Source organism: Pokkaliibacter plantistimulans (assembly GCF_003194385.1).
Lineage (GTDB): Bacteria > Pseudomonadota > Gammaproteobacteria > Pseudomonadales > Balneatricaceae > Pokkaliibacter > Pokkaliibacter plantistimulans.
Window position 1 is genome coordinate 57,672 of record NZ_LAPT01000003.1, and the last position, 43,640, is coordinate 101,311.

The 43,640-nt window shown below is 58.7% G+C and carries 35 protein-coding genes (1 of these 35 only partly in view); 23 read left to right on the forward strand and 12 right to left on the reverse strand.

From position 1 onward, the window contains the following. From WH50_RS01325 to fadA, 12 genes are all read left to right on the forward strand, one after another. A protein-coding gene (locus tag WH50_RS01325) for an NAD(P)H-dependent flavin oxidoreductase (RefSeq protein ID WP_110185693.1) crosses the window boundary here: on the forward strand, nt 1-22 show its end. The gene continues 995 nt to the left of window position 1, outside the view; the window shows 22 of its 1,017 coding nt (coding positions 996-1,017); the start codon falls outside the window, past its left edge; it ends in the stop codon at nt 20-22. After that, a complete protein-coding gene (locus WH50_RS01330; protein WP_110185694.1) occupies nt 19-774 on the forward strand; it encodes an enoyl-CoA hydratase/isomerase family protein in 756 nt (251 codons plus the stop codon). The genes WH50_RS01325 and WH50_RS01330 overlap by 4 nt, the downstream gene beginning before the upstream one ends. Nucleotides 775-957: 183 nt before the next feature. Then, nucleotides 958-2,136: a YjgN family protein gene (locus tag WH50_RS01335; protein WP_165838264.1), complete on the forward strand. Its 1,179-nt coding sequence runs from the start codon at nt 958-960 to the stop codon at nt 2,134-2,136. Between the two features lie 2 nt (nt 2,137-2,138). After that, nucleotides 2,139-3,158: a M48 family metallopeptidase gene (locus WH50_RS01340; protein ID WP_110185696.1), complete on the forward strand. Its 1,020-nt coding sequence runs from the start codon at nt 2,139-2,141 to the stop codon at nt 3,156-3,158. A 27-nt stretch (nt 3,159-3,185) separates the two neighbouring features. Beyond that, nucleotides 3,186-3,584 carry a hypothetical protein gene (locus WH50_RS26020; RefSeq protein WP_133251212.1) on the forward strand — a complete coding sequence of 133 codons (399 nt, stop codon included), beginning with the start codon at nt 3,186-3,188 and terminating at the stop codon, nt 3,582-3,584. 46 nt (nt 3,585-3,630) lie between these two features. Continuing rightward, nucleotides 3,631-5,691 carry an FUSC family protein gene (locus WH50_RS01345; protein WP_165838265.1) on the forward strand — a complete coding sequence of 687 codons (2,061 nt, stop codon included), beginning with the start codon at nt 3,631-3,633 and terminating at the stop codon, nt 5,689-5,691. A 50-nt stretch (nt 5,692-5,741) separates the two neighbouring features. After that, nucleotides 5,742-5,954 (forward strand): DUF1656 domain-containing protein, encoded by a 213-nt coding sequence (locus WH50_RS01350; protein ID WP_110185698.1) that lies wholly within the window; start codon nt 5,742-5,744, stop codon nt 5,952-5,954. Further along, nucleotides 5,951-6,820, forward strand: coding sequence for an efflux RND transporter periplasmic adaptor subunit (locus tag WH50_RS01355; RefSeq protein WP_110185699.1), 870 nt, complete (start codon nt 5,951-5,953; stop codon nt 6,818-6,820). The genes WH50_RS01350 and WH50_RS01355 overlap by 4 nt, the downstream gene beginning before the upstream one ends. 432 nt (nt 6,821-7,252) lie before the next feature. Continuing rightward, complete coding sequence (locus WH50_RS01360; protein WP_110185700.1) at nt 7,253-8,005, forward strand: electron transfer flavoprotein subunit beta/FixA family protein; 753 nt, start codon at nt 7,253-7,255, stop codon at nt 8,003-8,005. A 10-nt stretch (nt 8,006-8,015) separates the two neighbouring features. Further along, on the forward strand, nt 8,016-8,945 hold the full coding sequence (locus tag WH50_RS01365; protein WP_110185701.1) for an electron transfer flavoprotein subunit alpha/FixB family protein: 930 nt from the start codon (nt 8,016-8,018) through the stop codon (nt 8,943-8,945). A gap of 145 nt (nt 8,946-9,090) precedes the next feature. Further along, on the forward strand, nt 9,091-11,259 hold the full coding sequence (gene fadB, locus WH50_RS01370) for a fatty acid oxidation complex subunit alpha FadB (RefSeq protein WP_110185702.1): 2,169 nt from the start codon (nt 9,091-9,093) through the stop codon (nt 11,257-11,259). A 27-nt stretch (nt 11,260-11,286) separates the two neighbouring features. Then, nucleotides 11,287-12,465, forward strand: coding sequence for an acetyl-CoA C-acyltransferase FadA (gene fadA / locus WH50_RS01375; RefSeq protein ID WP_110185703.1), 1,179 nt, complete (start codon nt 11,287-11,289; stop codon nt 12,463-12,465). Nucleotides 12,466-12,754: 289 nt separating this feature from the next. Here the strand turns inward: fadA and WH50_RS01380 are convergent, their stop codons facing one another. From WH50_RS01380 to WH50_RS01385, 3 genes are read right to left on the reverse strand one after another with little or no spacing between them, the layout of a single operon-like run. Then, nucleotides 12,755-13,384 carry an ADP-ribosyltransferase domain-containing protein gene (locus tag WH50_RS01380; protein ID WP_243409944.1) on the reverse strand — a complete coding sequence of 210 codons (630 nt, stop codon included), beginning with the start codon at nt 13,382-13,384 and terminating at the stop codon, nt 12,755-12,757. Continuing rightward, nucleotides 13,275-13,553, reverse strand: a complete 279-nt coding sequence (locus WH50_RS26785) for a hypothetical protein (protein WP_243409946.1) — start codon at nt 13,551-13,553, stop codon at nt 13,275-13,277. Before WH50_RS26785 ends, WH50_RS01380 begins: the two co-directional genes overlap by 110 nt. Next, nucleotides 13,550-14,041, reverse strand: a complete 492-nt coding sequence (locus tag WH50_RS01385) for a CesT family type III secretion system chaperone (protein WP_110185705.1) — start codon at nt 14,039-14,041, stop codon at nt 13,550-13,552. Before WH50_RS01385 ends, WH50_RS26785 begins: the two co-directional genes overlap by 4 nt. 409 nt (nt 14,042-14,450) lie before the next feature. Between WH50_RS01385 and WH50_RS01390 the strand changes: the two genes are divergently transcribed. Both WH50_RS01390 and WH50_RS01395 read left to right on the forward strand, forming a co-directional pair. After that, the gene (locus tag WH50_RS01390; protein WP_110185706.1) at nt 14,451-15,476 is read left to right on the forward strand and encodes a class I SAM-dependent rRNA methyltransferase; all 1,026 of its coding nucleotides are present in this window, start codon (nt 14,451-14,453) and stop codon (nt 15,474-15,476) included. A 182-nt stretch (nt 15,477-15,658) separates the two neighbouring features. Further along, nucleotides 15,659-16,498, forward strand: a complete 840-nt coding sequence (locus WH50_RS01395; RefSeq protein WP_110185707.1) for a 5'-nucleotidase, lipoprotein e(P4) family — start codon at nt 15,659-15,661, stop codon at nt 16,496-16,498. An 81-nt stretch (nt 16,499-16,579) separates the two neighbouring features. Here the strand turns inward: WH50_RS01395 and WH50_RS01400 are convergent, their stop codons facing one another. Continuing rightward, the gene (locus tag WH50_RS01400; protein ID WP_165838267.1) at nt 16,580-19,915 is read right to left on the reverse strand and encodes a sensor domain-containing protein; all 3,336 of its coding nucleotides are present in this window, start codon (nt 19,913-19,915) and stop codon (nt 16,580-16,582) included. Nucleotides 19,916-20,063: 148 nt separating this feature from the next. Here WH50_RS01400 and WH50_RS01405 point away from each other — a divergent pair, with 148 nt between their 5' ends. The 3 genes from WH50_RS01405 to WH50_RS01415 all read left to right on the forward strand — a co-directional run bounded on the left by WH50_RS01405 (nt 20,064) and on the right by WH50_RS01415 (nt 22,250). Then, on the forward strand, nt 20,064-20,819 hold the full coding sequence (locus tag WH50_RS01405) for a ribonuclease T2 family protein (RefSeq protein ID WP_165838268.1): 756 nt from the start codon (nt 20,064-20,066) through the stop codon (nt 20,817-20,819). Nucleotides 20,820-20,935: 116 nt separating this feature from the next. Beyond that, on the forward strand, nt 20,936-21,727 hold the full coding sequence (locus tag WH50_RS01410; protein WP_110185710.1) for an inositol monophosphatase family protein: 792 nt from the start codon (nt 20,936-20,938) through the stop codon (nt 21,725-21,727). A gap of 82 nt (nt 21,728-21,809) precedes the next feature. After that, nucleotides 21,810-22,250 carry a hypothetical protein gene (locus WH50_RS01415; protein ID WP_133251213.1) on the forward strand — a complete coding sequence of 147 codons (441 nt, stop codon included), beginning with the start codon at nt 21,810-21,812 and terminating at the stop codon, nt 22,248-22,250. 22 nt (nt 22,251-22,272) lie between these two features. Here the strand turns inward: WH50_RS01415 and WH50_RS01420 are convergent, their stop codons facing one another. Next, nucleotides 22,273-22,947, reverse strand: coding sequence for an IclR family transcriptional regulator (locus WH50_RS01420; protein ID WP_110185712.1), 675 nt, complete (start codon nt 22,945-22,947; stop codon nt 22,273-22,275). A 212-nt stretch (nt 22,948-23,159) separates the two neighbouring features. Between WH50_RS01420 and WH50_RS01425 the strand changes: the two genes are divergently transcribed. From WH50_RS01425 to WH50_RS01435, 3 genes are all read left to right on the forward strand, one after another. Beyond that, nucleotides 23,160-24,155, forward strand: coding sequence for a Bug family tripartite tricarboxylate transporter substrate binding protein (locus WH50_RS01425; protein ID WP_110185713.1), 996 nt, complete (start codon nt 23,160-23,162; stop codon nt 24,153-24,155). A gap of 81 nt (nt 24,156-24,236) precedes the next feature. After that, nucleotides 24,237-25,433 carry a CaiB/BaiF CoA transferase family protein gene (locus tag WH50_RS01430; protein ID WP_110185714.1) on the forward strand — a complete coding sequence of 399 codons (1,197 nt, stop codon included), beginning with the start codon at nt 24,237-24,239 and terminating at the stop codon, nt 25,431-25,433. Nucleotides 25,434-25,518: 85 nt separating this feature from the next. Then, nucleotides 25,519-26,343, forward strand: coding sequence for a citryl-CoA lyase (locus WH50_RS01435; protein WP_110185715.1), 825 nt, complete (start codon nt 25,519-25,521; stop codon nt 26,341-26,343). A 115-nt stretch (nt 26,344-26,458) separates the two neighbouring features. On the opposite strand, the gene WH50_RS01440 is transcribed toward WH50_RS01435, so the two are convergent. The 3 genes from WH50_RS01440 to WH50_RS01450 form a co-directional block, all read right to left on the reverse strand. After that, nucleotides 26,459-28,099: a methyl-accepting chemotaxis protein gene (locus WH50_RS01440; protein ID WP_110185716.1), complete on the reverse strand. Its 1,641-nt coding sequence runs from the start codon at nt 28,097-28,099 to the stop codon at nt 26,459-26,461. A gap of 289 nt (nt 28,100-28,388) precedes the next feature. Next, entirely contained in the window at nt 28,389-29,738 is a 1,350-nt protein-coding gene (locus WH50_RS01445) for a DUF1329 domain-containing protein (protein WP_110185717.1), read from the reverse strand. Nucleotides 29,739-29,824: 86 nt separating this feature from the next. After that, complete coding sequence (locus tag WH50_RS01450; protein WP_110185718.1) at nt 29,825-31,801, reverse strand: DUF1302 domain-containing protein; 1,977 nt, start codon at nt 31,799-31,801, stop codon at nt 29,825-29,827. Nucleotides 31,802-32,193: 392 nt separating this feature from the next. On the opposite strand from WH50_RS01450, the gene WH50_RS01455 reads away from it, so the two are divergent. Next, the gene (locus WH50_RS01455; protein WP_243409943.1) at nt 32,194-33,285 is read left to right on the forward strand and encodes an AraC family transcriptional regulator; all 1,092 of its coding nucleotides are present in this window, start codon (nt 32,194-32,196) and stop codon (nt 33,283-33,285) included. A gap of 121 nt (nt 33,286-33,406) precedes the next feature. Here WH50_RS01455 and WH50_RS01460 read toward each other — a convergent pair whose 3' ends face one another. Beyond that, nucleotides 33,407-33,733, reverse strand: coding sequence for a type 1 periplasmic-binding domain-containing protein (locus WH50_RS01460; protein WP_110185719.1), 327 nt, complete (start codon nt 33,731-33,733; stop codon nt 33,407-33,409). Between the two features lie 614 nt (nt 33,734-34,347). On the opposite strand from WH50_RS01460, the gene WH50_RS01465 reads away from it, so the two are divergent. Further along, nucleotides 34,348-36,129, forward strand: a complete 1,782-nt coding sequence (locus tag WH50_RS01465; RefSeq protein ID WP_207780128.1) for an acyl-CoA dehydrogenase — start codon at nt 34,348-34,350, stop codon at nt 36,127-36,129. Nucleotides 36,130-36,426: 297 nt separating this feature from the next. Here the strand turns inward: WH50_RS01465 and WH50_RS01470 are convergent, their stop codons facing one another. Together WH50_RS01470 and WH50_RS01475 are read right to left on the reverse strand one after the other, a co-directional pair. Then, nucleotides 36,427-38,487 carry a diguanylate cyclase gene (locus WH50_RS01470; protein WP_110185720.1) on the reverse strand — a complete coding sequence of 687 codons (2,061 nt, stop codon included), beginning with the start codon at nt 38,485-38,487 and terminating at the stop codon, nt 36,427-36,429. Nucleotides 38,488-38,551: 64 nt separating this feature from the next. Continuing rightward, on the reverse strand, nt 38,552-39,121 hold the full coding sequence (locus tag WH50_RS01475) for a phenylacetic acid degradation protein PaaY (RefSeq protein ID WP_104154477.1): 570 nt from the start codon (nt 39,119-39,121) through the stop codon (nt 38,552-38,554). A 586-nt stretch (nt 39,122-39,707) separates the two neighbouring features. Here WH50_RS01475 and WH50_RS01480 point away from each other — a divergent pair. Next, the gene (locus WH50_RS01480) at nt 39,708-42,221 is read left to right on the forward strand and encodes an EAL domain-containing protein (protein WP_243409945.1); all 2,514 of its coding nucleotides are present in this window, start codon (nt 39,708-39,710) and stop codon (nt 42,219-42,221) included. Nucleotides 42,222-42,257: 36 nt separating this feature from the next. On the opposite strand, the gene dinB is transcribed toward WH50_RS01480, so the two are convergent. Further along, nucleotides 42,258-43,352, reverse strand: coding sequence for a DNA polymerase IV (gene dinB, locus WH50_RS01485; protein WP_110185722.1), 1,095 nt, complete (start codon nt 43,350-43,352; stop codon nt 42,258-42,260). Nucleotides 43,353-43,640 lie beyond the last annotated feature (288 nt).

The following is a 43,640-nucleotide window of genomic DNA, read 5'->3' on the forward strand; positions in this document are numbered from 1 at the left end:
CGCAGAAGGAGCGGCGCTATGAGTGACCAGATCTGTGTCAGCCGGGAAGCCGGTATCGTTCGCATCCAGCTCAATCGCCCGGATAAAAAGAATGCGCTGACCTTTGCCATGTATCAGGCCATGACCAGCGCGCTGCTGCAGGCGGCCGATGAGGATGTGCGGGCGGTGCTGATCAGCGGTTGCGCTGACAGCTTTACCAGCGGTAATGACATTGGCGACTTCGTGGCCGCAGCCAGCCGGGACTCCGACGACATTCGCATCCCGCTGGACTTTCTTCAGGCGCTGGCAGCCTGCCCGGTGCCGGTCGTGGCTGCGGTCAATGGCCTTGCCATCGGCATCGGCACCTCCCTGTTGCTGCATTGTGACTATGTGCTGGCCAGCAACGGTGCCCGTCTGCAGATGCCGTTCGTGCGTCTGGGGCTGGTGCCGGAAGGCTGCACCAGTTTGCTGATCCCGCAACTGCTGGGCCAGCGTCTGGCGTTCGAGCTGCTGGTACTGGGCAATGGCATTGATGCCGAGCGGGCTGCGCAGCTGGGGATCGTCAATCAGGTAGTGTCCGCAGAGCAGTTGTTGCCTGCGGCAGAAGCGGTGCTGGAGCAGATCTGCCAGCTGCCGCCTCAGGCCGTGCGTCTGAGCAAGCAGATGCTCAAGGGGGCGCAGGCCGATACCGTGTCCGCAGTGATCGAGTCTGAAGGGCAGCTGTTCAAGCAACGCCTGTTCTCCCGGGAAGCGCAGGCCGCTTTTGCTGCCTTTGCCCAGCGTTCAGCGAAGTAACTCCTCTCTTATCATCAGCACACATAGCACCGGTTTCTGCATGAATGCCGGTGCTATAGGCATGCATCCTTCACGTGATGCGTCATACAAAATAAAAAGCTTTGGTTCATAAAAATACAGTTTGTAAGATTTTGTTTATTTTTGGTTAAATGTTGGCTTCGTCAATCACGGATGGAACCTCAAGTGACCAATCACGACGCGACTCTTACCCCTCCCTCGACCCATGGCCTCCGCTTCAAAGGTACCGGCAAAGAATATTTCGGTATCTGGATTGTGAATGTGCTGCTGTCGATCATCACACTGGGTATTTACTCGGCCTGGGCCAAGGTGCGCAGCAAACGCTATTTTTACGGCAACACCCAGCTGGCGGGTGATCATTTTGAGTATCTGGCGACGCCGATGCAGATTCTGATCGGACGTATTATCGCGGTCGCTGCTCTGGCCTGCTGGAGCCTGCTCAATAACCTGCAGCCCGTGGTCGCCGGAGTAGTGGCCCTGATCTTTGTCTGCTTTATTCCCGTGCTGGCGGTACGCAATCTGCGCTTTGATGCCCGTATGTCGCGTTTCCGTAATGTCTGCTTTGACTTCAAGGGCGGCTATGTGGAGGCATACAAGGTAATGTTTTTCTACCCACTGCTGGGCTATCTGGCGGTCAGCGTTGTCGTTGGCATCGTTGGAGTGATTTTTTTTAATCCACGTACTCTGATACTGGCTATCGTGCTGGGCAGCATTGTCGGTCTGGCCGCCATGGTATGGGCCTATGCCTGGGTCACTGCCGCTTTGCACCGATACATCATGAATAACTACTGGTACGGCAATCAGGCCTTTTCTGCCGAGATCCAGCAAGGGCAGTTTCTCAGGATTGCTCTGGCTGCAGCACTGGTGTTTGTGGTGCTAGTGGCGGTGCTACTGGCCGTGCTGGGGGTGACCGGGGTGTTCTCCCTGAGCAGTTTGTCCAGCCTGACAACCGGAGGCACTGAGTCGGTTGCCGACATCTATACTCTGATGATCGTCTGCTACGTTGCCTTCGCGCTGGTGGGGGTGATCATCAGCAGCTACAGCCGTGCGCGGGTGCATAACTATGTGCTGTCACAGACCCGGGTGGCGGATCTGGCACTGTCTTCACGGATGCCCGTCTGGGGCTATGTCGGTCTGGTGCTGACCAATGTGCTGCTGACTGTCTGCACGCTGGGGCTGGCCTATCCGTGGGTTCGTGTACGCAGTGTTCGCTATGTCAGCGAAGCGCTGGCGGTGCAGGGTGATCTGTCGCTGCAGCAGGTTCATGGCAGTGCCGGACAGGGGCAGGTGGCCATTGCCGATGAGCTGAGCAATGCCTTCAATATTGAAGTCGGTGCCTTCTGATCATGTATGTGGTCAGTGGTCATCTGCTGGAGCCGGGAGCTGCTGCCCGGCATCCGGCGCAGCTGCACTGCGATCAGCACGCGCTTGCCCTGCATAGTGAGGTGAAGAGTGCGGAGTGTGGCTGGCGTGCGGTGCAGGTGTCGGACGATCTGGGCTCGCTGCCCAGAACCCTGACGTTCAGCGATGGCTGGATTTTCACTCCGCAGGATGTGCCCGCCTTCAATCAGCTGTTGCATCAGTTACGCGGTCGTTCCTGGTTGCAGCGCCTTGAGGGTAGTCTGCGCTGGATTCTGCTGGCGATGGTTGTCACTGTCGTCAGCGGCTTTGCGGTCTACCGCTATGGGGTGCCCTGGCTGTCTCAGGCTATTGCGCCCCATGTGCCCATCAGCGTGCTCGAGCTGATGGGCAAGCAGACGCAGGTGGTGCTGGACCATGCGGGCTTCACACCAACCCAGCTGACGGTGCAGCGACAACAACAGCTGCAGCAGGCGTTCGCGCAATTGCTGGCAGAGCTGCAGCAACAACACATGGCGTTCCGCGTGCCACCGAAGCTGGTGTTCCGCTCTTTCGAGCAGGGGCCGAATGCCTTTGCCCTGCCTGATGGGACAGTAGTACTGACCGACCAGATGGTGGCGCTGGCGCGCAATGACCGACAGCTGCAGGGCGTCTTGCTGCATGAGCTGGGGCATCTCTATCACCACCACATGATGACGCGACTGGTACAGAGTTCGATTCTGTCGGTGGCGGCAGCAATGATGATCGGTGATGGCAGCGGCGTGGCAGATACGCTGTCGGGTGCCGGGGTATTTCTGATGACCATGAGTTATTCCCGCGACCATGAGCGCGAAGCCGATGCCTTTGCTGCCAGCGTGCTGAGGACGCAGGATCACAACACCGAGGCGTTGGCCAGTCTGTACAGGCTGCTGCTGGCGGATAAAAAGGAAGGGGCGGTGCCCGTCTGGCTTAGCACCCATCCTGGCTTGCAGGAGCGGATCGAGGCATTGCAGCAGGCCCGGGAGTAACCTGTCTGTGTTGTCGCTCAGCGCCAGATGGACCGCTCATCTGGCGCTTCTTCTTTATGCCTGCCTGCTGCCATTGCCCTCATCTTCTTGCGCAGTGTTGCGTCATTTCCTTCACTGTTGAGTGTTGCATACAGGCATCTGCGCGTTCCTGAGTGGATGTTGGTCAATGATGCAGGACTGCTGTATCTTTGCTGCGCACGTACTGAACTGTCTGTGTTTCAATCTATTTTATTGTTGCGTGAATGGTTTTTCGGGCGCTTTGCAGATAGGCGGGCCAGCGTGGCTAAGGCGCGGCAGATCCTGAACACGTTCCCGGGCAATACGCAGCCGATGGTGCACAGGTTCAAGGGCAGTTGTCGGACGGCCATCTATAGTCATTGTGTAGTCATTCTTTCCTTCAGCTGTGGCGTACCGGGTCTGCCCTGATCAGAGGCAGCCGTTATCGTTCATGGTGCTGATTCTGGGACCGCTTATGCTGAAAGCCTTGCTGTCTGCTCACTTCGCCAGAGACAACATGATCTTTGCCATCAAGATGTTCATCGCCTCCATGCTGGCCTTGTATATCTCACTGGCAATGAGTCTGGAGCGTCCGGCCTGGGCCATGGCAACGGTGTACATCGTTGCCAATCCACTGTCTGGCGCGGTGGCCTCCAAGGGGATCTTCCGTATTCTGGGCACTGTTGCCGGCGGTGCCATGGCGATTGCCATCGTCACCACGCTGGTCAATTCGCCCGAGCTGATGTCGCTGGCCATGGCCTGCTGGGTAGGCTTTTGCCTGTTTGTCTCGCTGCAGGACCGCACACCACGCAGCTACTTCTTCATGCTGTCCGGCTATACCGCCGCCATCATCGCCTTTCCGGTGGTGGATAACCCGCAGCAGGTATTCATTACCGCTGTGGCGCGTATGGAAGAAATCATTCTGGGTATTGTCTGTGTGACGCTGGTCAGCCATTTGATCTTTCCCCGCCATATCGGCCCGGTGCTGGCCGGCCGTATTGATGGGGCACTGGCTACGCTGAGCAAGGCCGCACGGGATATTCTGGCCCCGCACAAAGGGGACATCAGCGTGGTGGAAGACGTCAAACGCCTGGCGGCCTCCATCAGCGAGCTGCATGGTCTGGCCATTCATCTCAACTATGAACCTTCCTCCCTGCGCGGCATGACCCGCCCGCTGCAGGCGCTACAGCATCAGATGGTGCTGCTGCTGCCGGTGCTGCTCGAGATCAACGACCGGATCAATCAGCTGCGCAGTCTGGAACTGAAAGCGCCGCAACCCCTGCGGGAGCTACTGGACGATATTCTGCAGTGGCTGGAGTCCAGCCATCGTCGTGATCTGACCCGGTCGGCCGAGTTTATCCGGCGTATCAGTGCGGTCGAGCAGGAGTGCGTGCGTGAAACGCCCTGGCTGACGGCTATGGAGCTGAGTGCGCTGACGGCGTTACGCACCTTCATTGAACGCTATGCTCAGTGCTGCCAGATGTGGATGGATATCCGCAGCGGCAATATCGATATGGACCGCTATCCGTTGGGTGACAGCAAGGGGCGTTTTGATCTGCACCGTGACCGCGGGGCGGCCATGCGCTCAGGCGTAGCGGCGCTGATCAGTGTCGGGCTGGCCTGCGCATTCTGGTATGTCAGTGCCTGGAACATGGGCAGCACCTTCGCCATGATGGCGGCGGTGGGCTCCTCCATTCTGGCCTCCATGGACAACCCGGTGCCAGCCATGCTGAGCTTTGTACGCTATACCGTCGCCAGCCTGTTCTTTGTGTTCATCTATGTCTGCGGGGTATTTCCCGCTATTGATGGCTTCCCGCTGCTGGTGCTGGCGTTGGCGCCGGTGTACCTGTGGTTCGGCTCGATGCTGTTCAATCCGGCCAATACCCTGACCGCGCTGCCGATTCTGGTGAATACGGCGATGCTGCTCAATATCACCAACAACGCAACACTGGACATGGCCGCACTGGCCAATTCTGCCGCTGCCATGGTGCTGGGCTTCCTGCTACCGGCGCTGGTGATCAGCTTTATCAGCGCCATGACCGCCGAGCACAGTGCCTGGCGCTTACTGCGTCACAGCTGGCGCGATCTGGCGGAGGCGGCGCGGGGTGAGCATCTGTATTCCGCTGAGCACTTCACCCGCACCATGCTGGATCGTATCGGGCTGTTGTCTGCCCGGCTGGCCAGTGCGCCACGGCTGACGGCGTCGGCCCAGACCATCTGGGGTGAAAGCGCCCTCGGCACTCGCCTGACCATCCTGCAGCGACTGCATCCTGAACTGCCGCCGATGATGCAGGGTCAACTGCAGCGACTGCAGGGCAATATTCATGACTACTACGCCGCCAAGGGCGAAGGGCGCAAAGCCGACCCGCACCTGCTGGACGGCAGTCTGGCCGAGCATCTGGTGGAGCAGCTGCTGCACCTGCCCGCTACCTCCAGCCGGCGGCAGGCGATGCTGATGCTGGTGGGGGTGAAGCGCTGTCTGGCGCTGATCCAGCAGGCGGAACTGAATTCTCAGGCAGCGCCGACGGTGGTGTAGAACACCATCGTGCGCGGGGCCGCCAATGATCGACGAGAGGTGGACGAGCCATGACCGGTGAGTCAGATATCTATGGTGTGTTTGTGCCCAGCCTGCTGGTGCTGGTGGTGGTTACCTACATTCTCCACCGCCTGCTCGGCTGGGGGCTGGCAAAAACCAGTGTGTATAAATGGGTCTGGCATCCGGCGCTGTTTGATCTGGGCCGTTATGTGGTGCTGTTGTGGGTGGTAGACCGGGTAGTGCGACAAGGGGTGAGCCTATGAATACGGTTATGGCGGTGATCCGCGTCATTCTGACGCTGGTAGTGGTGGCGTTGGCCTGTCTCTGTGCCTGGCAGTTGTGGAGCTACTACATGCAGTCGCCCTGGACTCGCGATGGCCGCATCCGTGCCGACGTGGTGGAGGTGGCGCCTGATGTGGCCGGTCTGGTGGATCAGGTGGTGGTAAAGGATAACCAGGAAGTGAAGGCGGGCGACGTCCTCTTTGTGCTCGACCAGAAACGTTATCAGCTGGCGGTGCAGCAGGCGGAAGCGGCACTGAAAAGTGCCGAGGCGCAGCTCGGGCAGGCACGGCGTGATCAGGCGCGTTATGACAGCCTGAGCAATCAGGTGGTGGCCCGTCAGCAGAAGGATCAGGTCAGCACGGCCAATCTGTCGGCGCAGGCGCAATATGCCGAGGCAGAGGCTGAACTGGCGCTGGCCCAGCTCAATCTGGCGCGTACCGTGGTCAAGGCAGCGGTCAATGGCATCGTCACCAACTTCTCCCTGCGCCCCGGTAACTATGTCAGTGCTGGCAAGGCGGTGGCCGCGCTGGTGGATACCGATTCCTACTACGTCAACGGCTATTTTGAAGAAACCAAGCTGGAGCGCATCCATATCGGCGATAAGGTCAGCATCGTGCCCATGGGTGATCACCTGACCCTGAACGGCAGGGTAGAAAGCATCGCAGCCGGTATTGAGGACCGGGAGCGCAGCAGCAGCTCTAACCTGCTGGCCAACATCAACCCCACCTTCAGCTGGGTGCGACTGGCGCAGCGGGTGCCGGTACGTATTGCGCTGGATAAGGACGATGCCGCCAAGGTACGCCTGCTGGCGGGGCGGACCGTAACGGTGCGGGTGCTCTCTGAATAAGCGCTGTCTGCCTGAGTGTTGCTTGTATAAGCGCTGCCAGAATCGCCCTGGCCGGAATCCCTACCGGCTCTTCTCCCTGAGCAGCGATGAACGAAATTGTCATTTCATGCTGCGCTGATCAGCAACGTGCTCTTTCCGATTTTCTCCTGTGTCTGGTTCTGCACTGCGCCATGCTGCCATCACTGAAGAGTGGTGATAGTGGCCAGTGGCGCTATTTTCTGCACTTAAATGACCGGATGTCAGCTACTCTGGCAGTTAGACCCGTTGCGGGATGATTTCTTTTGTCAGTGACACTGGCCATTTTTGTTATTGTTCCCTGCGACTGCCGCACTAGTATGGAGCGATCACGTTAACCGCGTTCTGTGCAGTAGCACGCGGGCATCGCATCACACCGGCTCACTTTGCTGACGCTAAAGAATAAGAAGGGGCTCTATGAAAGTCTTAGTCGCAGTCAAACGTGTCATTGACTACAACGTCAAAGTGCGGGTCAAGGCAGATCAGACCGATGTTGATCTGGCCAACGTCAAAATGGCCCTCAATCCATTCTGTGAAATCGCTGTCGAAGAAGCGGTACGCCTGAAAGAGCAGGGCGTGGCCACTGAGATCGTGGTGGTTTCTATCGGTGATAAAGCCTGTCAGGAACAGCTGCGCACTGCGCTGGCTCTGGGGGCTGACCGCGCCATTCAGGTCGATACCGCTAACGGCCTGGACTCCCTCAATATTGCCAAGCTGCTGGCTAAGCTGGTCGAGCAGGAGCAGCCCGGTCTGGTCATTCTTGGCAAGCAGGCCATCGACTCCGACAACAACCAGACAGGTCAGATGCTGGCGGCGCTGACCGGTATGCCTCAGGCAACCTTCGCCTCTGCTGTGGTGGTAGACGGGGACAAGGTCAGCGTCACCCGTGAAGTCGACGGTGGCCTGCAAACCCTCAACCTCAACCTGCCTGCCGTGGTGACCACGGACCTGCGTCTCAATGAGCCGCGTTATGCCTCGCTGCCCAACATCATGAAGGCCAAGAAAAAGCCGCTGGATGTGAAGACTCCGGCCGATCTCGGCGTGACGATCAAAAACCATGTACAGCTGTTGAAAGTCGAAGCACCTGCTGAGCGTCAGGGCGGTATCAAGGTCGCGTCGGTGGAAGAGCTGGTGGCCAAACTGAAGAACGAAGCCAAGGTGTTGGGTTGAGGAGCAGACGATGAGCATTCTGGTTGTAGCAGAACACGATAACCACAGCCTGAAACCGGCGACCCTCAATACACTGGGCGCGGCACAACAGCTGGGTAGCGACATTACCGTACTGGTCGCCGGCCAGCACTGCGGCGCGGTTGCCGAACAGGCGGCCAGAGCGGCGGGAGTGAGCAAGGTCATTCTGGCTGACTCACCCGCCTACGCCCAGCAACTGGCGGAAAACATGGCCACCCTGATCGTGGCTCAGGCTGCCGGGTATGACTACGTGCTGGCGCCCGCCACCACAACCGGCAAGAACGTATTGCCGCGAGTGGCTGCCCTTTTGGATGTCGCGCAGCTGTCCGACATTATCGCAGTAGTCAGTGCCGATACCTTCAAGCGTCCGATTTACGCTGGCAATGCCATCGCCACCGTGCAGAGCCTGGACCCGGTGAAAGTGATCACCGTGCGTACCACCGCTTTCGACGCTGTGGCCGCCGAGGGCAGCAATGCTGCCATTGAAGCGGTAGAGGCAGGTCAGGACTCCGGCCTGTCACGCCATGTCAGTGATGAAGTGGTGGTGTCTGACCGTCCTGAGCTGACTGCCGCAGGCATCGTGGTTTCCGGTGGCCGTGGGGTAGGCTCGAAGGAGAATTTCGCGGTGATTGAATCGCTGGCCGACAAGCTCGGTGCAGCGGTGGGTGCTTCCCGTGCCGCTGTGGATGCAGGCTTTGCTCCCAACGATATCCAGGTGGGCCAGACCGGCAAGATCGTCGCGCCTCAGCTGTACGTCGCAGTTGGTATCTCCGGCGCTATTCAGCATCTGGCCGGGATGAAGGATTCCAAGGTCATCGTCGCTATTAACAAGGATGAAGAGGCACCGATTTTCCAGGTGGCCGATTATGGGCTGGTAGCGGATTTGTTTACTGCGTTGCCGGAGCTGGAAAAGCAGGTCTGAGCGCGTTGTTACGATCTCTTGATCTGCTCGCTGCCAGGCTGCGGCAACAGCGAGAGATCGTGAACCGCTTGATACCCGCAGCAGTATTCACAGGGACGGCGAGTCTGTCGCCTCCCTTCCAAGGCTAAAAATAAGAGGAACCACCATGGAGTTTTCAGGTCAGGCCATTCAGGTCTCCGCTCTGGGCGATGGCATCTACGAGGTGTGCTTCAATCTGGCGGGGGAGTCGGTCAACAAGTTCAATCAGACCACCCTCAATGAACTGAAGGACGTGGCAGCTGGTCTGACCGCGACCGCAGGCATCAGGGGGGTACTGTTCAGCAGCGCCAAGGATGTGTTTATCGTCGGCGCTGATATCACCGAATTCAATCAGATGTTCTCGGCTTCCGAAGACGAGATCAAAGGCCATATCGCTGGCCTGAACGCCATCTTCAACAGCGTTGAAGATCTGCCTTGCCCCACCGTGGTGGCGATCAATGGAATCGCGCTGGGCGGCGGCTTCGAGATGTGCCTGTCCTGCGACTTCCGCGTCATGAGCGAGAGTGCCAAGGTCGGTCTGCCTGAAGTCAAACTGGGTATCTATCCCGGCTGGGGTGGTACCGTGCGTCTGCCACGTCTGATCGGGGCTGACAATGCCGTCGAGTGGATCTGTACCGGTGCGGAGAAACGTGCCGATGCCGCCTTCAAGGACGGTGCTGTTGATGCCGTGGTCAGCGCTGACAAGCTGCGTGATGCGGCACTGGACTTGTTGCAGAAAGCCATTGCCGGTGAATTCGATCACAACGCCCGCCGTCAGGAAAAGCAGAGTGCGCTGCCGCTGTCCGAAATTGAAAAGATGATGGTGTTCGAGAGCGCCAAGGGCGTGGTCGGTGCCAAGGCCGGTCCTCACTATCCGGCACCGATGGAAGTCATCGCGACGATCCAGAAAGCCGCCCGTCATGGTCGAGACAAGGCGCTGGAAATCGAATCCAAGGGCTTTGCCAAGCTGGCCAAGACTTCGGTGACCGCCTCTCTGGTAGGGCTGTTCCTTAAAGACCAGTTCCTTAAGAAACAGGCCAAAACCTATGAAGCCAGTGCTCAGCCAGTCAAACAGGCAGCGGTACTGGGCGCCGGCATCATGGGGGGCGGAGTGGCCTATCAGTCGGCGGTGAAAGGCACGCCGATCATCATGAAGGACATCGCTCCCAAGGCGCTGGAGCTGGGCCTGAGTGAGGCCAACAAGCTGCTGCTGAAGCAGGTTGAACGCGAAAAAATCACTGCCGAGCAGATGGCCCGCACCCTGAACCAGATTACCCCGGCTCTGTCGTACGGCGAGTTCGGTCATGTTGATCTGGTGGTCGAAGCCGTGGTGGAGAATCCCAAGGTCAAGGCGGCGGTGCTGGCGGAAGTGGAAGGTATGGTGCGCGACGAAACCATTCTGACCTCCAACACCTCGACCATTTCCATCAGCCTGCTGGCACAGTCGCTCAAGCGTCCGGAAAACTTCTGCGGTATGCACTTCTTCAACCCGGTGCACCGTATGCCACTGGTCGAGGTTATCCGTGGTGAGAAAACCAGCGAGAAGGCCGTAGCTACTACGGTTGCCTACGCCAGAGCCATGGGCAAAACCCCCATCGTGGTCAATGACTGCCCGGGCTTCCTGGTAAACCGCATCCTGTTCCCCTATTTCGCCGGTTTCTCCAAACTGATGGCCGATGGCGCAGATTTCCGTCAGGTCGACAAGGTGATGGAAGGTTTCGGCTGGCCCATGGGCCCGGCCTATCTGCTGGACGTCGTCGGCATGGATACCGCCTGTCACGCTGACAAGGTGATGGCAGACGGCTTCCCGGATCGCATGGCCCATGAAGGCACAACCGTGATCGAGAAGCTGTATGAGCTGGGTCGCTATGGGCAGAAGAACAATCAGGGCTTCTATGTCTATAAGGAAGACAAGCGCGGTAAACCCAAGAAAGTGGTGGATGACAGCGTCTTCGCGCTGCTGCGCGATATAACCGGCGAGCAGAAGGCCTTTGAGGCGGACGATATCATCGCCCGCATGATGATCCCCATGTGTATCGAAACCGCCCGCTGCCTGGAAGACGGTATCGTCAGCAGTGCAGCTGAAGCGGATATGGGCCTGATTTACGGCATCGGTTTCCCACCGTTCCGTGGTGGTGCGCTGCAGTACATCGACGCCATGGGCATGGCGGCCTTTGTTGAGCTGGCATCCCGCTATGCGCACCTCGGCAAGCTGTATCAGCCCACCGAGCGCATGCTGCAGATGGCACAACAGGGTGAAACCTACTACCCCGCAGCGACCCCAGCCAGCCACTGATCAGGTACGGAGAACAGAATAATGACAATGTCCAAACTGCAACCCAATGATGTGGTGGTGATCGACTGTGCCCGCACCGCCATGGGTAAATCCAAAGGTGGCGCGTTCCGCAATGTGCGCGCCGAGAATATGTCCGGTGAGCTGGTTAAGGCGCTGTTCGCCCGCAACCCCGGTGTTGATCCCAACGACGTGGAAGACCTGATCTGGGGCTGCGTCAACCAGACCAAGGAGCAGGGCTTCAACGTCGCCCGTTCGGTGTCACTGCTGGCCGGGCTGCCCATCAGCGTGGCGGCACAGACCGTCAGCCGTCTGTGCGGTTCATCCATGGCAGCGCTGCATACCGCGGCGCAGGGCATCATGACTGGCAACGGCGATGTGTTTGTGGTCGGCGGTGTTGAGCACATGGGACACGTTAACATGCTGCACGGTCTGGACCTCAACCCGGCCATGAGCAAGCACGTGGCGAAAGCCTCGATGATGATGGGCGTCACTGCAGAAATGCTGGCCCGTATGCACGGTATTGGCCGTGAGCCGCAGGATGCCTTTGGCGCCCGCTCTCACCAGCGTGCACTGGCCGCTACCGTGGAAGGGCGTTTTGATCGTGAAATCATCGGTATCGAAGGTCACGACGAGAACGGTTTCCGCAGCCTGATCAACCGTGACGAAGTGATTCGTGAAGGTGTTACTGCCGAATCACTGGCTGAGCTGCCTCCGGCCTTTATTCCCAAGGTAGGGACGGTGACTGCCGGTACCTCATCTGCCATTTCCGACGGTGCTTCAGCGATGATCCTGATGTCAGCCAAGCGCGCTCAGGAGCTGGGGCTGAAGCCCATCGCGGTCATCCGTGCCATGGCGGTATCGGGTTGTGACCCTTCGATCATGGGCTATGGTCCGGTGCCTGCGACCCAAAAGGCGCTGAAGCGTGCTGGTCTGAGCATGGAAGACATTGACATCATCGAGCTGAATGAAGCCTTTGCGGCACAGGCACTGCCAGTGCTGAAAGACCTCAAGGTGCTGGACAAGATGGATGACAAGGTCAACCTCAATGGCGGCGCCATTGCCCTTGGCCACCCCTTCGGCTGCTCCGGTACCCGTATCTCCACCACCCTGCTGAACGTGATGCAGCAGCAGGATGCCACCCTCGGTCTGGCCACCATGTGTATCGGTATGGGCCAGGGTATCTCCACCATCTTCGAACGGCTCTGATCGCTCGCTGCCCCGGCTTGCCGGGGTGAGCGTTGGCCTCGAAGGCGTCCTTCCCGGCCTCTGTCCTGCGTCACACGGCACGGTGGACAAAGGCAGGGAAGGGCGTCGGTGACCGGTCTGTCCCGCAGTCTGACGGGTCACCTGCTCTGGCGGAGAATCGAGCTGTATCGCCGCCGGAGCGCCCTTTGTTTTACATGTTCGTTGAGTTGACCAGGGGCGGCACCCTCCGCTCCCTGGACTTATCCTGAGTTGACTGGTGTTTGTTGCCCCCGCATGACGGGGGATTTTTTTAGCCTTTTTCTGTGCGATGCTGCTCAGGCTCGTTACTGCTGACTGCCTGCCCGGTTGGCTCTGTCTCCTGCATTTCGGTCAGGCTGATGTGCCACACTCCCTCCTGCTTTTCCATTTGCTGAACCTGAAAGGGGGTATTGGGCCGAATCAGCGCCTCCTCTTCATCTTTATACTCCGCAAACGCTCTGACATTGACCGCTGACTGGGTAGTGAGTGTCAGTTCTACCCGGGTGCCAGGAATGAAGGCTTTCTGCGGGTTCAATGAGGTGCTCATAAAGGCACTGTCACGATAGGGCCGGTCGAGGGCAAAGCGCGTGTGTACCTCTTCATCACTCATGTTTTTGCTAATGCCCCGGTATAGCGGGCTTGCCGCCTGATGCTCTGGCTCTTGGGCCAGCTTCTGCAAGCCCTGCTGCAAGGCCTCCACTACGGGGACCACCTTGTCGTTGTGCTGATAGCGCAGGTGATGGTTGATTGTCGGGTACAGATTGGTGGTGTACAGACGGATGGCAAGAAACTCATGGTAATCCGTAGCCGAAACGAGCCAAAGCTTGCTTAACTGCTGAGTCGTTGTAGCGGTTAGGCGGTGTGCTGATAGCGTTCGGATAGGCCGCCAACTGGCTGGCAGAGGTGGGTTTGTTGGCCGCCGAGCTGCTGCCTGAGGATGAGGCACCGAGCCATTTACCCAGCTTATGCAGCACGCCAGCCTTGTGTTTACCCTTGGTATGCTGTGGGGGGTTACCCTCGACGGACGAGGAATAGGGGCTGGCGGAGGGGGATGACAGTGATGCCTTCATGGCTGTTTCTCCGACATCAGTGACCGCCCCAACATCACTGCTGGATTAGCTGATCGATTGACCGACGCCTGCTGGTCCTGGCGGAAACGCGTGATAGTCTCCCGCAGTTGCTGGCTCAGTTGTTGCAGTTGCTCCAACACCTGCCCCAGAGGCTCTGCATCGCCATGGATCAGGCTATGGCTGTAGCGCAGACACAGCAGGCGCTGCTCGATATCCAGCGCGATACTGGCGTTCAACGTATGAGCCGGGGTCAGATTCAGGTGCAGTGACAGGGCAAGCAAACGGCCATCCTGTTCTGGGTCGATGCTGGTCAGCGAGTGGATGATAAACACGCTTTTGCCATCAGCGCTGGCAACCAGCAGGCATTCGTTGCCAGCGCTGAGCGGCCAGAGTAAATGCCCCTCCTGTCGCAGTGCTTCCAATTGGGCGCTGTCGGCTCCTAGCGGTCTGAGCACGTGTTCCAGACGTTGGGTCGGGTAGTTATCCATACAAATTCTCTGCGCTGTTGTGTTAGAGCGTGTTCGCGATCTGCTGCTTATCGGCCACACGACGTTGAAAAGATCTCCAGAATGTTCTTGATGGCCCATCAACTCATTGACCAGCCAGCGCTGTGACCTCTGCTGTTTTCGCCTTGTGTGGCCCAGGCTCATGCGTCGTGAACACATACGTAAACTGAAATATGAACCCAGTACGGGTAAAAGGCCGGAGCTGACTGAACCCTTCCACATACCCTGGGTTGTTGCGTTATCAGTGGAGCGCAGGGGGAGACTTGTTCCACTCAGAATCTGAACCTGCTCATGCTGTAGGGAAGCAGGTCCTAAAGGTGAATACTTGGCCAGGTTAGAGGGTGAACCTGCTTTGCTGCTAAACTTGTGCATCATTTCTATAGGCATTGCCATGACCCCTATCGCTGCGAGCATCGCGCTTGCCTTTGCACAGCGTCAGCCGCTGTTCAGCCGTTGTCAGACGGAAAACACCACCTGCTATCGCCTGTTTCACGGAACTAACGAAGGTTTGCCCGGCGTCACCGTTGATCGCTATGGTGATCTCTATCTGCTTCAGAGTTTTCATACTCCGCTTGACGTCGGGCAGTATCAGCAAATCGTCGCAGCGATAGAGCAGCAGCTGGGGCAGTCCGTGCTGTGGGTGTATAACGACCGCTCCGGCAGTAACAGCCGTATTGATACTGCACAGCAAGACTTCGCTTTGCGACCCGTGGACGCCGCGCTGGCGGATCACGAGGGGCTGGAGCTGGGCGTAAGCTATCGGGTACGAGGGCGGCATCAGGGGCAGGATCCGTTGCTGTTTCTGGATTTGCGTAATGCCCGGCGTTACGTACTGGAGAACAGCCAGGGCAAGGATGTGCTCAACCTGTTCTCCTACACCTGTGGTGTGGGTCTGTGTGCGGCCAAAGGTGGCGCGCGACAAGTGGTGAATATCGATTTTGCCCAGTCAGCACTGGCAGTGGGTAAGGAGAATGCCGAGCTGAATGGCTTCCCTGAAAGCCAGATCAGCTTTGTGCAGAGTGACTTTTTCCCTGCCTGTCGTCAGCTGGCGGGCCTGCCGGTTGCCGCACGGCGTGGCAAACGCCTGCCCAGCTATCCGCGGCTGGCACCGCGGCAGTTTGATCTGGTGTTTCTTGATCCGCCGCGTTATGCCAGCAGTGCTTTTGGCACCGTTGATCTGCTGCGTGATTATCAGAGCCTGCTGAAGCCTGCCATTCTGACCACTCAGGCGGATGGTCAGCTGATTTGCTGCAACAACGTGGCGCAGGTGGATATGGATACCTGGCGTGCGCTGGTGCTGCGCTGTGCAGAAAAGCTGGAGCGACCCGTGCGTGACGTGCAGGTCATCAGCCCGGCAGAAGACTTCCCCAGTCCTGATGGTCATTCTCCCCTGAAGACGCTGGTGTTGCAGTTCTGATCCGGGATCGTGAGCTCGTTCTGCCAGTCTGTTGATGGCCACGATGCCGTGGTGAAAGCGGGTGGTGACACTAATGTGACCACCCTGTGACAAATTTCTGACCATGTGGAATATTTTTTGCTGTTGAAACAGTCTGCTTCGGCATGACTGGAGTTCATCCAATACCACTGGGAGCTTTGCCTATGTCACGTTTTACCCTGCGCACCGCCGCGGTTTCTGTTGCTCTGTTATGGGGCAGTGTCAGCCTGCCGAGCTGGGCGGCGGATACCCCGGCAGCGCCTGCCTATACCACCAAGGATCTGAATGAGCAGCTGGTGCTGGCCACGCTGTGGATGCAGGCTTCCGGTGAGTTCAAGGCGCTGTCTTATCAGGCTTTCAATCTGGCCAAACTGCGGCTGGATATGTATCTGGCCGGTCATCCCGGCGGCAAGAAAGTCGCTGTGATCGTCGATGCTGATGAAACGGTACTGGACAACTCGGCGTACGAGGCCTGGCTGGTGGGCAAGGATTTCGGCTATTCCAGCAAGACCTGGGACAAGTGGATGGAGGCAGCGGAGGCCAAGGCCATGCCCGGTGCCGTGGCGTTTCTCAATTATGTGAAGAAGCGTGGCGGGGAAGTGTTCTACGTCACCAACCGCAAGGAAGTGGGCAAGGCTGGCACCATCAAGAACATGAAGGCGCTGGGTTTCCCCTTTGTTGACGATGCCCACCTGATGCTGCGCACCGACAGCAGTAACAAGGAGCCACGCCGTCAGCAGATCGCTGCTGACTATGATGTGGCGCTGCTGATGGGCGACAATCTCAACGACTTCAGTGCTGCCTTCGATACCAAGACCCTGGCAGAGAGCGATGCTGCGGTAGAAAGTAACAAGGCCAGGTTTGGTGCCGAGTTTATCGTGTTACCGAACCCCACATACGGTGACTGGGAAGGTAAGGTATACAACAACAACTGGGGCGCCTCACCGGCTGAGAAAGACCAGATGCGCAAGGCCCATCTGCATCCCTGGCAGCCTGCGGAGTAAGCGTCCGTTCTCATTGCTACGCGCTTATCGCCGGATACAACAAGACCGCCATCACGGCGGCCTTGTTGTATCCGGGTCTGACTAGATCATTGCGCCACCACTGGCTTCTTCATCCAGCATGTGAATAAAGTCCGCCTCGCTCATGGGTTTACCATAGTAGTACCCCTGTGCCTGCTGGCAGCCCATGCTGGCCAGCATGATGGCCTGCTCTTCGGTTTCCACCCCTTCTGCTACCAGCTCCATGCCCAGACTGCGTGCCATGGAAATGATAGCGCGTACCAGTGCAGCACTTTCCCGGGCCGTGGTGAGCTTATCGACAAACGAGCGGTCAATTTTCAGGGTATCGATGGGGAAACGGGCCAGATAGCCGAGGGATGAATAGCCGGTGCCGAAGTCATCCACTGCGATGGTCAGGCCCAGTGCGCGAATCTGCTGCAACTGCTCCATCACGTCGGGGCGGTCTTCCAGCAGAATGCCTTCGGTAATCTCTACCTCAAGCCATAGGGCAGGGCAGTGATGACGCAGCAGTGCCTGTTCGATCACCGTCAGCAAGGGCTGTTCGCTTTCAAAGAACTGACGCCCTGACAGGTTGACGGCTATTTTCAACGCCTGACCGGGGCGCTGGTTCCAGCGGCAGGCGGCCTGACAGGCGGTTTCGATCACCCAGCGGCCAAGATCGACGATGGTGCCGTTGTCTTCTGCCAGATGAATGAAACGGTCTGGCGTCAGTAGTCCGCGTCGTGGATGGTGCCAGCGAATCAGGGCTTCGGCGCCGAGAATCTGGCCGCTGCGCAGATCAATCTTGGGCTGATACAGCAGACGCATTTCGTCCCGTTCCAGACAGCGGCGCAGGTCATTTTCCAGCTCCAGCCGCTCACGGGCCTGCGTGGTCAGCTCTTTGGAGTAGAACCGCAGCGTATTGCGGCCACTGGCCTTGGCCATATACAGCGCGGAATCGGCAAAGCGCACCAGATCATCAAGATCATCGCCGTCATCGGGGTAGATACAGGCACCGATACTGGCGGATATGCTGATTTCCTTGCCATCCACCAGCAGCGGGTCACGAATGGCTGTCATCGCATAGTTGGCCTGGGTGTGCAGATCCTGACGGTCTTCAACCTTGCTGAGCACGACGCCGAACTCATCACCGCCGAGACGGGCCAGTATGGCGCTAGCATCCAGGCAGTTCTGCAGACGCTGGCTGATAATCTTCAGCAGGGTATCGCCATGGCCGTGACCGAGGCTGTCATTGACAGTCTTGAAGTGATCCAGATCGATGATCATCAGCCCAGCGCGCTTGCCCTTGAGGCGGGCATTGAGCAGGCTGCGGCGCACCTTGTCGTTGAAGAAACTGCGGTTGGGCAGGGCGGTCAGCGGATCATAGAAGGCCAGCATGTGGATACGCTGCTGGTACTCCTGAATGTCGCTGATGTCCCGCGCCACGGCCAGCACGCTGATCAGGGTATTGTCGCGATCATATTCGGCAGTGAGACGCAGCAGGGTGCTGATCTGCACACCCTGACTGTTGAGAATCTTGGTTTCCAGCTCGGTACTTTTGCCGGTGGCGATCACTTCCCCGATGGCTTCATCCACCTTGGACTCGCGCGGGATGTCGGTGTAGCCGTGCGACTGCAGAATCTTCAGCCGGGCTTCGGCGGCAGTCAGCCCCATGATGTCGCTGGCCTGCATGTTGACCAGCTTGAGCAGCGACGGGTTGCAGTACACCAGACGGCGCTGAGTATCGTAGCGACAGATGATGTCGGGGGAGTTCTCCACCAGGGTGCGGTAGGTCAGTTCGCTGCGATACAGCTGTTCTTCGATATCTTTGCGTTCGGTGATATCTCGGGCCACCGCCAGCACGCTGACGGTATCACCGCGCTGGCCCAGTTCGGGCGTCAGCTTCAGCTCAAAGTGGCGCAACCTGCCTTCGTCGGTCTGCACGCTGAGTTCGATACGGTCTGGCTGCTTGCTGGCGATCACCTGGCGCAGCTTCTGTTCCAGCAACTGGGCATCGACACCGGCTGCGGACAGTTCCGACGGTAATTTGCCCAGCGCTGCCCCATTGTTGAGGCCGCAGATTTGTTCATAGATATGATTGACGTAGATACGGCGACACTGAGTGTCGTAGCGCATGATGGCATCGGGGGAGTTTTCCACCAGGGTGCGGAAGGCCTGCTCACTGGCATGCAGACGTTCTTCCGCCAGATGCCGCTCGGTATAGTCACGGCCTACCACCAGCACGCTGCAGAGCTGATCATAGCGGTCAAACTCTGGCACCAGCCGCAGTTCGTAATAACGTTGCTGACCGTTGATATCTTCCACGCAGAGGTCCGTGGTGCCCGCATGGCCGGTATCAATCACCCTTTGCACGGTGTTCTGGTATTGCTGGGCGCTGCTACCGAGACCAGAGTGCTGCACCGGTGAGCGCCCCAGGCTGTCACTGGCCTGGGTACGGGTGGCCTTCTCGTACTGGCGGTTGACGTAGATACGACGGCACTGAGTGTCATAACGAATGATGACGTCGGGTGAGTTGTCGACCAGCGCACGGAACACCCGTTCCTTGTCGAAACGCTCATCTTCTTCATGCTTGCGTTCGGTAATGTCGCGGACGATCAGCGCCACTGACACCATTTCGTGCAGCTCATTACGGATCGGTACCATGCTGACGTCGATATAGCGGGTCAGGCCATTCTCATCCAGCGCGTCTTCAAAGTGCAGCGGTGCACCTCGCTCCAGACAGCGCTGTTCATACAGGCACCAGGAATCCCGGAAGGTGGCAGGTACCAGATCGCGTAACAGCCGCCCGGCCGCATCCTGAGAATGAAAGGCCAGATGGCGTTCGGCCGCCGGGTTGAGCCAGCGCACCTGTAACTGACGCTGGGGAGTGATATCCAGCAGCATGAAGGCGTCGTCGAGGCGTTCGAAGATGGTCTGATACTGGCGGTCACGTTCGCCACGGGCCGCTTCGGCATCCATCTGCAGTAACGAGTGCTGCTGTGCGACCCGCTGGCTGATATCGACACAGTAATTGACGATGAATTCTTCATCCTGATGCCGGAACAGGAACAGCGTCACTTCTACCGGTTTGCTGTTGCCGTCGGCATCCTGATGCTGGATGGTGAACTCGGCACGGTATTGGTGACGCAGCTCCTGCAGGGTTTTTTCGCGGTCATTGCGGCTCTGGCTGGCAGACCATTCGCGCATGAACCAGTCTCCGCTGATCTGCTCGGTATTCATACCGAAAAAGCTCAGGCTGGCGGCATTGGCGTAGACGATACGAAAGCCCTGGGAAGGCTGGGTAATCAGCACGGGAGAGCAGTAAGGCATTTCCAGCATGCTGAGTAACAGGGTGGGCCCATCAGCGACAAGCTTATCGCTATCCAGATAGAAAGGGGGGCTGGTTTCAGTGGGCGTCATAGCAAGGATCCTGCACCATCGCGACTGCATTTCTTAGGGTAGTCTGACGGTGGCTGTTGCGCCAAAGGGATCATCAGGCGCTGGCGGTATCCATGCTATATTCGCCGCTAAAGAGGGGGCGCCAAAGGCCATGTCTGACAGGAGAAGAATGATGACTGCACCACAGAATAGCGGGCGTCCTGCCAAGGCGGGGCAACGTTGGGGCAGAGCACTGGCGGGGGCGTTAATGCTCGCTCTGGCGGCACTGGTCAGTGTGCCTGCACTGGCCGACAGCTGCAGTGTGCCGGGCAGTCTTCCTGCCACCCGTATGATCCAGGTGGATTGTCAGGTCGATGGGCCGGTGACCGGCTATGTACTGGCACTGTCCTGGTCGCCAGCCTTCTGTGACAGTGCAGCAGGTCAGCGTGACAGCAATGACTTCCAGTGCCGGGATAACCAGTTCCGCTGGGTGGTCCATGGTTTATGGCCACAGAATTTTGACGCCAGGGGCGAGCGTTGCAGCCAGCCACGCCATTGTCAGGCGACGCTGGTGGATGCCGGTACAGTGCGCGATAACCTTTGCATCATGCCCGGTGTCCAGCTGATTCAGGGCGAGTGGCAGAAGCACGGCTCCTGCGCCTTCGATGCACCTGCTGACTACTTCAGTGAAATACAGCAACTGTGGCAGCGTATTCAGCGGCCACCACTGGAGTCACTGGCGCAGGGCGGGGGGATCAGAAGCGCCGCCATCAAGCAGGCGTTTATGGCCCTGAACCCGGGCCTTCGCAGCGACGATATGCTGGTTCAGGCAGGCAAGAAAAACCGTTTCAACGAGATCTTTATCTGTCTGGACAAGCAGGGACAGTTCCGCCGCTGTAATGGCAACGGCGTGCCAGATCATGTTGTATTGCAGCTGGTACAGTAGGTCACCTGGCTAGATCAGCCAAACCGCCATCAGCCCGTTCGCGGGGATATCGCCATCAGGGGGGCCGGAACCAGAGCAGCCGGCACAGCCACGGAAACAGATGCCAAGGGGATGTTATGAATGCACTTAATCAGCGCCACGCCCACGCCTGTCAATGGGCGCGAGAAGCCGGAGCGCTTGCGCTGGACTATTTTCGCCAGCGTGATGCACTGACCATCGACAGCAAGGGGGTGCAGGACTGGGTCAGCGAAGCGGATCGTAATGTTGAAAGCCTGATCCGCAGCCGTCTGGCAGAAACCTATCCCGAGGACGGTATTCTCGGCGAGGAAGAAGGCTGGCAGGCCGGCTCTTCAAACGGCTACTGGGTGATTGACCCCATCGATGGCACCACCAACTTTCTCCGTGGTCTGCCGGACTGGGGCGTAGTGATTGCTTATGTGGAAGAGGGCGAGGTGCAGATCGGGGTGATTTATGTGCCGATGCAGGAGCAGCTGTATCAGGCGGTACGTGGTCAGGGGGCCTACTGTAACGACCAGCCGCTGCACCTCAGTCAGCAGCCCATCGAGCTGTCATCGGTACTGATCTACATGGGTTTTGGTCGCCGTACGGCATTGCCGGATTATCTCGCTCGTATCGATTATCTCTACCAGTGTCAGATGGATCAGCGCCGGCTGGGCTCGGCCGCCCTGTGTCTGGCGCGCACCGCGGAGGGGCTGGTGGACGGCTTTTTCGAGGCGCAGATCAACCCCTGGGATGTGCTGGCGGGGCTGCTGATCGTGGAAGAGGCCGGTGGCTGGCATAACTACATCGGCCAGCCTGCGGCGACCGGCACCATGCGCGTGCTGGCCTGTGCAGCACCGCTGCAGGAGGCGCTGACGCCGCTGCTGCATATCGGTCAGCCACGGTAGGCCATCACCGGTTTTACAGCACAGAGCGATCCCCTCTAACAGAGTGTAAACACGTTCAAAGTGAAAAGGCAGGATAGAAAACATGGGGAGCGGTCGATGGGGTCGGGTAATGCTGTGTGGTCTGCTGTGGCAGGCCAGTACCGGCTGGGCCGGCACCTGGCAGTGCCAGGAGGATGTGGACGGGTTTATCCAGCAGCTGGAAGTGAACATGGAAGCAGACCGGTTGCTGGGGTTTCGCTATAGCGGCTCCACCACCGCCTTTGATGCCGAAGTGACGGCCTGCCGTTTAAGCGCCGAGCGTGATGACGGTGAAGTCAGCTGGGCCCTGCAGGGTCATACCACCACCATCAGTTATACCGGGCACAGTGACGATCAGGTCAAAATCAGCCAGATGGGATCGACCCTGATCTTTGATCTGTCAGGGGCCGCGCCCTGGCAATGCGGCAAGCAGGCCGTATCGGCTGCCACCATCGCTATAACCCAGGGCGAGCCGCATTGCCATAGCATCACCCTGCGTCAATAGAGGAGGTGCGGTCACCGCCCGGCTAGACAATCTGACTGGCCAGTTTGCGCGCTTCCTGCTGTAGCAGGCTGATCCACTGCTGGCATTGCTCCTCATCAAAGCGGGTGATCAACCCGGACAGGGCCAGAGTGCCTAGAAACTGACCGCCGCGATTGAACAGAGGCACCGCAACGGCGCCCACTTCTGCACTGCGTTCACCCTGTGAGCGCGCCCATCCCTGCTGGCGGATCACCTCATCCTCGGCGAGCTCTTCGCTGTAAGCCCGCAAGATACGCCCGGCAGCGCCCTGACCCAGCGGCAAGCGGATGCCCTCGTCGAGATGATGGCGCATTTCCCGCTGGGCATTTTCCCGATACAGGCAGATACGCTGCACACCGGCCCGTACGTAGAACGAGGCACTCTCGTTACTGGCATCACGCAGTGCCACCAGCACCGGGCGGATCAGCGGCTCCAGACTGTTTTCCGCATCACAGGCATGGCTCAGGCGGCGAATAGCGCTGCCGAGGCTGAACAGCCCCTTGCTGTCACGCTGGATGTAGCCAAACATTTCCAGCGACTTCATCAGGCGCAAAATCGTGCTTTTGTAAAATCCCGTCTGCTCGGCCAGTTCGGCCAGTGTCAGGCTGCGCCGTTGTTCACTGAAGCAGTCCAGCAGCGTCAATGCCCGCTCTACCGCCTCCACTCGATCATTTGCCATGGTCTGTTCCCGTACTTTTCCGGGTGAAAATTATGCCTGACAGAACGCTATTGCCGAAGTAATCCGCCATTGCGTTCTGTTCTGTAGTCTCTTATATTCTGTCAGAGAGAATAAAGTTCTCTTAAATAGAATTCAGGCTGTGGTTTTCCTGCCCTGGCCTGTCCTTTCTCAGCAGTCAGACTGCTGTCCCGATTTTGGTGGAGATAACAACAATGATTCGCCGTACCCGCTTGCTGACCTCACTCCCTCTGCTGTTACTGACATCGGCGCTGTCCGTGCCTGCCACCCAGGCTGCTGATCTGCCCAAGGCACCTGAATGTATCGCCCCGGCCAACCCCGGCGGCGGCTGGGATTTCACCTGCCGCACCGTCGGCCAGCTGCTGTCCACCCTGAGCTACGTCAAAGGTAATGTGCAGACCGTCAATATGCCCGGCGCCAGTGGCGGGGTGGCGTACGCCAACATCGTCTCCAAGCGCAACAGCGACCCGAATGTGGTGGTGGCTGCCAGCACGGCGACCACTACCCGACTGGCGCAGGGGCAGTTCCCCGGCATGAATGCCGAGATGGTCAAGTGGGTGGGGGCATTGGGCGCGGACTACGGGGTCATTGCCGTGGGCAAAAATTCGCCCTATCAGGATCTCAAGCAGCTGATGGCCGCGCTGCAGACTGATCCCAACTCGGTCAAGTTTGCCGGTGGCAGCGCCTCCGGTGGCTGGGACCATCTGAAAGTCCTGCTGGCGGCCAAGGCGGCCGGCGTCAGCGGGCTGGCGAAAATCAAGTATCTGGCCTTCAACGGCGGTGGTGAGGCGATGACTCAGGTGCTCGGCGGACACATTGATGCCTTTACCGGCGATGTGTCGGAAGTGCTGGGTTTCATGCAGTCGGGCGACCTGCGGGTGCTGGCCGTGCTGTCTGACAAACGCCTGCCTGCACCTTATGACACGCTGCCCACGGCTGCCGAACAGGGCATCGATACCGTGGCTCCGAACTGGCGTGGCTTCTATATCCCCGGCGGTGTATCGGATCAGGAATACCAGTGGTGGACGGCTACCCTCGACAGTCTATACGCCTCACCGGCCTGGAAGCAGACCATGGCTGAAAACGGCCTGATGCCATTCCACAAGGTTGGTGCTGATTTCGATGGCTTCGTGAAACAGCAGATCAGTCAGATTACCGACCTGTCCAGGGAAATTGGTCTGATTAAGTAATGTCCCTCTGTGGTGCTGCCACCACAGACAGCAGAGGCCCTGCCTGCCACCCCGATGGCGGGCAGGTGCCGGAGAAGTGTGATGAATCCTCCCCTCAAACATATTCGTGTACTGGACCTGACCAACGTACTGGCGGGGCCGTTTGCCTGTCATCAGCTGGCCCACATGGGCGCTGACGTGATCAAGGTGGAGGTACCCGGCTCTGGGGATCTGGCCCGTCAGCTGGGAGCCAGTGCCGAGCTGAATCGTGCCCTGATGGGGGTGTCCTTTCTGGCGCAGAACCCCGGCAAGCGCTCGCTGACCCTCAACCTCAAGAGTGAGGCAGGCAAGGCCGTTTTCCTGCAGCTGGTAGCCAGTGCTGATGTGGTGGTGGAGAACTTCCGGCCCGGTGTGATGGCGCGGCTGGGGGTCGGCTTTGAGGTGCTGAAGCAGCACAATCCGCGACTGATCTACTGTGCCATTTCGGGTTTCGGGCAGGATGGCCCCCTGCGCGATCTGCCTGCCTATGACCAGATCATTCAGGGGATGGCAGGGGTGATGAGTATTACCGGCGCACCGGACAACGCCCCTTATCGGGTGGGCTATCCGGTGGCGGACAGTGTCGGTGGCCTGACGGCCGCCTTTGCCATCGCCAGCCAGCTGGCCAATCCGCAGCGCGAGGCGAGTTTTATCGATGTTTCCATGCTGGAGGCGACGATGGCCACCATGGGCTGGGCGGTGTCGAACTATCTGGTGGCGGGGCGTGAGCCCAGACCCATGGGCAATGACAACGTTACAGCCAGCCCGTCGGGCACCTTCCGCACCGGCGATGGGTTGCTCAATATCGCCGCCAATAAACAGGAACAGTTTGAGGCCGTCTGTAATGTGCTGGGGTGCCCTGAACTGAAACAGGATCCCCGTTTTACCGAGCGTCAGGCGCGTCTTCAGCATCGCCTGCAACTGACGGAGCTACTGGAGCAGCGCCTGCAGACCGCCTCCACCGAGCACTGGTGGCAGGCGCTGAATCTTGCCGGTGTGCCAGCAGGGCCGGTGTACTCGGTCCCTCAGGTGCTGGCCCATCCGCAGATTCGTGATCGCGGCATGCTGGCGCAGTTCACTGCCGTGCCCGGTGTGGCGCAGGAGGTGTGCGTACTGCGCACCGGCTTCAAGGTCGATGGTCAGGCACCCGCGGTGGCGACACCGCCACCGGCGCTGGGCCAGCATACCGAGCAGATCCTGCAGGAGCTGGGCTATGACAGTGCGGGCATTGCAACGCTGCGGCAGGTCGGCGCCTGCTGAGATCGTGGGTACTGGCCGCTTGACCGTACAACGAACAAACCCTGCAGTGCCGCTGGGTGCTGCACCTGAAAGAGACTAGGCAATCATGGCAGACAATCTGGAAGATCAGGTCCGCGGCTGGTGGCGTACAGACATTATTGATATGGCGCCGGGCGAAATTCGCTATCACGGTTATCCCATTGAGGAGCTGATCGGGCGCCTGAGTTTTACCGACATGATCTGGCTGATGCTGCGCGGTCAGCTACCCGCTGCGGGTCAGGGACGGTTACTCGATGCGGCCCTGATGGCGGCGGTGGATCACGGCCCGCAGGCACCGAGTATCGCCATCGCCCGCATGGCCATGACCTGTGGCGTCAGTCTTAACAATGCCATGGCCTCCGCCGTCAATGTGCTGGGCGATGTGCACGGTGGCGCCGGTGAGCAGGCGATGCAGTTGTACAGTGATATCGCAAAGCGCCACAGTGAGGGCACGCCACTGGCAGAGGCGGCAGCGATTGAGCTGGACCGGTTTATCGAGCTGCACGGCAAGTTCATTCCCGGCTTTGGCCATCGCTTTCATCCGGTGGATCCGCGGGCCGGGCGTTTGCTGGCACTGGTGGATGAAGCGGCGGCCCGGGGTGAGGTCAGTGGTCAGTTTGCTGCCATTGGCCGCAGCATCGAACAGGTGCTGGCTGAGCGTAAGGGCAAGCGCATTCCCATGAATATCGATGGCGCTACGGCGGTCATCTATGCCGAGCTGGGATTCGCGGCACCGCTGGCCCGGGGGCTGTTCTGCCTGTCGCGCTCCGTCGGCATCCTTGCCCATGCCTGGGAGCAGGTCGGGCAGGGCGGACGCAACAAGGGGCCGATCCCCCGCCAGTTGATCTGGCAATACAGCGGCGCACCTGAACGTCATCTGTACGATGAATAAGCTGAGGTGCTCTGCTCAGCTTTGAGCCGACGCGCTGTGCGTCAGATTGTGAGCGGATAACGGGCTTGAAGAAAAATGCGACCTGCCGGATTGCAGGCAGGTCGAATGCAGAGCGTCAGGCTTTAAATCGACTTATCAGCCCGTGCAGATGGCTGATGGCAGAAGCAATATCATCGGCAGTGGCGGCGGTCTGATGTGAGGCTTCTTTCACTTCTGCCGAGGCATCACTGATGGTGACAGCGCTCTGGTTAACGCTCTCTGCCGTGCTGCTTTGTTCTTCGGCGGCGGTGGCGATCTGTACACTCATATCGCGGATGCGGCCGATGGCATCGCTCATGGCGCGTAGTGCACTTTCTGCCCGTCCTGACGACTCGCTGGTTTGCTGTGCCTTGCTGACACCACGTTGCATCGCCACGGCGGCATCCCGCGAGCCGTGCTGCAGGTTTTCCATGATTTCGCGGATTTCAGCGGTGGAGTCCTGCGTGCGCCGGGCCAGGGTGCGCACCTCATCGGCCACCACGGCAAAACCCCGCCCGGCCTCACCAGCACGGGCGGCTTCTATGGCGGCGTTGAGGGCCAGCAGGTTGGTCTGTTCGGCGATACCGCGAATCACTTCCAGCACCTTATCGATATCCGTACTGGCATTGGCCACCCGCTGGATGGTGTGGCTGATGGCATCCACTTCCTCGGCCAGTTCGCCGATATTGCGCACGATCACTTCCACCACTTCATAGCTGTCATGGGTCAGGCGGTCTGTCTCGTTGGTGGCGCTGGCGGTTTCCTCGGCGTGACGGGCCACTTCCTGAGCTGTCGCGACCATTTCGTTCATGGCGGTGGCGAGGGTGCCGGTTTCACTGGACTGACGGTGAATACTGTGGTCGGTGCGTTTGGCCGCCTGTTGCAGCTTAGCGGCCGACTGATTCAGCCGCATCGCCACCTGCCCGGTTTCCCGCACAATATCGGCGATACCAGCAGCAAAGCGATTGAAGGTAGCCGCCAGTTGCGCCAGCTCGTGCTTGCCGTCGGCAGGCAGTTGCTTGGTCAGATCACCATCGCCCTCGGCCAGCTCATGCATGGCGGCGATGGTACTGCGCAACGGGCGACGGATGCTGCTGATCACCATGGCCGCCAGGGCAATCAGGACCAGAATGATCAGTCCGGATTGCAGCGCCAGGGCCTCCAGCTTCTCCAGTGCTGCCCTGTTGAGGTCATCAATATAGATACCGGAGCCGATCAGCCAGCCCCAGGGTTTGTACTCGCGGGCAATGCCGAGTTTGGCCACCGGCTTACCGCCTTTGCTGCGCGGCCAGAGATAGCGCACCTGCGCCATGTCGCCCTGATCGACCCCCTTGAACAGCTCCTGGTTAATCTTGACGCCATTCTCATCCTGAATGTTCATCAGGTTGGTGCCGAGCTTGTCTTTAGGCAGGGTGGGATTGATGCGCATGATGCCGGTGCGCTCGGTGACGAAAATATAGTTGCCGTCGGCAAAGCGCATGGCACTGAGGGCTTCACCGGCGAGGCGCTGGGCATCGTCGTGGCTGAGTTTGCCTGCCTGTTCCAGCTCGGCAAAGTGGCTGACTTCCGATAGCGCACTCTGAACCACGAAGTCGATGGAGTGGATGCGACCGGCCAGCAGGGTATCGCGGATATTCAGATAGCTCATCAGGGTGCTGGCCAGCAGGGCCAGAATAGCCAGGCCGAGGATAAACCAGATACGGGTGGCGATCATGAAACGTTGCATTAGGGCTGTCATCGTTGTTATTCCCCTGCACTGATAGGGTATAGACGCAGCTATCCCCAGAGCGGGGTCTCTGCAGCGGTAATGGCATGTACCTTTAAGTAAACAGGCGGCTGACAGAATCGCACGTCAGGAATACACCGGAAGATGCCAGTTGTCGGACGCTGACGGGCAGTGGAAAGCAGCAAAAAAAGCCCCTCACAAGGAGGGGCAATTCGCCATGTTACGGGACATTCAAAGCAGGTACCCACTCAAAGCCAGTACTCAGAACCAGCTCGCGAGATCGCCAACGCCTCCTTAAGACTTAACGTTTACCCATGCGACGGATGGCATCGGGGGTGAAGTCGTTGTGACGGAACTTCTCACCAAAGCTGAAACCGTTACCTTCCTCGTTGGTCAGACTGCCGATCAGATAACGGCCTGACTGCAGGTCGTACAGGGCTTCAGCGGTCAGCCAGGGTACCTGGGCATCGCGGTACTGGAACTCATAGGCCTCGGCCACGCGCCACAGCTGATCACGGCCATCGTAGTGATCCACCACGGCGGCCTGCCAGGTATCTTCATCAATAAAGAATACACGTTTGGCATAGATATGCCGTTCGCTGGGCTTCAGTGTCGCTTCCACTACCCAGACCCGGTGCAGCTCGTAGCGGGGCAGGTCGGTATTCAGGTGGCCGGGTTTGACGATGTCATCGTACTTCAGGCTGCGGCTGGCGAGCTTGAAGCTGTTGTAGGGGATGTACATCTCTTTCTTGCCGATCAGTTTCCAGTCATAGCGATCCGGCGCGCCGTTGTACATGTCGAGGTTATCGGACGTACGCTGACCGTCGGTCGCGGTTCCGGGAGCGTCATAGGCCACCTGCGGGGCACGGCGCACACGGCGTTGACCGGCGTTGTAGACCCAGGCCTGACGGGGCTGGTCTACCTGGTTCAGTGTTTCGTACACCAGCAGGACGTTACCCACCAGACGGGCGGGGCTCAGCACTTCCTGTGTGAAGTAACTGAGGATGTTCTTGTCGCCATCCTGTACGCCATCTTCCATATAGGCAGGCCAGGCGAACTTTTCCTCCAGCTTGACCGGGCTGTAGTCGCCATTGGCCTGCACCGCAGCCTGCATCACGGTGCGCTGCAGGGTGCCGCCACGGTAGCGGGTGATGTGGTTCCAGATGACTTCCAGACCATTCTGTGGAATGGGGAAGGGTACGGCTTCCTTGAAGGTACTAACGCCGTTGCCACCGGCTGCCAGCTGAACCGAGGTGGCGTTGGCCTTGGCAGCATCATAGATGCGCTGAGGCAGGGACGCACTGCGGTGGCTGGGGTAGATGTTCATCTTGTAGTCAGGATACTTCTTGAACATGGCCACCTGACCGGGGGACAGCTTGTCCTTGTACTGGTCAACATTGGCGGCGGTAATGGTCAGCAGAATCTTGTCACTGGCATAGGGGTCAGCAAAGCGATCGCCGCTGCTGGCGGGCAGTCCGCCTTCCCATTTGGGGATGCTGCCATCGGCATTGCCTGCCATTTCGGCACCGATGGGGGTCAGGGAGGTTCCCAGTTTGGCCGCCTGATCAGCCGATACGGCAGCCTGAGTCTGGCAGCTGATGGCCAGCGCCAGCAGGCTTCCGAGCAATAGGGGTTTTTTATACTTATTCATTTTGGTGTCCTGTTACCTGCGTGGGCAGAGAGGCCATGGTAGCAGCATGGCCGTCCTTACATTTGGACTTTACGTTGGGTGCCTGATCAGAACGACATGCCAAAGCTCAGTGAGGCGTAGTCGCGATCCTTCAGCGTGTTGTAGTCACCACCGTAGAAGCGGTTCCATGACAGGGTGCCGTAGTACTTGTTCAGGTAGTCGGCACTAACTGCCAGACCCAGTGACTTGGCACCTTCATTGAAGGTACCGCCGGGCTGTGGTGAAACACCGTCGACGTCATGTTTGAATGACAGCGAGGGGGTCAGGTTAATCCCGGCAACGGCATCTGGGTAAGACAGTGAAGCACGCATGGCGTAGCCCCATGAGTTGGGCGTTACGAAGCCTTCGTTGTCACCTGAGGTGTAGCCGTAGGCACTACTGCGGCCGTATTTGATGGCGGAAGCGCTGTCATCCAGCCCGTGGACGTGGATAAAGCCCACTTCACCTACCAGTGCCAGCTGATCGGCGCCGAGCACGCGGTCAATAGTCTTGATGGCAGTCAGCTGTACCTGTGACACGTCAAACAGATCGTAGCCACGAATCACGTCACCGTAATCAGCCGAGCTGACACGCTGGTCGATACCGGCGTTGATGCCTGCCCCCCCCAGTGTGGCGATGGAACCCAGCAGCGCGCTGCCGTTGATCTGCATCGGTACGTCATGCTTGTAGCTGTACTCACCGGACAGGGCGATTTCACCCACGGTGGTATTGAAGCTCAGACCCAGCGTCTGGATGTTTTCCGGGTAGGAGGTGAAGTAGGTGCTATCCGCTGCGGCATCCAGTGTGTGCAGGGTAGCCACGGACAGCAGGCTCCTGTAAGTGCTGAACAGCGGGCTGGAAGGATTGCTGGCACCGGCTGAGGCCAGGGCCGAAAGGGTGGCCTGCAGCTGCGCCTGGGTGGAGATACCCCCGGTGGCGGCCTGCAATACGGCACTCAGGTTGGTGCTGCTGGGATCGGTGGCGGTTTTTACTGCGCTGACCACTGGCAGACGGCTGTGCAGGTTAGTGAAGTACACGCCGAATTCGGTGCTGTTCAGCTGTTCCGCCAGATAGCGGAAAGCGACACCGAACTGACCGTCATCACTGGCTTCGCGCACACCGTCATGGTCACGTTGAACCACGAACTGTCCTGAGCTGAAGTAGGCAGAGTCATCGGCCAGCAGGGTGCTGTAGCCGGGCAGGGCTGACAGCGCCGAGTTGTTGCTATAGACACGGATACCGTTACAGCCGGCGGCGGCATAGTCGTTGTCGGAGAACATGGTGCCGCAGCCATCGGCCACGGTGTGTTCAAACTCCAGCTGATAGAAGGCTTCCATGCTGAGATTGTCGGTCACGCCGAGGTTCCCGTACAGCATGTTGACCGGCAGCAGGCCTTCCTTCACTTCTGCACCGGGACGACGGAAGGTGTTGGCATCGACCGGGTTGATAGTGTTGATGCCGCCTTGCAGGAAGGTACTTTCACCCCAGCTCACGACCTGGCGACCGAGACGGACATCCAGCGGATGCGTGCCCAGATCGAAGTTGCCGTAAACGAAGGCATCCAGCAGCGCAGCGCCTGCGAATTTGGAGTAGTTGTCGAAGCCGTCATCGCTCAGGGGAGTGTTGGCGCTATAGCCGTTGCCACTGTTGCCGTGGCTGCGGTTGCCGTCTTCCAGCTCCATGTCGTACCAGTACTTGCCACGGACGAAGGCGCCGAGGTTCTGATAACGCAGGTCCAGATCGTGGACGCCTTTGAGGATCTTGGAGAAGGTTTCTCCCTTGTGGAAGTTCAGGTTGCCATCGTCATCGTTACCTGCACCCGGGCCGGTACCGCCGTTGGCTTTGGAAATCAGATAGGGGTCAGCATCTTCCAGACGCCAGCTGGCGCCAACGGAGATGTTAGAGTCCAGTCTGCCCTGAATTTCACCAATATTGAATTCGAAGGAATGAGCCTGGCTGGCAGCCAGCAGCCCGATAAGTCCAGAAATCGCAGCCGAAAGAGGACGGCGTGTGAAGCGCTGGACCCTTTTTATTTTTGTAGTCATGTGGCGTCACCTGCTTGGGATGTCGAATTGTCCGTGGAAGGGCATTCGCAATGTAATGAAACAGATTCAGTTTCATGCTGATGGAGTGTTGACTAGCTCCCCTGACCCTGCAATGACAATTTTGGCCAAAAACGCTAACAAAAAAATGCGGTGAGTATCTGGCGGAAAATGTCAGTTGCTGAGTGGCGCCAGCAAGCACGCTGGCTGCAGCGGCAGTGGTGAATGTAAACGAATATTCAGGTCGCCCGCTGGCAGGTTGCCCCTTTGCTGACAATAGTGTTGTCTGTGTAAAGTAGCGGGAAAACAACAACCAGTCCCGGTTGCGACATCTGCGCTGCACTGCATCAAAATCAGGCAAGTTGACAGATTCCGGGAGCAACGGAGATCGATCAATGACGCTGATGCGTGAGTCTGCTGCCAACGACCGCACCATCACTATTCCCGCCGGTTTTGTCGGTTATCTGCTGCGTCAGGTGGACAAGCAGGGCTACGATGTGGAGTCGTTGCTGGCGTCGGTAGACATCAGCCGGGAAGAACTCGACAGCGGCAATGAAATATCTGCCCGCAAGTTTGGCCAGCTCTATCAGCGGGTGATCTGGGTGCTGCAGGACGAATCCTTCGGCATGCTCAGTGGTGGCAAGGTACCCAATGGCACGTTCCGCATGATGTGCTATGCCATCATCCACTGCAAAAATCTGGAAAAGGCCATCCGCCGCTGCAGTGACTTCTACGAAGTCTGCCGCGGTTCCATCATCAAACCGGTGCTGCTGCGCCGCGGCCGCTATGCCAAATTCAGCTTCCAGCCGCTGGCCTCGCTGCCGGAAAACGCCCTCGGTGATCTGGTGCGGGATGAAACGCCGCTGGTGATTCGTACCTCTCTGTCGGTGTGGCATCACTTCCTCAGCTGGCTGGTCGGACGGCGGGTGGAGCTGAAGGCGGTGTATTTCAGCTTCCCTGAGCCCGTCGATGTGGATCACTACCGTCAGCTGTTTCAGGCGGAAGTGAAGTTCAGCCAGCATGACAACGTGATGGTGTTTTCATCGACCTATCTGGACTTGCCGCTGGTACAGACCGAAGAAACCCTGCGCGGCTTTCTCAAGACGGCGCCCTTCCAGCTGCATGTGATGGTGGATGATGAAAAGAGTCTGAAATCGCAGATCATCGCCATTCTGGGCAAGGACTTCAGCCGGGAGTTGCCCAGTGCCGAAGAGGTGGCGGTCAAGCTGAATATGTCGATCTCGACCCTGCGCCGACGGCTGATGGAGGAAAGCACCTCTTACCAGAAAATCAAGGATGACTGTCGCAAAGAGGCGGCGATCAACTACATGAACTCGCCGCATCTGAGTATCAACGATATTGCCCTGCTGATGGGCTTTGATGAACCCAGCGCTTTCTTCCGCTCCTTCAAGAAGTGGACCGGAATGACGCCGGGCGAGTACCGTCAGCGTGTGCGCTGGCAGGAATTTGACAAGCCCGCGCTCTGAGATTGTGGGTAGGCGCTGAGGTTTACTGATAGCGCTGCATGTTCTGTGGAGGCAGCGCCTCGACCAGGAATCCACAGATAGGCGTCAAGCTTGTTGCTCCAGGCCATACAGAAGGCAGCATTCAGCGCCACGCCCCTGACCTTTGGTATCCGGCATTACGGTGATATACATCCATCCCATCCCATCCCATCCCATCCCTGACTATGGCTTCAGTACGGTCATTGTTGGCTACCTGCTTTCCCACCACATTCATCCTTGGGTACTTGGCGACGACGTCTTCGATGTCCTTGGTACGGATCAGCGTAACTTCTTCGTCAGACAGGTTGCCGATCATGATCGCCTCCTCCATGTGCACGGAGGCGGACTCCAGCTCGTTGGAGCCGACAAATACCCTGCCCTGCTGCGATGGTTTGTCCTCGGGCTTGCGGTTGACATACACCAGTGACACGCCGCCTCCACCGGATTAACGACCACCGCATCCAGTCTTCAGCAACAAAGCGCTCCAGCTGACTGAGCTGGCGGCCTGTGCCCTCCTGCGCATCGTCAAAGTGCACGGTAACGCCCTGGTTGGTCGCTTCATCTGCCATCGCTGTAGGAATCAGGTGAGAAAGTTCTGATCGAAATAGGCCATAGAAACCGCATTGGTTTCCGCCATGGCGTTCAGCAGAGTGGCACAAACAGCCAGTGTCAGTGCAGAGGCAATGGCGAGCATCTGCATAGCAGGACCTTGCTATGTTTATGACTATCCGAAATGCAGCCTGAGCCCACGGCTGCTGGGCTTTAGCCCGGGTGCAAGCTCTCGGAAACTAGTACTGGCAGCGCGGCAGAATACTTGTCGATTGCCTCAGAAATACCTCAGGTTTAGCCCGCAGATAACCTTCCTTTGGGTGTGTAATGACGATGGCTGGCAGCTGCCATGGCCATTTTTGTCAGTCATTTCGAGAGGAATTGTTATTGTCCGTGCAGGGGGCGCTGACTGATCCTGACAGTCATCGAAACGGCGCAGTCTGGCGAGGGATCCTTAAACGTCAGCAAGGCGTCAGGTCTAACGAGAGAACAATAGTGAAAGACTATCGCTACCCTGAACAGGATATGCGTTTTGTGCTCGACGAACTGGTCGGCATTGAACGTCTGGCGGCCCTGCCGGGTCAGGAAGAACTGTCGGCAGAGCTGGTGTATGCCGTGCTGGAAGAGGCCGGGCGCTTCGCCAATGAGGTGCTGGCACCGCTCAACGAAGCGGGTGATCGGCATGGTGCGACCCTGGCGGACGGCGAGGTGACGACCGCGCCGGGATTTCGTGAAGCCTACCGCCAGTTTGCTGACGCCGGCTGGGTTGGCATGTCGGTGGACAGCGAAGTGGGCGGACAGGGGTTGCCCAACGTGCTGGGGACCGCCGTCAGCGAAATCTGGCAGAGTGCCAATCTGGCATTCTCACTCAATCCTCTGCTCAGTCAGGGGGCCATCGAAGCCCTGCATCATCATGCCAGTGCCGAGCTGCAGCAACGCTATCTGTTACCGCTGGTCAGTGGTCAGTGGACCGGCACCATGAACCTGACCGAACCGGATGCCGGTTCTGATCTGGCGGCCATCAAGGCGCGTGCAGTGCCAAAGGATGACCATTACCTGATTACCGGCCAGAAGATCTTTATCACCTGGGGCGAGCATGACTGCACCGACAATATCGTCCATCTGGTGCTGGCACGCCTGCCTGATGCGCCTCCCGGCGTAAAGGGCATTTCTCTGTTTGTAGTGCCCAAATTCCTGCCGGATGAGGCAGACAACTACTGTATTCGCAACGATCTGCGTGCCGTGGCGCTGGAGCACAAGCTTGGTATTCACGGCAGCCCGACCTGCGTCATGAGCTATGGTGACAACGGCGGTGCGGTCGGTTATCTGGTTGGCGAGCCCCATCAGGGCATCATCTGTATGTTCACCATGATGAATCATGCCCGTCAGGGCGTTGGTCTGCAGGGGCTGGGCATTGCTGAACGGGCCTATCAGCAGGCAATGGCCTATGCTGCTGAGCGTGTGCAGGGTGTTGGCGCGGATCGCAAAACCCGCGTCAGTATTAATCAGCACGCTGATGTGCAGCGTATGTTGCTGACCATGAAAGCTGCCACCGAAGCCATGCGGGCTCTGGCACTGACCGCCTCGGCGGAAGTGGACTTTAGCCGTTCCGGACAGCTGGCTGCCGAGCATCAGGCGCGTACCAGCCTGCTGACACCCATTGTCAAAGGCTGGATTACCGAGCTGGCGCAGGAGGTGACCTACCTCGGCGTACAGGTGCATGGCGGGATGGGCTTTATCGAAGAAACCGGCGCCGCCCAGCATTATCGCGATGCCCGTATCCTGACCATCTATGAAGGCACCACGGGCATTCAGGCACTGGATCTGGTGGGGCGTAAATGCCAGAGCGATGGTGGTCAGGCGTTGCGTGCCCTGCATCTGGAAATGCAGGAAGACGTGGCGGTGATTCGTGACCGCTATCCCCGTCTTGCTGCTGAGGCAGACAGCTTTGCCGCTGCCTTGCAGGTGGCGCAGCAGGCCCGTGACTGGGTATTGAATAACAGTGCTGACAATGCCGCCGCGGTTCAGGCGGGCAGTGTGGCATTCATGATGCTGCAGGGCTACGTCACCGGTGGCTGGCTGTTGCTGAAATCGGCAGCCTGTGCACTGGAAGCCGCTGACGCTGAGCGCCTGGATACAGGTTTTGCTGAGCAGAAAGTGCAGACTGCCTGTTTCTTCAACCAGCAGTTGCTGCCGAGGGTATTTGGCCTGTGGCCGAGCATTGAGAAGGGGTATGCCTCGTTAGCGGCACTGGCCGCGACGCAGTTTCCCGCCTGATGATGCTCTTTATCGACTCGCTATGCCGACGAGCCAAGGCGTAGCAAGTACCTTATCCTGCTTCCGGGATGGCCCCGGAGGCGGGTAACGGCTGTCGTAGTGACAGTCTTTCTCTGTGATCATTCCCGCATTCCGGGCCACCTCACCGGCCCGGCTTTTTCTTCCTGCCTTCCTGCTGTTCGACGTTACCTGTGACGGTCGACGTTGCCTGTGCCATACACCACCGTTGAAGAAGCAGCTGCTCTGTTTGACTGACCAGCTGATAGCACATACTCACGTCCTGAGTGCTTACTGACTTCAGGGGTGAGCAGAGTGCCGGGCTTCGCTATTGACGATGACCGTGCGGTTACGGCCGCCGCGCTTGGCGTCGTACAAGGCGGTGTCGGCGCGCTCAAGCGCAGAGATAAAGTCTTCCCGCTCGGCGTTCCAGTCACTCAGGCCCAGGCTGACGGTCAGACGAATATGTTGTTCGTGGCAACGCACCCGCATCTTTTCCACCGCTTCTCGCAGGCGCTCGGCGACCACCCAGGCCTGCTGCATGTCGGTCTGGGTTAGCAGGATAACGAACTCCTCACCACCCCAGCGGCAGAAGATATCGGTTTCACGCAGATGGGTATTGCACACCGCGGCAAACTCTTTCAGCACGATGTCGCCGCTGGCATGACCATAGTTGTCATTGATCAGCTTGAAGTGATCAATATCGGCGATCATCACGCACAGGCTCTGGCCGTGACGTTTTGACCATGACTGCTCGCGGGCTGCCTGTTCTTCCATGGAACGGCGGTTGTAGAGGCCGGTCAGCGGATCCTTGGCGGCCATATCCTGCAGTTTCTGCTGCAGATACATACGTTCATTGACGTTTTCTACCAGCGCCACATAGGTGCTGTCTTCACCATTGATACGCACCGGGCTGATGTTCATCTGGGTCCAGATGATTTCGCCACCGGCGTTAAGAAAACGTTGCTGATGACTGAGCTTGTCGACAACACCATCGATCAGCGCCTGATAAGTACGGCGGGTCGCATCGCGCTCTTTATGGTGGATCAGGTCAATCCATTGCCAGCGGGTGAGGTTTTCTTCGGGGAAGCCGATCATCTGGCAGAAGGCCGGGTTGACATCCAGGATGTGGCCATAGCGGTCAAGTTGCAGGATGCCGAGACTGGCATCTTCGAAGATCGCCCGAAAACGGGCTTCGCTGCGTTCCAGCTCACGGGCCGCCTGATGGGTCTGGGTAACGTCGTGAATGATCAGATACAGCAGCGGCTCACCGGCAAGAATGATCTGGCCGGAGTTGATCTCCACCCGGCGAGTTACACCATTCCACAGTTTCTGCGTCACTTCACAGGGGTTGGCGCTGCCGATCAGCTGCAGGGTGCTGATACCACCCGCAGACAAGTTATCCAGCGTCAGACGCAACAGATCTTTACCGGGGTAGGCATAGAACGCTATGGCCGCCTGATTCGCCATGACAATTTGGCCATTGAGCGGATTGACCAGCAGCTGGATGGCCCGGTTCTTTTCAAACAGGCTGTAGAAGTCCTGATGACCGCGCTTGATGTTGCGGTAAAAAACCAGCGCCAGCACAGCGAGAATGAGGGTCAGTACCAAGCTCAGGCCCAGCGCCTTGTACAGGTTGTTGTAGGGCGGGGCGAGAGCAGACCAGAGCAGGCGGGTGGGTTGCGATGTGTTGAGCTGAATGCTTTGAGTGGCGTCCGGCTCGGTACCACTGCTCAGTCGCAGCTGGCTGAAGCCGTAGTTGCTGGCCATGTTGGCCAGATAGCCGTTATCCAGCAGACGCCAGAACACCAGATAGCTGAGGTGTTCGCAGCTGGCCTCGAAGGTATTGGGTACCACGGGGGCGGCCGACAGCATGATGGTTTGTCCGGCTGCAGTGAGGAAGTCACTGCTGGCCGACTGCTGCAGGCTGCTCAGACGGGTGTCAGGCGTACAGCTGATCTGATGCTGACGCACGAAGTCCCGCACTTGCAGCAACTGCTCGGCAGTCAGGGGCTGCAGGCTGTTATTGAAACGCTCGGTGAAGTCCGGCGCCAGTATCAGAATGCCACTCATGTCGTTGGTGCTGATGGTGTCTGCACCGAAGGTGGACTCCAGCCACGAAGGATCCAGCTCCGACAGCTGCATCTGGCGAAAGGCGTCATCCCAGGAGGAGTGGTCGTACAGGGCGCGGGTCAGCTCACGCTTTTCATTGTTGAGCGCCGCCTGCAGCAGTGTCTGTTTGGATTGCCGGTACTCATCCTGCATCATGCTGCGCGATCCCAGCAATAGCACCAGCATCAGCAGCAGAAAGCTCAGAGCAATACTGAAAAAAACAGCGACGGCCCGACGAAATGGAAGCATCTTGATATGTTGTCCTCAGAAGACCGGCGGTTATTGCAACAGAGTACGATGACAGAACACGTTCTTAACTATTTCTCACCCTGACCGGGCGCAAGGTGGCCATCGGCAGCGGCTCCACTTCCTGCATGGTGTGGCGCGCACGCTGCACCAGCTGGCGATAATCCTGATCCGCTCGCTGCTGAAGCTCCAGTGTGGCCAGCGACACTCTGCCACAGGGAATGGCGGGGTGGCCGGCCAGCAGTTGATTGGGTTGACCACTGAAGTTGGCCTCGACCACCGAGCCTGGCGACACCATGCTTTGTTCGGCAATGACCGCCCCGTCCAGCACCACTGCGCCCATGCCAACAAAGGCACGACGGCCAACCTGACAGTTGCACAGGGTGGCGCCCGCAGCGATGTGGGTATCTTCTTCCACCAGCGTCCGGCGTCCGGCGGTGGAGTGCAGCACACAGTTGTCCTGCACGTGACTGCCGGAACGTATCTCCACTGTGCCCAGATCACCCCGCAGCGACGTCAGCGGGCCGATATAGCAGTTCCCACCGATATACACATCGCCAATCAACACCGCACTGGGGTGAATAAAGGCACTGGGGTCGACGACCGGGATTAACCCATCAAATGCGAATACGGGCATGACGTGATTCCTGTGCTAGACCCCGGGGGTGACGATAACGACAGCTCCCATGATGCAGGACAAGCTCTCTGGCCGTGGCTGGCGGTAAGCTAATCCGATTCAGTTGGTCGCCGTCGCCGGAATATTCGCCCTGGTGGTGGCAGCGCCGTGCGGCTGACCGTCATCCAGCAGTATTTTGCTGTGCCAAGTATAGTCTCAGTGGCGTAAGGATGGGACCGTCAGGGCGCCAAATGGCGAGAAAAAGTCAGCATGTTGCCCGGCCTGTTGCCGCTCTCGTCGGCACAGCACCATCGCGCCGCGATGGCTGTGCAAAGGCGGCGCTGCTTGCTCTGGCGGGGGCGCAGAGATGGTCTGGGGCAACGGTTGCTGCAGTCGCTTTGTCATCCCGGCAGCAGGTTGTCAGGCGGCCGTGATCTTTCCCTACTACAGTACATAATCAACAAGAAATGGACTGCATGATTGAACCTGCATTGAGGGGCATCGGCGTGATGGCGGCAGGTAGCGCAAGCGTATCTTGCCAGTCGCTGAGGGCCAGACCGTCTGAGGAGCAATGATGAACAGTCACAGGGAGACACTTTCAGTGAATATGGATACGGAACTGCCCGAAGCCGAGTTGTACAGTGTTGAAGTGTGGCGTCTGTTGCATTCGCCGCTGCAGATCTGTAGCCCTGAGCAGAGCCTGCAGCAGGTGATCCGGCGCATGTTCGAGTCGCGCAGCAGTGCCATGGTGATTATGGATGCGGGCCAGCTGCAGGGTATCTGGACCGAGCGGGACGCCAGCCATCTCAGTCAGCGCCCGGATGCCCTGGACGATCCCATCCGGCTGCACATGAGTACCCCCGTCAAGACCCTGCCACGCAGTGCTACCCTGCGCGAGGCCGGCGTGGTGATGCAGCGCGAGCGAGTGCGCCATCTGGTGGTGGTGGATGAACAGCAGCTGCCTATCGGTTTATTCAGCCTCAGTGACCTGATTCGCCATCAGGGCGTCGAGTACTACCTGGCCCTGCGTGATGTCGACAGTGCCATCACCCGCCTGCCACTGGTGATGGCAGCTACCACGCCGGCCATTGATGCCTTCCGTCTGATGTACTCGCAGCTGCGTGACGCCATGCTGGTGGAGTTTACCGATGGTGCGATGGGCATTGCCACCGAACATGACTGGGTGCGGCTACTGGTGGATGGTGGGATGCAGCGGCCGATCGGTGAGCTGATTCCGCGGCAGGTGGAAACGGTGGCCTCAGGGACACCACTGCTGATGGCCCGTAATCTGATGGAAAGCCGGGGCTTCCGACATGTTGGCATCACTACCGCCAGCGGGCAGGTCAAGGCAATTCTGTCTTACGGCGATATTCTCAGCAGCATTGAATACACCTACGTCAATCGGCTGCAGTCAGCACTGGATCAGCGTAATCAGGCCCTGCGCGAATCCATGGAGCATCTGCGTCTTGCGCAGAAGGTGATTGAAGCCTCACTGGATGCCATCATCGTCACCGATGCTGATGGCATCATCCGTTCGGTCAATCCCAGTTTCAGTGCTGTCACCGGCTACTCGGCCGAAGAAGCCATCGGTCGTTCACCATCGCTGCTGAGCTCCGGTCGCCATGATCAGGCGTTCTACGATGAAATGTGGTCGACCCTGCGCAGCAAGGGCAGCTGGCAGGGCGAAATCTGGAACAAACGCAAAAACGGTCAGGTGTTCCCCGAATGGATCACCATCACGGCTATCACCGACGAGCTGGGGGAGGTCAAGCAGTATGCGGCCATCTTCAGTGACATCTCCGACCGCAAGCAGCGTGAAGAGCAGATTAAGCGACTGGCCTACTTTGACGAACTGACCGGGTTGGCCAACCGTCGCCTGTTTCAGGACCGGCTGGAACGGGCGATTGCCAATGCCCATCGCCATCAGCACCGGCTGGGTGTGTTCTTCCTCGATCTGGACATGTTCAAGCGCATCAATGACAGCCTGGGCCACAGTGTCGGTGATCAGGTACTCAAGCTGGTGGCCGAGCGGCTGCAGGGTTGTCTGCGGGAGGGCGATACTGCCGCGCGTCTGGGCGGTGATGAATTTACCGTGCTGGTGCCCGAGGTGGCCTCCGACTACGAGCTGGAAGGGCTGGCCAGCCGCCTGCTGAAAGTCCTGTCGGTGCCGCTGCAGGTGGGCGAGCACGAACTGCATATTTCCACCAGCATTGGCATTGCCTGCTATCCCGATGACGGTGACAGTGTCGAGCTGCTGCTCAAGCGTGCCGACACCGCCATGTACCGCTCCAAGGACGATGGCCGCAACAGCTACAACCTGTTCCGCCGGCCACTGGAGGAGGAGTCCCATGCGCGTCTGAATATGGAGTCTGAGCTGCGCACCGCGTTGAAGCAGGGTGAGTTTCGTTTGTTCTTTCAGCCACGCATCAGCCTCGACAGCAACGAGGTGACCGGCTTCGAGGCGCTGATTCGCTGGCCTTGCCCTCAGGGCATGATCTCTCCCGGGCAGTTCCTGCCTCTGGCTCAGCAGCTGGGGCTGATGCCCAATATTACCCAGTGGGTACTGAACGAGGCGTGTCGACAGTTGCGTGCCTGGCAGAAGGAAGGGCGGCGGGTGGTGCCGGTGGCGATCAATCTGTCGGTCGCCGATCTGCACGGCAGCAGTCTGGTGCACAGTATTCAGCGGGCGCTGGATCATTATCATCTGGCGCCGGAGTTACTGGAGATCGAGATTACCGAGAACAGTTTCATCCCGGAAAAGTCGACGCTGGCACTGCAACGTCTGCACGCTCTGCGCAATCTGGGTCTGGGGATCGCTATCGATGACTTTGGCACCGGCTACTCCTGCCTGAGCTATCTCAAGCGCCTGCCGCTGGATTACCTGAAAATTGATGCCAGCTTTGTCCGTGGTCTGCCTGCTGATGATAACGACGTGCAGCTCACCACCTCGCTGATCAATCTGGCCCATGGTCTGGGCCTGAAGGTGATTGCTGAAGGCGTGGAGCGCCAGCAGCAGCGAGATTTTCTGCTGGCGGCGCAATGTGATGAAGTGCAGGGCTTCTGGTTCTCCGAACCGCTGCCCAGTGAGCAGGCGGTGGCGTGGCTGCCGTTACGGCGCTGAAGGGAACGTCAGCCGCTGAGGATGGTCGCACGGCCTTTACCAGACCAGACTTAACTGCTGCGGCTGCTGAGTGGTCGCAGCAGTCTTCAGCCTGACGCCAACGCCGATCAGACGGACTGGTCGCTGGCCACGTTGCCAGGCCGCTGTCAGCAGACTGGCATAATCACTGTCGGGCCGCTGCAGATGGCGTTCCACGGTGGTCTGTTGAAAATCGTGGAATTTCATCTTCACCACTCGTCCCTGAATCTGCTCCAGCAGCTGGCGGCGGGCCAGACGCTGTTGCAGTTCCTCCTCCAGTCGTGGCAACTGCGCCAGGCAGCTGGCCAGGTCGCGCAGGTCCTGATCGTAGGTATGCTCGACGCTCAGTGATAAGCGTTCCTCGCGCGCTTCTACCGGGCGCTGATCCTCTCCGCGGCTGAGGCGAAAGAGCTGCTGGCCGAAGCGTCCGAAGCGTTCCTGCAGCTGCTGCTGTGACCAGCCTTGCACGTCGGCACAGGTGTAGAGACCAAGCTCGTGCATGCGCGCGGCGGTCACTTTGCCGACGCCCCAGATTTTCTCTACCGGCAGTGGCAGCACAAAGCTTTCCACCTCATGGGGAGGGATGACTTTCATGCCGTCTGGCTTGTGCCAGTCGCTGGCAATTTTGGCCAGAAACTTGTTCGGCGCCACCCCGGCGGAGACGGTAATGCCCAGCTCGTTACGCACCCGTTCGCGGATATGGCTGGCAATACGGGTGGCACTGCCCTGAAAGGCGTCGCTGCTACTGACATCGATAAAGGCCTCATCCAGCGACAGGGGCTCAACGTGATCACTGAACTGCGCCAGAATGGCCATGAAGGCCCGGCTGACATCACGGTACTTGGTCATGTTGCCCGGAATCAGGGTGAGATTGGGGCACAGTCGCAGCGCGTGGGAGGACGGCATTGCCGAACGCACGCCAAACGTGCGGGCCGGGTAGTTGCAGGTGGCGATGACTCCGCGCTTGTCCGGGCGGCCGCCAATGGCCAGCGGAATATCGCGGTAGGGCGGATGGTCACGCATCTCCACGGCGGCATAGAAGCAGTCGCAGTCAAAATGAATGATCTTGCGCTGGTGCTGAGCTGGAACGGCTGAATCGTTATCGACAGACATAGTGCTGACCGCTGTGGTCTGGAACGTATTCACGATCTTGCGAGCTAACAGGTCGTTGAAAATCTATCTGCGTTGCCGAATACCGCGTCAAAAACAGGCTCAAAATGCTCATTTAGTTCACTAAACTCCGCTTTTTCGCCTGTTTTTTCCTTGTCTCGGCGGCCTCGATAACGTTTTTCAACAGCCTGCTAAAGCCGGACAGGGCGAAAAATGCTGAGGAAGCGGCCTTTACCTGATGTAAATGAGCATTCCGAAGGTCTTTTCAACGCGCTGTGGCCGATGCGCAGG

Excerpts from the sequence above, each read along its gene's own strand:
- WH50_RS01330 (WP_110185694.1), top strand. The coding sequence starts at position 19 with ATGAGTGACCAGATCTGTGTCAGCCGGGAAGCCGGTATCGTTCGCATC.
- WH50_RS01340 (WP_110185696.1), top strand. The coding sequence starts at position 2,139 with ATGTATGTGGTCAGTGGTCATCTGCTGGAGCCGGGAGCTGCTGCCCGG.
- WH50_RS26020 (WP_133251212.1), top strand. The coding sequence starts at position 3,186 with ATGGACCGCTCATCTGGCGCTTCTTCTTTATGCCTGCCTGCTGCCATT.
- WH50_RS01345 (WP_165838265.1), top strand. The coding sequence starts at position 3,631 with ATGCTGAAAGCCTTGCTGTCTGCTCACTTCGCCAGAGACAACATGATC.
- WH50_RS01350 (WP_110185698.1), top strand. The coding sequence starts at position 5,742 with ATGACCGGTGAGTCAGATATCTATGGTGTGTTTGTGCCCAGCCTGCTG.
- WH50_RS01355 (WP_110185699.1), top strand. The coding sequence starts at position 5,951 with ATGAATACGGTTATGGCGGTGATCCGCGTCATTCTGACGCTGGTAGTG.
- WH50_RS01360 (WP_110185700.1), top strand. The coding sequence starts at position 7,253 with ATGAAAGTCTTAGTCGCAGTCAAACGTGTCATTGACTACAACGTCAAA.
- WH50_RS01365 (WP_110185701.1), top strand. The coding sequence starts at position 8,016 with ATGAGCATTCTGGTTGTAGCAGAACACGATAACCACAGCCTGAAACCG.
- fadB (WP_110185702.1), top strand. The coding sequence starts at position 9,091 with ATGGAGTTTTCAGGTCAGGCCATTCAGGTCTCCGCTCTGGGCGATGGC.
- fadA (WP_110185703.1), top strand. The coding sequence starts at position 11,287 with ATGTCCAAACTGCAACCCAATGATGTGGTGGTGATCGACTGTGCCCGC.
- WH50_RS26785 (WP_243409946.1), bottom strand. The coding sequence starts at position 13,553 with ATGAAGGCATCACTGTCATCCCCCTCCGCCAGCCCCTATTCCTCGTCC.
- WH50_RS01385 (WP_110185705.1), bottom strand. The coding sequence starts at position 14,041 with ATGGATAACTACCCGACCCAACGTCTGGAACACGTGCTCAGACCGCTA.
- WH50_RS01390 (WP_110185706.1), top strand. The coding sequence starts at position 14,451 with ATGACCCCTATCGCTGCGAGCATCGCGCTTGCCTTTGCACAGCGTCAG.
- WH50_RS01395 (WP_110185707.1), top strand. The coding sequence starts at position 15,659 with ATGTCACGTTTTACCCTGCGCACCGCCGCGGTTTCTGTTGCTCTGTTA.
- WH50_RS01400 (WP_165838267.1), bottom strand. The coding sequence starts at position 19,915 with ATGACGCCCACTGAAACCAGCCCCCCTTTCTATCTGGATAGCGATAAG.
- WH50_RS01405 (WP_165838268.1), top strand. The coding sequence starts at position 20,064 with ATGATGACTGCACCACAGAATAGCGGGCGTCCTGCCAAGGCGGGGCAA.
- WH50_RS01410 (WP_110185710.1), top strand. The coding sequence starts at position 20,936 with ATGAATGCACTTAATCAGCGCCACGCCCACGCCTGTCAATGGGCGCGA.
- WH50_RS01415 (WP_133251213.1), top strand. The coding sequence starts at position 21,810 with ATGGGGAGCGGTCGATGGGGTCGGGTAATGCTGTGTGGTCTGCTGTGG.
- WH50_RS01420 (WP_110185712.1), bottom strand. The coding sequence starts at position 22,947 with ATGGCAAATGATCGAGTGGAGGCGGTAGAGCGGGCATTGACGCTGCTG.
- WH50_RS01425 (WP_110185713.1), top strand. The coding sequence starts at position 23,160 with ATGATTCGCCGTACCCGCTTGCTGACCTCACTCCCTCTGCTGTTACTG.
- WH50_RS01430 (WP_110185714.1), top strand. The coding sequence starts at position 24,237 with ATGAATCCTCCCCTCAAACATATTCGTGTACTGGACCTGACCAACGTA.
- WH50_RS01435 (WP_110185715.1), top strand. The coding sequence starts at position 25,519 with ATGGCAGACAATCTGGAAGATCAGGTCCGCGGCTGGTGGCGTACAGAC.
- WH50_RS01440 (WP_110185716.1), bottom strand. The coding sequence starts at position 28,099 with ATGACAGCCCTAATGCAACGTTTCATGATCGCCACCCGTATCTGGTTT.
- WH50_RS01445 (WP_110185717.1), bottom strand. The coding sequence starts at position 29,738 with ATGAATAAGTATAAAAAACCCCTATTGCTCGGAAGCCTGCTGGCGCTG.
- WH50_RS01450 (WP_110185718.1), bottom strand. The coding sequence starts at position 31,801 with ATGACTACAAAAATAAAAAGGGTCCAGCGCTTCACACGCCGTCCTCTT.
- WH50_RS01455 (WP_243409943.1), top strand. The coding sequence starts at position 32,194 with ATGACGCTGATGCGTGAGTCTGCTGCCAACGACCGCACCATCACTATT.
- WH50_RS01470 (WP_110185720.1), bottom strand. The coding sequence starts at position 38,487 with ATGCTTCCATTTCGTCGGGCCGTCGCTGTTTTTTTCAGTATTGCTCTG.
- WH50_RS01475 (WP_104154477.1), bottom strand. The coding sequence starts at position 39,121 with ATGCCCGTATTCGCATTTGATGGGTTAATCCCGGTCGTCGACCCCAGT.
- WH50_RS01480 (WP_243409945.1), top strand. The coding sequence starts at position 39,708 with ATGGATACGGAACTGCCCGAAGCCGAGTTGTACAGTGTTGAAGTGTGG.
- dinB (WP_110185722.1), bottom strand. The coding sequence starts at position 43,352 with ATGTCTGTCGATAACGATTCAGCCGTTCCAGCTCAGCACCAGCGCAAG.